Origin of the sequence: Myxococcus sp. AB025B (assembly GCF_006518215.1) — a bacterium.
In the GTDB taxonomy this organism is placed as follows: Bacteria; Myxococcota; Myxococcia; order Myxococcales; family Myxococcaceae; genus Myxococcus; species Myxococcus fulvus.
The window spans coordinates 1-50,713 of sequence record NZ_SRLW01000027.1 but is presented as its reverse complement, the minus strand read 5'-3'; the positions used below and the strand labels follow the sequence as shown (position 1 = coordinate 50,713).

Below are 50,713 nucleotides of genomic sequence, written 5' to 3'. Positions count from 1 at the left end.
ACCCAAGCCCAAGCTGCCGCCCAAGGCCGCTCCTCCCGCCGTGGCCAAGGCGCCGCCGCCCGCCGCGCCCCTCGTCGCGCCCGCCGCCATCGTCGCGCCGCAGGCGGTGCCGCTCGAGAAGCCGCCCGAGGCCGCCACCGAGACCGTCGCCGCCGCGCCCATCGCCGTCGGCGGCACGGGCGCGCTGGTGCCCGGTGGCGTGGTGGGCGGCACGGGCGCGGGCACGGGGCTCGCGGGAGGTGGCGGCCGCGCGGCCCCCATCAACCTGCCCGAGTCGGCCACGCCGCCCGAGCCGCTCGAGTCCAACCTCATCCCCGAATACCCCTCCGACGCCCGCTCACGCGGTCAGGAGGGCATGGTCATCCTCAAGGGCGTCGTCGAGGTGGATGGCCGCGTCACCCAGCTCAAGGTCATGCGCGGTGACGAGCCGTTCGCCAGCGCGGCGATGTCCGCGGTGCGCACGTGGCGCTTCAAGCCCGCCGTCGTCGAGGGCCGCCCCACGGCGGTCTTCCGCATCTTCAAGGTTCCTTTCCGTCTCAAGTCGTAGGTCGTCTGTCTCACCCCGCACCTGCCCCCCAGGAGCACCTCGTCATGAACTTCAATCTTCGGGACATCTACAACCACATGGGCGTGTTCGCCCTGGGCATCGCCTGGACGCTGATGCTCTTCGCCGTCGCGTCCCTGGCGGTGTTCTTCGAGCGTCTGTTCGTGTTCTTCCGCTCGCGCAGCAAGTCGCGCGTCTTCGCCGCCCGCGCCGGCCAGCTCCTGCTGCAGCAGCAGCACGAGGCGCTGGTGAAGGAGGCGGAGGGCACCAAGGGCAGCCACCTGGCCATGCTGCTCGGCGGTGGCATGAAGACCTTCCTCGCCAAGTCCAAGCTGCCCGCGGGCAAGCTGGGCCCGGTGGAGCTCACCCGCCGCGAGCTGGTGCGCATCAACGAGCGCGTCAGCGCGGACGTGCGTCGCGGGATGTCCGTGCTCGCCACGGTGGGCTCGGTGGCGCCGTTCGTCGGGCTGCTCGGCACGGTGGTCGGCATCATCGAGGCCTTCTCCGGCATCGCCAAGGAGGGCTCCGGCGGCCTGGGCGCGGTGTCCGCGGGTATCGCCGAGGCGCTCGTCGTCACGGCGCTGGGCCTGCTCGTCGCCATCCCCGCGGTGCTGATGTTCAACTTCCTGTCGACGCGCGCGGACTCGCTCCAGCTGTCCCTGGACGCGGCGCGCAGCGAGCTGATGGACCACCTGGAGGACATGTCCACGGAGAAGCGCCCGGGCGCCAACAACGGCGCCATGGCCACGGGCCCGGAGACGGTGGCGCGCCGGGAGGGGCTCGATGTCCGCCCGGCGTAGCAGCCTCACCCCGGAGATGAACGTCACGCCGCTGGTCGACGTGGTGCTCGTCCTCCTCATCATCTTCATGGTGGTGACGCCGCAGATCGAGTCGGGCGCGTCCGTGGAGCTGCCCGCCGCCACGAACCCGGACAAGGAGAACAAGGAGCTGGAGCCCACCACGGTGAGCCTGGCCACCAACGGGTTCTTCTACCTGGACCGCAAGGAGCTCAAGAAGGACGCGCTCATGGTGGAGCTCAAGGCGCTGCGCGAAGAGAAGCCGGACTCGCCCGTGGTGCTCAAGGCGGACCGCGGCGTGCGCTACTCCGAGGTGCGCGGGCTCTTCAAGAGCATGCAGGAGATGGGCTTTCCGGGCATCAACCTCCAGGTCGTCGAGAAGAAGGGCCCGTAGGAGCACGCCATGGCATTCGACCTCGGTGGAGCCAAGGGCGGCCTTCGCCCCTCGATGAACGTGACGCCGCTGGTGGACGTGGTGCTCGTCCTCCTCATCATCTTCATGGTCGTCACGCCGCTGATGACCAAGCAGATGTGGATGACGGTGCCGGCCAAGCCGGACAAGGAGGACACCACGCCTCCGCCTCCGGACGCGCTGCCGCCGGTGGTGCTCACGGTGGACCGCGCGGGCGTGCTGCGCATCAACCGGGAAGAGGTGCCGAGGGACCAGGTGGTCACCCGGCTCCAGCGCATGCTCAACGCGCGCCCGGACAAAATCGTGTTCTTCGACGCGGGCGACGACGTGCCCTACGGCGCCGCCATGGAAGTGCTGGACCTCGCCCGGGGAGGCAATCTCACCGTGGGCGTGCTGCCTGACAAGCTCGCGGACTGAGTCTTCCGCGCGGCGGCGGGTCGTGACCTCGAGTTTGCGATCCGCCGCCTGAATCGTCACAAGCCATCCATTCCAATGCCATCCGTATCGCGTTGTTTACGGCGCGACCGTTGGCAAGGAGAGTCGTGTTGTCTCCCGCAAGCTTTTCGCGCGCCCTCGTGGCGGCGCTCACCCTCATCACCAGCCCCGCGCTCGGTCAAACCCCTTCCACCCCCGGCGGGGAGAGCACGCCGTCCGGGACGGAGACGCAGGTCGTCCCGCCCGTGACGGACCCCACCGCGCCCCCGTCCGAGGAGCTGCGCCCCGCCGCGCCCGGCATGGCGCCCGCGCCGGAGGGGACGACGCAATCACAGACACCTCCGCCCTCGCCCGCGCCGAACGCGCCGCGGTCTGGTGCCACGCAGGCTCCCGCTGCCGCGCAGCCGGGCGCCACGCAGGCCCCCGCCGCCGTGCAGCCCGATGTCTCGCAGCAGGGCTCCACCGCACAGCCGGACGGCTCGCAGCCGGGCGCCACGCAGGCTCCCGGTACGGTGAAGCCGAATGGCTCGCAGCCGGGCGCCACGCAGGCTCCCGGCACGGTGAGGCCGAATGGCTCGCGGCCGGGCGCCACGCAGGCTCCCGCCACCGTGCAGCCTGATGGCTCGCAGGCTCCCGCCACCATGGCCACGCAGCCCGATGGCGCGCAGCCCCCGGGCGCCGTGCAGCCGGACGGCTCGCAGGCTCCCGCCACCGTGCAGACGCCGGGCGCCGAGGAAGTCCCGACCGAGGGCATCGCGACCGACGAGGCCGTGACGGCCGAGGACGAGGCGATGATGGCCGAGGCCTCCGAGCCTCCCGCGGGCTTCACGGGCGTCTACGGCAAGGTCGTCGACGAGACGAACCAGGAGGGCCTCATCGAGGCCACCGTGAAGGTCGTCACGGGCGCGCAGAAGCAGGCGCTCACGGACCTGGACGGCAACTACCGACTCGCCCTGCCCCCCGGCAAGTACGACCTGCGCGTCTTCTACGACGTGTACCAGGGCCGCCGAATCACGGGCGTCATCGTCACCCAGGGCAAGGCGACCAAGCTCGACGTCGCGCTCAGCGCCGACGTGGGCGCCGTGCAGGAGGTCGTCGTCGAGGCCCGCGCGGACCGCCGCGCCGAGGGCGCCCTGCTCCAGGAGCGCAAGAAGGCCGCCGCCGTCTCCGACGCCATCAGCGCCCAGGAGATCTCCCGCACCCCCGACTCCAGCGCCTCCGACGCCGTCAAGCGCGTGGTCAGCGCCACCGTCGTCGACGGCCGCTACGTCCTGCTGCGCGGCCTGGGCGGTCGCTACACCACCACCCTGCTCAACGGCGCGCTCCTGCCCAGCCCCGAGCCCGATGAGCCCAGCGTCCCGCTGGACCTCTTCCCCACGTCCCTGCTCGCCAACCTCAACGTGGTGAAGAGCTACACCGCCGACCTGCCCGGCTCCTTCGGCGGCGGCACGCTGCTCATCGAGACCAACACCTACCCCAGCCAGTTCGAGTTCAAGCCGCGCATCACCTTCGGCGGCGACACCGAGTCCACCTTCCAGGGTCGCAACGCCCAGCGCGGCGGCGGCGCCATGGAGTTCCTCGGCTTCCCCGGCGACACCCGGCGCCTTCCCGCCGCCATCCCCACCGACCACGCCCTGGGCAACGGCGGCGAGTCGCGCGAGGAGCTGACGAGCCAGTGGAACAGCTTCAACAACGTGTGGAACGCGCGCCGCACCACCGCCCTGCCGAACATGGGCCTGAGCGCGTCGCTCGGCGACACGCTGCGCTTCGAGAACAAGCGCCTGGGCTACCTGGCCACCGTCAACTACGGCCACCGCGAGAACACCCAGCGCACCCAGTACACCAAGGCCGCGTATGACCTGCGCGGCGACTTCGTCAGCTACGACGACGCCCAGACGCAGCTGGGCACCGAGGTCGCCAACCTGAGCGGCCTGGCCAGCGTGGGCTACCAGCTCAACCGCGACAACGAGCTGACCCTCTTCAGCCTCTACACCCGCGGCACCGAGACGCGCACCACCACCAGCGACGGCGTGGACTCGCTCAAGGGCGACCTCTACCAGGGCAGCCGCCTGCAGTTCATCGTCCGGCAGCTGTCCTTCAACCAGCTGCGCGGCTTCCACCGCATCGGCCTGTTCGGCGACTCGGAGGTGGACTGGCAGGCCAACTTCTCCCGCGTGGACCGCGACGAGCCGGACACCCGCGACTCGCTCTACAGCGACAACCTGGGCAACCCCTCCGGCGGCATGTCCTTCCCCAACCAGGCCAACAGCGGCGAGCGCTTCTTCGCCGACCTGGGCGAGACGTCCTTCGGCGGCAGCCTCAACGTCACCGTGCCCTTCAGCGACGTGCGCCTGAAGGTGGGCGGCCTCACCCAGCTGTCCTTCCGCGACTTCCGCGCCCGCCGCTTCCGCTACAGCCTCAGCCCCAGCTCGGACGTGGACCGCTTCCTGCCGCCCGAGGTGCTCTTCAGCAGCGACTACCTGGGCAACGGCATGCGCATCCAGGAGAGCACCCGTCCGGACTCGGACGCGTATGACGCGTCGCTGGGCATCTTCGCCGGCTACGTCACCGCGGACGTCACCCCCACGGAGTCGCTGCGCCTGGTGGGCGGCGTGCGCCTGGAGAGCTCGCGCCAGGAGCTGGTCGCGCTCAACCAGTTCACCGACGTGGAGGCGTCGCGCAACGACGTCAACTACCTGGACTGGCTGCCGTCGCTCAACGCCATCTACGCGCTCACCCCCACGGTGAACCTGCGCGCCGGCTACAGCTACACGCTGGCGCGGCCGTCCTTCCGGGAGCTGGCGCCCTTCTCGTTCTACGACTTCGTGCGCCGCCGCAACATCTCCGGCAACCCGGACCTGGTGCAGACGCGCATCCACAACGTGGACGCCCGCGTCGAGTGGTTCGCCGGGGAGAACGAGGTCCTCGCCGCCAGCGCCTTCTACAAGCGCTTCCAGAACCCCATCGAGCGCGTCATCAACTCCGTGGGCTCCGGCGACATGAACTTCGAGAACACGCCGGCCGCCAACACCTACGGCCTGGAGCTGGAGGCGCGCGCGTCGCTGGGGCGCCTCACCCCCACGCTGCAGCCGGTGAAGGTGGGCGCCAACCTCACGCTCATCCAGTCCGAAATCGACCTGGGCAACGTGCAGGGCCTGCAGACGAACTCCAAGCGCCCGCTGCAGGGCCAGTCGCCCTACGTCATCAACGTCAACCTCGGGTACGAGCGGCAGCAGAGCGGCACGGAAGTGGCGCTGCTCTACAACGTGTACGGCCGCCGCATCGCCGAGGTGGGCACGGACAACCTGCCGGACGTCTACGAGCAGCCCTTCCACCGCGTGGACCTGGCCGTCACGCAGAAGCTCACCGAGGCGACGCAGCTGAAGCTGACCGCGTCCAACCTCCTCAACTCCCGCATCAAGTTGCAGCAGGGCGACATCGCCCTCGTCGAGTTCCGCCCGGGCCTCGCGTTCTCCGCGTCGCTGGGCCTCTCCCTGTAGTTCCCCTCCCGAAAGGAAGTCTCGTCATGAAGCGCTTGTTCGCCTCCCTCTTCATCATGTCCAGCCTGGTGGTTGGTGCCGCCGGCTGCGGCGACGACGACAAGAAGGACCCGCCTCCCACCAACCCGGAGCCCACCAACCCGGAGACGGTGGAGGTCTCCCAGGACATCACCGCGGACACCACCTGGAAGGCGGGCAACACCTACGTGCTGAAGAAGTACGTCTTCGTCAACAGCGGCACGCTCACCATCGAGGCGGGCGCCACGGTGCAGGGTGAGACGGGCAGCGCGCTCATCATCACCCGCAACGCGCGCATCAACGCGGTGGGCACGGCGGACAAGCCCATCGTCTTCACCTCCTCCAAGGCGGAAGGGCAGCGCGAGGCGGGCGACTGGGGCGGCGTGGTGCTGCTGGGCAAGGCGCGGCTGAACGTCTCCGGCGGCGAGACCACCGTCGAGGGCTTCTTCGCCACCAGCGGCAACGAGCAGACGAAGTACGGCGGCCAGGACGACGCGCACAACTGCGGCACGCTGAAGTACGCGCGCATCGAGTTCGCCGGCTTCGAGCTGGCGCCGAACAACGAGCTCAACGGCCTGACCGTGGGCGGCTGCGGCTCGGCGACGGACATCGACTACGTGCAGGTCCACCTGGGCCTGGACGACGGCATCGAGATGTTCGGTGGCACCGCGCCCCTCAAGCACATCGTCATCACGCAGGCGGACGACGACGCGCTGGACTACGACCTGGGCTACACGGGCAAGGTGCAGTTCCTGGTGGTGCAGCAGAGCCCCCGCGTGGGCGACCGCGCCATCGAGGCGTCCAGCCACAAGACGACGCCGACGCAGGAGCCCATCAGCGCGCCGGAGATCTGGAACGCGACGTTCATCGGCTCCAACGCGGACCCGGGTGGCAACCCCTCGCAGGAGGGCCTGGTGTTCAACACCGGCGCCGGCATCCGCCTGCGCAACGCGGTGGTGGCGTACTTCAAGGACCAGGCGGTGGACGTGGACGGCGAGGCCTCCGCGGCGCTCTTCAACGAGGCCGGTGACTCGCGGCTGTCCATCCGCAACACCTTCTTCTGGGACAACGCGAACCTGACGGACACCATCCCGTTCGCGCCGAACCCGAAGGTGGAGGGCGGCGTGACGGTGGACCCGGACGTGAGCCGCTTCAACGAGGCGGAGAAGATCCTGGTCGCCGCCAACGGCGTGAAGGTGCAGGACCCGCAGCTGACGGACGCGACGAACCTGACGGCGCCGAACTTCCTGCCGAAGGCGGGCTCGCCGCTGCTCAACCCGGACAACGCGGCCACGCCGGGCGCGGGCTTCGACACCAGCGCTCGCTTCGTGGGCGCGTTCGGCACCACGAACTGGATGGCTGGCTGGACGGCGTTCCCGCAGAACTGAGTCGTCTCGGGTGTACCCGCCCGGCGTCCGCGGAAGTAAGTGCGGAGGCCGGGCGGTCTCGTGGCCCGGCGCGGGTCTCTTCCGGAGGGGGGCTCCGGGAAGGCCTCGCGTCCGGGCCGCGGTTTTTCAGGGGGTGGGTGCCGAGGCGTCCGCGGAGCGTCCTGTCTCGAGACCTTCCTTCTCGAACAATGCGAGATAGGGCTCATACCGATAGAGACGGTTGCGCTTCTGTCCCGTGGTCTCCCGCAGCAGCCCCGCCGCCACCATCGATTCGATGACCGAAGCGGCCGTCACGTAGGAGCATGACAGGTGCTCCTCCGTGGCACGTACGGTGATGACAGGACGCTCGAAGAGGAAGTCCAGCAACCGCGTGGCCTGAGCGCTATGCGCGACCCTCTGCCGGGAGTCCTCGCGCAGCTTGAGGATGGCACGAGCCGTGTTCGTCGCGGAGGCACTCACCTCTGCTACGCCGCGAAGGAAGAAGCGCAGCCACCCCTCCCAATCTCCACCGCTCCGAATGGCCGTCAGTCGGTCGTAGTACTCGGCCCGATGCTTCTTCAGATAGACGCTGAGGTAGAGCAAGGGGCGCTCGAGGACGCGTCGCTCACAGAGCAAGAGTGTGATGAGCAGTCGGCCCACACGTCCATTCCCATCCAGGAACGGGTGGATGGTCTCGAACTGGGCATGGGCCAGACCGCAAAGGATGAGGACGGGAAGCTCACTTGGTCGATGAAGGAACGACTCCAGATTCGCGAGCGCCTCCTGCATCTCATGAGGTGGCGGTGGCACGAACGTCGCCGTCGACAATGAGCACCCTTGAGGGCCAATCCAGTTCTGGCTGGTCCTGAAGTCTCCAGGGCTCCGCTCGCTTCCGCGAACACCTTCCATCAATCGAGCATGAATCTCCCGCAGCAGGCGGAGCGACAGCGGGAGCGAATCGAGCCGCTCCAAGCCGAAGTTCATCGCCCGGACGTAGTTGACGACCTCCTCCACGTCCTTGGTGACCCGGGCTCCTCGACCGTCCATCTCGAACTCGAGGACGTCCTCCAACGTGCTCTGCGTTCCCTCTATCTGGGAGCTGAGAACCGCTTCGTGGCGGACGTACATCGCGACGAAGAGGTCGGGATTCGGAAGGATGGAGGACACGCCATCCAAGCGTCCAAGCGCCCGATCCGCCTCGCTCAGCAAGGAGGTCAACGGCCCCTCAAGGCGGATGGGGGGATCAGGAGGCAACCCGCTCGGGATGAACGCTCGATACCCTCGAAGCTGCTGAACGTACCTGCCAGCCCGCATCACCTTGCCCCCTGAATCACGCTGAACTGAAATATGCGCGCCAAGACCGCGTCACTATTTCAAGAATAGGCCCCATATTAAAATAAGGGCCCCTCCGATTCAGGCCTATCTCAGGAATCTTCAACAAGAAGAGGTCGCGGCCTGGAACCCCGTTTCGGGGACTGGGGCACTTGTCTCCGCGGCATGCGGGCCGTCCTCCCACGTCGGATCTGAAAGTCCGCCTCAGACGTGGGCACAGGTCACGCGCTCGATGCTCGAAGCCGCATGGGACGTCACGCGGTGGGCAGCACGCCGTTGCCCTCGTGGGCGATGGCCAGCGACTCGGCGGTGGCGCCCTCGGAGAACAGGGACGCGCCCTGCGCGGGACGCGCCTTGGGAGGACGACCCCGGCGCTTCGGCGCGTTCTCCTCGTTGCCGTTCGCCGCGGCCACCGGCTCCGAGGTGGCGCCCTCCGACTTCGGCCCCTTGCGCACCGGACGCGGCAGGTGGATGGCGTCCAGCTTCGTGGCCAGCTCCGGGTTCTCCTCGGAGAACACCCGCGCGTAGGCCAGCGCGCGCTGGCCCTTCTGCAGCAGCGCGTCCTGGCTCTCCTGCAGCCCCTGGCGCGCCACCTCCAGCGCCGCCTGCGCCTGGGCCACCGCCTCCGCCTTCGCTCGCACCTGCGCCGCGGCGTCGTCCAGCACGTCCCCGCTCATGTCCGGGAAGCGCACCTCCGCCAGCTCCGTGGTGAACAGCTCGAGCAGCGCACGCAGCGCCGGGGAAATGGGGTCGTTCTCGTTCGAATCGAACATGGCGGGCCTCCTGGCTCCTCGCGGTAGGGCCGCCATCTGCTCACGTGTTCAGTGTCAGATCAAGAGGGTACGCTGCGAGGCCGGATTGTCGGCCCCGCGCGCGTTTCCTCCCACACACCGCCGGCTGACGCTTCGTTCAGTGCCGACGTTCCGGCGTCAGTCCACGCGCACCAGGGCCGCCTCGCGCAGCCCCTCGTTCGCGCCGACGTCCACCGCGAGGTAGTGACGGCCCACCCCATCGAAGGTCTCCGGAATCGCGCCGCCACCTCCAGAGATGAAGGCCGGGATGCCCGCGTTGGTGAAGGAGTAGTACGAGTGGATGTGTCCGTAGAGCGTGAGGTCCACGCCCTCGCGCGCGAGCTTGCCGACGAGGCCCGCGGACTCACCGCGGTTCGCGAAGCCGCCGCCACGCAGGCCCACCGGGTCCTGGGGCGGCACGTGCATCGACACCACGTGCGTGCCGTGTCGCGACGACGCGAGCCACCCGTCGAGCTGCTCCTCCACGATGGGGTCCAGCGTGCCGCTGCTCGAGTCCACCACGGTGAAGCGCACGCCCTGGAAGACGAAGCTCTGGTTGCCCCGGCCCACGAGCGCCGTGTACTCCTCCGCGTCCTTCGAGAAGGTCTCGTGGTTGCCCAGCGTCGCGTACAGGGGAATCGGTGAGCCCGCCTCCAGGCGCTCCTGGAACTCCAGCAACTGCTCGCGCGTGCCGTTCTCCGTCAGGTCTCCGGAGAAGAGGATGAAGCGCAGCGTGGGGTCCTTCGACAGGCGCGCGTAGATGTCTCCCACGCGAGGCAGCGCCTCCTGCACGTCCGCCAGCGCCGCGAAGCGGAACGGCTCCGAGGAGTCCCAGCCCGGCGGCGCCACGTGCAGCTTCGCCACCGCGCCGGCGCGCAGTTGCACGCGCCAGGTCTTCACCGTGCGAATCGAATGGGGCACGGGCTCCACCGCGAGCAGCTCACCGTCCTCCAGCTCCGCGACGAGCTGTGCGTCCGGCATCGCGTTGCGGACCGTGAAGAGCCAGTTCGTCGTCGCGCTCGCGGCCAGCGTGGCGCGCGCGGTGAAGACCGGGGCGTTGCCCCACAACGTCACGCCTCCGGACTCCACGCCGCGCACCGCCGCGAGCCCGTCCTCCACCACGAGCGAGAGCCCGCCACCCTCCGCCTGCCCGACCTTCAGGTCGCGCATCGCGCGGTTCTCCGCAGGACGCAGACACCCCGCCAGCAACAGCGCCGACACCACGCCCACGCTTCCGAGCCGCATCACTGCGCTCCTCCCAGCAACGGCAGATGACTCGTCGTCGCGCCCTGCTTCGCGGCGTGGCGCCCCATGCAGCGTCGATGCGTCCTTCAGCCTCCGCTCCCGCATCACAGGTCACCTCCGAGCGCGAAGATACGCGACAGCTGCGTCGCCACTTCCGCGCGCGGCCGCTCGCGACCTCCCGACGCGGAGTCGGTGCACATCCACTCCCGCGTCACAGGTCACCTCCGAACGCGTAGATGAGCGACAGGCGTCCGACGAGCGCGCCACCGGCCTGCGCCTCCGCGGCCACGCCCCACGCGTCCGTCAACAGCACACGCCCGCGCAGACCGAAGTTGCCCACCACGCCTCCACCCAACGAGCGCACCCCGCCCGCGAAGTCATCCTTGCGGTGGTCGTAGTAGAGCATCGCCTCGCCCCTGAACGGCCCGCCTCCGCGCCCCAGCCACACGCCGTAGCCGAACGTGAACAGCAGCTGCGTGTGCAGGTTCCCGTCGTCCACCGGGCCGAAGTAGCTGTAGCCCTGCATCGACATGCCCAGGCTCACCTCGGCGAACGAGCCCGCCAGGGACGGGCTCACCCGCGCCATCGCGTAGCGGCCTCGCAGCCCCACGTCTCCACCGATGACGGCGAAGCCCTCGGTGGGGAAGCGATGGAACAACCCGACCAGCTCCGCGTCCAGCGACGACCCGTCCGAGCCTTCGAGCCTGCGCTCCGACACCCCGAGCAACCGATACGCCCCACCCACCCGCACCTGCGTGTTGCCCTCGTCTGGCGCCAGCCTCGCGGTGGCCCGGAGCCGCACCTCGTCGAAGCGAGCCACCGCGCCCAACGCCACGAAGTGGTCGTAGTCGAACGACGTGTCGCTCACGTACTGGTAGCCCATCTCCAGCTCCAGCGGCGGCAACGACGGCGGAGGCACCCCCGGGTCGAACGACGGCGACGCCACCGAGTACAGGCTCGCGAGCGCCGAGATGCCGAACACGCTGAAGCCCGCCAGCGTCACCGCGTACAGCGGCGCGATGGTCTTCCGCGACGCACCCGTGAGCGCGATGGGCACCCCGCCCAACGCGATGAGCCCCAGGCCCGTGCCCTCCAGCGCGAACAGCCGCTTCGCCGTGTGCCCGTCCCCCGCCACCGCCGGCGCCAACCCGTGGAACAAGAGCCCCGGCACCACCGACACCACCGCGGGCAGCACCTGGAACTCGCGCGGCTCGGCCGTCGACGACGCCGCGGGCATCAGCGTCAACGCGCCCTCGCGCGGCGCCGCCGTGGCGCTGCTCGCCAGGTCCCTGTCGGTCAGGACCCTGAGCGGGAAGTCCGACCCACCTTCGAGGTGCTCGTCCCGGGAGGACGTCTGCGCCTCGGGAGGCTCCACTCCCGGCCGCATCGCGGGCCCCACCGTGACGCGCCCCGGCAGGTCCCTCGGGATGTCCGACCCGCCCAGCTCCGGACTCCGGGCGAGCAGATCGAACGCGGAGGGTCTCACCGCCTCCAGCTCCTGCGCCCGCCCACGCATCGGCAACGCGAGCAATGCGCCCATCACCACCAGGGCAAGGGGCCTCGAGCGGGAGGACAGCTCGGACAACATCGGCGTCGCCTCGTTTCTCCGGAAGAAGGCCGACCGCCCTCCACCACCGGCCCGCGCGGCCGTGCCGGCCTACATAACCGCCCTTCCCCCGCGCGCGCCGGACACGTCCGTGAAGAAATGTGAAGCGACCCGACAGTCTCGGGCGCGGCTCCCACAACCCTCCGGAATCACGGCGACTCTTCGCCACAATCCCCCGGACCCCGGATTATCCCCCGACCGCGACGAATCATTCTGAGACCCCCAGCCCCCTCAGTCCGAGAGCTGTCACCCCCCGAGACAGTGTGCGCGGGCGAGGTGAGGGATGACTCAGGTCTCGGTTTTCCACGTGGTTTTCCACCAGGCCCCGAGGCACGGAACACCCCCGTGACGCGTTCGCATGCGACTGGAGCCCGTTCCGGGACTTTCAATGGAACAAGAGTATGCTTGGTGTTTCACGACGACCTGACCTGGCCTTGTAAACGTGGCGGAATCCCCCCCTCAGCAGTTCGGCAAGTACGTCCTTCTTTCGAAGATTGCCGCGGGCGGCATGGCCGTCACCTACCGCGCCCGGATGACGGGGGCCGCGGGCGTCACGAAGCCTTGCGTCATCAAGCAGATCCTCCCCCACTTCGTGGACGAGGCGGACTTCGTCGAGATGTTCATCGGCGAGGCGCGGCTGGTGGCCAGCATGAGCCACAGCAACATCGCGCAGGTCTTCGACTTCGGCGAGGTGGGCGGCCAGTACTTCATCGCCATGGAGCTGGTGCAGGGCCAGCCCTTGTCCAAGGTGCTGCGCCGCGCGCAGCGGGCGGGCATGGGGTTCTTCCCGGAGCCGCTCGCGCTGCACGTGGCCAGCAAGCTGTGTGACGGCCTGGACTACGCGCACCGCCACGTGGGCGAGGACGGCGTGGAGATGGGCCTGGTGCACCGGGACGTCTCGCCCGACAACGTCCTCATCTCCTACGAGGGCGAGGTCAAGGTCATCGACTTCGGCATCGCCAAGGCCACCAGCGCCGTGGAGGCGAAGACGTCTCCGGGCACGCTCAAGGGCAAGTACCCGTACTTCTCCCCGGAGCAGGCGCAGGGCCGGCAGGACCTGGACGCCCGCACGGACGTGTACGCGGCGGGCGTGGTGCTCTACGAGATGGTGTGCGGCAAGCGCCCCTACGAGGGCGAGTTCGTCACCGTCCTGCCGCGCATCCTCACGGGAGACTGTCTGCCGCCGTCGGCGAACAACCCGACGGTGAGCCCGGACTTGGAGACGGTCATCGGCAACGCGATGGCCATCGACCGGGAGGCGCGCTACCAGACGGCGAAGGAGCTGAGCGAGTCGCTGGTGGAGTTGCTCTACCGCGACAACCCGCGCTTCACGCCGACGATGCTGTCGCAGCTCATGGCGTACCTCTTCGCCGAGGAGCTGATGGCGGAGGGGCGAAAGGCGGAGGTGACGCCCGCCTTCAAGGAGCAGGTCGCGCTGTGGCAGGCGGGCATCGTGGAACCGTCGCAGGGCCGGGCCCGACCCCTGTCGTCGGGCAGCGTGTCGCGGCCCTCGAGCCCCGGCGTGCGCTCCAGGCCCGGAAGCGAGGGAGGCGCGCGGCCCCCGAGTGACGGCGCGCGACGCTCCGCTCCGGGCAGCAACCCCGACATGCGCAAGGTGTCGAGCGCGGGCGGGCGCCGTGCGACGAACACCGGCATCCCTCGCGCGGAGACCACCGGCGCGGGCCGCAAGTCCGGCTCCTACGAGCGCCCCGGTCCGCCCGTCCCGGAGCTCCCGGACGAGCCCGCCACGGACGCGGGCATCGACATCCTCAAGACGTACGTCCCCACCGTGGTCCCCGCCGCCGTGGCCGCGATGGGCGACGACCCTCGGGACACGCCGGTGGAAATGCCCGTCGTCACCGCGCAGACGGTGGCGCCGCAGCCCTCGGGTTCGGCGCGCACGTATACGGGGACGGGGTTCCGCACCGCGGCGGACGAGGCTCGCGAGAAGCTGGCCCGCGAGGAGGCCGAGCGCGGGGCGAAGCGGCAGAAGGACATGCGGACGATGACCCTCTACATGTTCGGGTCCGCCATCGTCCTGCTGTTCGTCGCGCTCTTCTACCACTTCGTCATCAAGTCCGATCCGCCCCCGGAGGCGGTGGCGGTCCACACCACCACGCTGCGAATCACGTCCACGCCCGCGGGCGCCAGCGTGAACCTCAACGGCAAGGACGTGCCGGGCAAGACGCCCGTGACGCTGGACGGCGTGCGCGTGGGCGAGGCCAACACCCTGGCGCTCACGATGCCCGGGTACTCGACGTGGATCCGCCGCTTCACCCCGGCGTCGGTGTTGCTGGAGCCGATGAACGCGGAGCTGGAGGCGCTCAAGCCTCCGGAGCCCGCGCCCGTCGCGGTGGCGCCCGTGGACGACAAGGCGGATGACGACGTCGTGTCCCTCGTCGGGGCCGAGCAGGATGGCGGCGGCGTGGCGACGGACGACGCGGGCACGGAGGCCGTGGCGGCGGAGGGCAAGCCCGCCGAGCAGCCGCAGGCCGCGGTCGAGAAGATGACCGCGTCGCGGCGGGCACTCCATGAGGTGGACTACCCCACGCGGCTGTTGGTGCTGCGGCCCCAGTACAACGCGGCGCCCATCCCCGAGTACTCGACGGCCTCCATCGACCTGAACCCCTCGCTGTCCTACTCGGTGTGGACGCAGGGCAGCGCGTCGCTGGCCGAGGGTCGGGGGACCGCGTCGGGGACGCTGGTGTACTTCATCGAGGGCGAGGGCCCGGCGGACTCGAGCTTCGGATTGTTGAGCGCGTCCACGCGGACCATCAAGAACGCTCGCAAGCTGCATGTGTTCGCGGTGGATGACAACGGGCCGGAGGACAACAGCGGCACGGTGCGCGTGAACCTCCGGCAGTCCGCGTATGTGCCTCCGCGCTCGCTCACGTTCGACGCGAAGGAGCACGCGCTGCAGCTCAAGCCCGAGCACCAGGTGGTGCTGCGCGGCCTGAATCCGCGCGCGACGTACCTGTTCACGGTGCGCGACGACTTCGCGGAGGTGCGCCCGGGGGCGAATGGGCGCATCCAGCAGATGCTGTGTGTCGAGCGGGGCACCGAGCCCGCCTCGGTGCGCGCCACGCATCGCATCCTCGAGACGGGCAAGCGCTACCAGATCACCGACACCGAGGACCTGCGCTGCTTCTTCCCGGACGTGAAGCGCGAGGACAACCAGGGCGCGCTCGAGGTGGACATCGTCGATGCCACGGCGATGACGCGCAAGGAGCGCGCCGCCGCGCTCAAGGGCTCGCGCCGCTCGGAGCGGTAGTCAGGCCCAGTCGGAACGGACGCTTCTCGCGAGCGGCGTCCTCCTCGTGGCGCCGCCATCCAGGGAGGTCGGCCGCGCGGAGAGGCGGTGGACGCGGACGACAGACACGCGGGCCCCGGCTTCGCTCGCTCACGTGCCCAGGTGCTGGGTCGACCTGCCCCCTCCGCTCTGGGGTAGCAGGCGACGGGGCGAGCCCTCCATGCGCCTCCCGGTCGGCGAGCATGAGCCGGAGCCGTTCCTCGGGGGCTCGGCGACATGCGTTCCCGGACCTGGGCGGGGTGCCTAACCTGTCCCTGTCGCACCCCGCATTCAGACGGGGCGCGATGCGAGCTGACAGCTTCCCGCCGTAAGGGCTATCGGGGCCCGTGTCGCACTCGTGGCCCGGCTCGACAAGACGGGAAAGGCACGTGGGCGCGGAGCCGAGGAGGGCACCGGGCCCACGAGTCTATCCAGGCTCCTCGCGTGAGCGCATCAGCGCCGCCAGCTCGCCGTCCCCCGGGAACGGGCTGTGCTCCAGCGCCGAGATGACGGCCTTGCGGTCCGCCTCGCCCTTGTTCTGGCTGAGCTTGAACTTGCCCTCCAGCCGCGTCACCCGGAGCTCGAACGCGACGATGCCGCCGAGCAGCCGGTTCACGTACTCCTGGGACTGCTCCATCGTCCACGGGGGAGCGTTGCCGGCCTCGTAGCGCGCCGCCGTGTCTCGCAGGATGCGCAGCACCTCGTCGCGAGACTCGATGACGCTGGGCCTGCCGTACGCGTGCACCGTGGCGTAGTTCCACGTGGGCACCTGGGAGCCCGTCGTGTACCAGGTGGGTGACACGTAGGCGTGGGGCCCCTGGAAGATGACCAGCGCGTCGCGCTCGGCGGGGAACGCGCGCCACTGCGGGTTCGGCAACGCCATGTGCGCGAGCAGTCGCAGCGCGCCCGCCGCGTCCCGCTCGACGAGGAACGGCAGGTGCGTGGCGAAGGGCGCGCCGTCCTCACCCATCGTCACCAGCACGGCGAAGGCGTGCCGCGTCATCAGCGACAGGAGACGCTCCGCGTCCCGTTCCTCGAAGTGGCGGGGGATGTACATGCCCCCTTGCGTCCCCCGGGTGGGGCCACCGCGTCAACCGGGGCTTAAGAACCGCGCAAGGTTTGTGCCCTACCTTGGTTCTCGTGCGCGGGGCCGGCGCGCGCTTCGACGTGTGTTGCGGGGAGACACCATGAAGCTCAAGGCAGGCATGTTGGCGGCCGCGCTGGTTGGCGCGGGCTGTGGCGCCCAGAAGACGCAGGACACCACCGAGCAGCAAGCCGTGGTCGCCGTCGCGGGAGCCATCAACGAGGCGCAGTCCGCGGACGTTCCCCTCGGCTCCCGGTTCCTGGAGGGGTTGCCGCTCGAAGTACAGCGCTGGGAGTACGAGGGCTTCCAGTGCGACGCCGAGCCGGAGACCGCCGAGGTGGAGGTCTGCGGACAGAGCTTCCCCTCCGAGCTCCACCTGTCCTGGACCGACTGCGAGGCGCGCGCCCGTGGGCCCCGTGGCGGAGGTTGTGGATGGGAGCGGCCGCCCGCGCCCGGTGGCGGCCCCCGGCCCGAGGACTCCGAGCGCGGTGAGGCCACGGGTGTGGTCTCCTCGGGCACGGTGGAGGTGGTGACGGCCATCGCTCCGGTCGAGGCCTGCGGTGAGGACTCGCCGCTGCGCTTCGAGCAGCAGTCCACGCACGACATCACCCACACCCTGGAGGATGGCCGGAGCGCGAAGATGGCGGGCAGCATCGCGTCCACTTCGGTGCGAGTGCCCGGCGCTCGCCAGACGCTGAGCCGCGCTGTCACCGTCGACACGACGCGCACGCACCTCGACGCGGAAGGCGTGGTGCTCGACAGCCTGCACCTCACGGGCTCGCTGGAGGAGACCTTCGACGCGGAGGCGGACTCGCCCACGCGCACCAGCAACGGCACGCTCACCGCGACGCTCGCGGATGGCAGCGCGTCCTCGGTGACGCTCACGGGCATCGTCCGGGTGCCGCCGTCCGTCTGCGCGTGGCCGCTCGCTGGCACGCAGGTGCGGACGAACGCGGAGGGCTCCACGAACACGCTGGTGTTCGGACCCGAGTGTGGACAGGCCACGCTCGACGGCGAGGCCATCACCCTGCCCGCGCGTCCGCTCGGGCCCCGTGACGGAGGATTCGGTGGCAAGCCCCCTCGGGGCGGTGGCCCCCGCGGTGGCGGGCGCTGAAGCCTCGGCGTACTCCACCCCAGGCCCCTGAAACGACACGGGGCGCGGCGCCTGCTTCCGGCACCGCGCCCCATGAGTCCGCGCATCCCCGGCCTCAGGCCGGGAGACGGCGCCTCAGATGTCGAGGTTCTGCACGTCCAGCGCGTTGCGCTCGATGAACTCGCGCCGCGGCTCCACCGCCTCGCCCATCAGCAGCGAGAAGATTTCGTCGCTCTCCACCGCGTCCTCCACCCGCACCTGCAGCAGCGTGCGCGTGAGCGGATTCATCGTCGTGTCCCAGAGCTGCTCCGGGTTCATCTCACCCAGACCCTTGTAGCGCTGCAGGCCCAGGCCCTTCTGCGCGTCCTTGCGCAGCGCCGCGTGGACCTCCTGCACCGAGTACGCCGTCACCGTCCCGGCATCCACCTTCACCTTGTACGGCGCATCCCCCAGGGACTTGAACGCATCCCGCAGGGCCACCAGCTCCACGTACTCCGGCGAGGACAGGAACGCGTGGTCGAACACCGTCGGCCGCATCGCGCCGTTCACGTCCGTGCGGAACACCAGCTTCTTCGTCCCGTTCTCCGTGTCCGTCTCCACCTCGTGCGACACCCGGCCCAGCACGTCCGGCATGCGCCGCTCGAACTCCGCGTACGCGCCCTTCACCGCCGCCGCCAGCGCCGCCTCGTCGCCCAGCACCTCCGACGTCAGCCGCGCGCCCTGCACCACCGCGTCCACCACCCGCGCGTCGCGCCGCTTCGCCTGCTTCTCCAGCCGCTCCTCGTACGTAATCACCTTCTCGAGCAGCGCCTTCAGGTCCGCCCCACCCACCTCGCCCGAGGGCGTCAGCACCCGCCCGTGCTCCGTGGCGATGCCCAGCAGGTACTCGTCCAGCGCGCGCTGGTCCTTGACGTACTTGTCCTTCTTGTTGCGCGTGACTTTGTAGAGCGGCGGCTGCGCGATGTAGAGGTAGCCCTTCTGCAGGAGCTCCGGCATCTGCCGGAAGAAGAACGTCAGCAGCAGCGTGCGGATGTGGCTGCCGTCCACGTCGGCGTCCGTCATCAGGATGATGCGGTGGTAGCGCGACTTCTCCGGGTTGTAGTCCTCCGGCCCGATGCCCGTGCCCAGCGCCGTGATGAGCGTGACGATTTCGGCGCTCGTCAGCATCTTCTCGAAGCGCGCCTTCTCCACGTTCAAAATCTTGCCGCGCAGCGGGAGGATGGCCTGGTTGCGCCTGTCCCGCCCCTGCTTCGCGGAGCCACCTGCGGAGTCACCCTCGACGATGTACAGCTCGCTCTCGTGCGGGTCGCGGCTCTGGCAGTCCGCCAGCTTCCCGGGGAGGCCGCCGCCGTCCAGCACGCCCTTGCGGCGCACCGTCTCACGCGCCTTGCGCGCCGCGATGCGCGCCCGGCACGCATCGCCAATCTTGGCGACGATCTTCTTGCCCACCATGGGCGTCTCTTCCAGGAAGGTGGCGAGCTGGTCGTTGACCATCTGCTCGACCAGGCCCTTCACCTCGCTGTTGCCCAGCTTCGTCTTCGTCTGCCCCTCGAACTGGGGGTTGGGCAGCTTCACGGAGATGACCGCGGACAGGCCCTCGCGCGCGTCCTCGCCCGCGGGCGCCTCCTTCAGGTCCTTCCAGAGGCCACCCTTCTCCGCGTAGCTGTTGAGCGTGCGCGTCAGCGCGGCCTTGAAGCCGGACAGGTGGCTGCCACCCTCGTGGGTGTTGATGTTGTTGGCGAAGGTGTAGATGCGCTCGTCGTAGCCGTCGTTCCACTGCATGGCCAGCTCGAGCGACACGCCGTCCTTCTCCACCTGGAAGGCGATGGGCTTGTCGTGCAGCACCTGCTTCGACTTGTTGAGGAACTCCACGAACGAGGAGATGCCTCCGTCGAACTTGAAGTCGTGCTCCTTGTTCGTGCGCTCGTCGCGGATGCTGATGTGCAGCCCCGCGTTGAGGAACGCCAGCTCACGCAGCCGCTGGCTGAGCGTCTCGAAGTTGAAGTCCACCGTCTCCATCACGGTGCTGTCCGGCTTGAACGCGATGAGCGTGCCGCGCTTGTCGGTGGTGCCCACCTCCTGCGGCGCCCCCTGCGAGACGCCTCGGGAGTAGGCCTGCTCGAACACCTTGCCGGCGCGCTGGACGCGGACCCTGAACCACTCCGAGAGGAAGTTCACGCACGTGACGCCCACGCCGTGCAGTCCGCCGGAGACCTTGTAGGCCCCGTTGCCGAACTTGCTGCCGGCGTGCAGCTCCGTGAGGACGACCTCCAGCGTGTCCTTGCCCTTGAACTTGGGGTCGGGGTGGGGACCCACGGGGATGCCGCGCCCGTTGTCCTGGACGCTCAGCGAGCCGTCCACGTGGATGACGACCTCGATGTCCGTGCAGTGGCCCGCGAGCGCCTCGTCCACGGCGTTGTCGACGACCTCGTACACGAGCTTGTGGAGCCCGTAGGTCATCGTGTCGCCGATGTACATGCCAGGGCGCTTGCGAACGGCCTCCAGGCCCTCGAGCTTGGTGATGCTATCGGTCCCATACTCCACGGGCGGCAAAGCGACCTCGGCGCCAGTAGCGGGGGTCTTTTCCATGTGATGCTGTCCTTGGGAAAAGGAGCCTTGCAGAAGGCCTGTGCCTACCATTTAGAGGCACACTGAACAAGAGTAACGAGCCCGCGCAAAGCTGCGTAAATATTCGTGAAAATCGCTTGGCCGCCCCCTCGGGCGGCGGCGCCCCGGGAGCGGGGGTTCAGGCGTCGAACCGCGGCGGCGGGAGGCGCTCCTCCAGCGCGGAGATCAACTCCTCGAAAACAGCTTCGCGGGCGAAGAGATGCCGGGTGACGAGCACCCTTCCCTCTTCCTTGAGGAACAGACCGAGCACGTTCCCCCGCCGACCGAGCCGGCGCACCGAATCAATCTGGCCCCAGTGCAGGTCCAGCTCGCTGGCGCTGAAGGGGCGGGCCACGCGCACGCCGCGCGCGTCCAGGGTGACGCCCCAGCCGGTGCGCGGGCGCAGCCGGTGGAGGGCCACGAGGAAGGCGAGCATCAGCCCCGCGCTCACCCCGGCGCGGGCCAGCTCCTGCACGCCGCCACCGTCCTGGGCGTTGGCCAGGGCCCAGGCCGTCAATACCGCCAGCACGCAGGCGCCCAGGAAGAGCGCGATACGGGGGACGCGAGGGTCGAAGGCGTAGAAGCGCTGGCTCGTCATGAGTGCGGGCGCACCCTACCCGTCCTGGAGGACGGGTGCGCGCTTTTGCGCGGTGCGATGTTCGCCGCCCGGCGCGGGCACCCTAGGCTGGGGGCGTCCCATGACCGATGCCGAACTGAACGACCGCCTCCTCACCAACGTCATCGCCTTCAAGCACCTGCAACGGGAGCGGGGCATGCTGCGCCACTTCGGCGCCCCGGGCCTGGATGCCTTCAGCCTGCCGACCCATCCCGCCGAGTCCCACTTCCAGCAGGCCTGCTTCCGGACGACCCAGGCGCTCGCCGAGGGACTGCCCGCGCTGGAGGACTTCTACCGGCGCCAGGGCATCCCGGCCTGGCGCGTGGCGGTGCTGCCCGGCCAGGACGAAGGGGCCAGGCTGTTGGGCGCGCACGGCTACCGCCCCGACAACCGGCTGCCCGGCATGGGGCTGGCGCTCGCGGACCTCCCGGACGAGCGCCCCACCTTCCCCCTCGTGGAGACCGAGTCGCAGGAGGAGATGGTGGCGCTCAACATCCGCGTCTGGGGCAAGTGGGACGACCTGCTCTCCGTGTGGAACCAGCCGCCCCGGCTGCCCGTGCGCACGCTGGTTGCTCGCGAGCAGGGCCGCGCGCTGGCGTGTGGCTTCAGCCTGGACGTGGACGACACCGCGGGCGTGTACATGGTCGTCACGCTGCCGGAGGCGCGGGGCCGGGGGCTGGCCTCGGAGGTGATGAAGGGCCTGCTCTCCGGGGCCCGCGCCCGGGGCCTCGCCGCCTCCGTGCTCCAGGCCACCGAGCAGGGCCGGAGCGTGTACCGCAAGCTTGGCTACCGCGAGCTGGGGGACTGGGTGAACTGGGCGCGCGTCGCGTGAGGTGGGAGCCTCAACGCAGCGCCTCCAGCTCCTCCAGGATGGCGAACACCCGCGAGGGCTGGCGCGCCTCGCCGAGCCGCGCGGACAGCCCTCGCGCGGCGAGCCGGGCCACGTGCGCCATGCGCACCAGCCGCACGCGCCCCAGCTCCCCGTCCACCGCCGCCACCAGCCGCGGCGGACGGCCGTCGGGCGTGTCCACCGCCAGCCCCTTGGCCAGCGTCACCAGGGCCGCCGCGGGGAACAGCTCCTCCACCTGCGCGCGCGGGGAGGTGCGGGACGTCAGGCCGCCTGGTGTCTGCGCACGGCGTCCAGCAGCGTGTCCACGTCCACGGGCTTGCGCAGGTGTCCACACGCGCCAATCTCCTCCGCCACCTGGCGGGCGTTGGCGGACGCGGAGAAGACGAGCACGGGGATGTCACGCCACGCGGGAACCTGGCGCATGGCCCGCGCGAAGCCGGCGCCATCCAGCACGGGCATCATCATGTCGAGCAGCACCAGCACCGGCAGCGACGACATGTCCCCGAGGACGTCGAGCGCGTGCTTGCCATTGATGGCCCCCGTCACCGAATAGCCCGCGTCGCGCAGCACCTCCTCCAGTGCCTCGCGCAGGTCCGCGTCGTCGTCCACCACCAGCAACGGCCCAGTCACGCACTCGCCTCCTTCTCTCGACTCCACCACCCGACGGCCTCGAGACTATCTCGCGCCACCCACGCATACGTCACATGTCTCGACGGGAGGCGGGCGCTCCGCCCCAGGCTCGGGTCGTGTTGTCGGCGCGGTGTTGAGCATTGGCCAATACGAGCCACCAGCGGCGTGTGCATCTGGGGATTCCTCGTGAAGCAGTGAAGCGCGCTGGGTGACGAGCGACCGCGCGGACTCCCGGGTGCTGGGAGTCGATACGCGTCCGGGGGCGAACGGGGCCTCACCCCCGAGACCTAAGGGTGCGACCTCCTCTGTCTCGGAGACACCGTCCCCGTGTTTCACGACGTGCGCGCGCGCGGGTCCGCCCCCATCTCCTTGCCTCGCCCGCGCGAGGACCGAAGGGGCCATGGAGGCCCGCCATCATGCGCGGACGGAAGCCGGGGGACGCCATGACCGAAGCACTCTCTCGCCGTGCCTGGCTGGGGCACGCCGCCGCCGTCGCGGGGCTGGGCCTGCTCACGGCCGCCCCGCGCGCCCAGGCCCAGCGAAGCATCAAGGAGGACCTGCCGGTGGTGCGCGCGCTGCTCGCCGCCGAGCGCGACGCCGTCGCGACGCATGATGCCCTGGCCGGCGTGCTCGCGGCCGCGCCCGCCACCGACGCGCTGTTCGCCTTCCGGGGGCTGTTCGAGGCGCTGCTCTCGCGCTTCCGCCAGCAGCACGCGGAGCACGCCGGACGGCTGGTGGACGCGCTCGTCCAGCAGCGAGGCACCGACGACGTGGGCGCGGGCACGGCCAGGCTCCCCGAGGACTTCGCGCCCTGCCTCCAGAACGCGCTCGACCTGCTGACCAACCTGGAGAAGGCGTGCGCCCTCACCTACACCCAGGCGCAGACCGCCCTGAGGCTCGACGCCAACGGGGGGCTCGCCGCGAGCCTCGGCGCGGTCGCCTCCCAGCGCTTCGTCGTGCTGAACCTGCTCGCGCGCGGCCTCGCCACCCCGCCCGCTGCCACCGCGAACCAGCCCGCGGACGCGCTCGCGAGCCTCGTCGCCGCGTGGGTTCCGCGCACGCTGGCCATCAGCCTGGACGACGGCGCGGGCCTCGACGACGAGACCGGGCTGCCCTTCTACGACGTGACCCGCTGAAGGAGCCCCCCATGACTGCGAACCCGCGCCTCGCCCGCCGCCGCGTCCTCCAATGCCTGGGCCTCGCCACGGGCGCCCACGCGCTCGGGGCCTGTGAGGCCCCCATGGAGTACCGGCCGAACCAGGAGGTGAACCCCATCGAGCGCGCCCGGGAGGTGGGCGCCCTCAACACGCTGCTCGCCGCCGAGTACTCGCTCGTCGCGGCCTACGCCCAGGCCACCTCGCGCCTCGTGGCCGCGCGCGATGACCCGGCGCGCCCCCAGGCGGAGCGGGAGCTGGCCGTGCTCGCGCTCGGGCTGGCACGGGCCTTCCAGCAGCATCACGCCGCGCACGCGGCGCTGCTCGCCCGGACGATGACGGACCTGGGCGCCATCCCCGTGCGCGAGGACACGGTCTCCTACGCGCCGCCCGCGGGCTTCAAGCCCTCCGTCGGCAACGTCCTGAAGCTGTCGGCCAACGAGGAGCGCCGCTCCATCATCGCCTTCACCCGCGTGCTCGCCTCCATCCAGACGCCGAGCACGCGCTTCGTGCTCGCCTCCATCCAGGGCATCCACGCGCAGCACTTCGCGGTGCTCACGGCCCTCGTCGAATCACGGCTGGAGATGGCGCCCGCGCTCGACGCCGCGCGCGTGGTGCCCCGCCCCTTCGTCGCCTCCACCGAGGAGCTGGGCGGCGGCGAGGGCCTGGGCGCGGAGCCGGACCTCGCCGTCGGAGACGCGGGCTGACAAGGCCCTACCGCCAGGACAGCTCGAACTCGCTGTCGAGCAGCGCCACCTGCCGCCCGCTCACGCACACGTCACGGGCGCCCACCGCCTCCAGCGCGCCGCGCAGCACGCCCTCGTGGTACGCGGCGGGCATGAAGTCGCGGCGCATGATGAAGCGCGCGCTGCGCTCGCCCGTCCACACCGGGTAGCGCTCCCCGTAGCTCACCGCCATGCGGTACGCGTCACCCAGGGACTCGAGCAGCAGGCGGGGACTGCCCGCCGACTCCGCCAGGAGCTCCCGGCCGAACAGCGACGCCAGGAAGTCCACCGTGGCCTGCGCGCCCATGCGCTCGAGCACCTCGTCGAAGCCGCCCTGCCGGGGCGCCAGCAGCCGCGCCGCCGTGGACACCATGCGCAGGTAGCGCGACACCGAGTAGAGCTGGAACGGGTTGATTTCCCACACGCCCGCCACGCCCTTGCACCGCGCGACGGAGCCCTCGCCGCCCAGGAACGCGATGACGTGCAGCGCGCCGCGGAAGAACATCCCGCGCGCCTGGTCGTCCTCGGTCGCGGCCAACCGGCGCTGCTCCAGCTCCCACGCCGCGCCACCACCGCTCACATCCATGCTCACGTACATGGTCGTCTCCCCCGAGGGGCTCGCACTGCCTCGGCTCAGGGGACACGTCCGGCGCCTGCTCAGGTCTTTCTGTTTTCGCCGGATTCCCCCCACTTCCTAGATGCCAACCCTCTCATATTTTTCTGCCCCTGTCGAATGGTTCGAGATGGCCCCGGGGTCCGGGCCAGGTTCCGCCAGCGCACGAAGCGCCCGGATTCCAGGCACATGGACGTCTCGGAGGCCACGAGCCTGGAGGTCCCCCGGGTGCGGGGGACCTGGGAGGTGCGGGGAAGGGCCCTTCACGGGCGGCGCCCGGGTCAGCGGGCGGCGAGCACGGACTCGGCGGCGCGCAGGCCCGCGCCGGCCTCCATCCGGTGACCGGCGGCGAGCAGGGCGCGCTCCACGGCGCCCACGGTGACGAGCACGTCGCCGGGGCCCACGCGGTTCATGTGGCCCACGCGGAAGTAGCGCGTCTTGAGGTCCGGGTGGAGTCCGCCGGCAATCACCACGCCCTCGGCCTTCACGCGCCCGACGAGCGAGGCGTCCACGCCCTCCGGGTAGTAGACGGCGCTGAGCGTGTTCGCCGTCACCGTCTCGGACACGGGCAACAGGCGCAGCCCCAGCGCGCTCCACGCGGCGCGGAAGGCGCGGGCCAGGCGCTGGTGACGGGCGAAGCGCGCCTCCATGCCCTCGGCCAGAATCTGCCCCAGGCTCACGTCCAGCGCGCTGACGAGGTTGACGGGCGGCGTGGCGAAGTACGAGGGCTTGCCGCCCGCGTACGCCTCCATGATGGGCAGCCACTCCGCCCAGTCCGAGTACACGCTGGCCACCGGCGCCTTGCGGCCCCTCCACGCCGCCATCGCCTGGGGGCTCGCGGTGACGAGCGCGAGGCCGGGCGGCACGCCCACCGCCTTCTGGCTCGCCGTCAGGTACACGTCCGCGCCCCACGCGTCCTGGTGGAACACCTCGCCCGCGGTGGCGCAGACGCCGTCCACCACCGACAGCACGCCGAGCGCGCGCGGCCTTCACCAGCCCCTCCACCGGCGCGAGCACACCCGTGGACGTGTCCACGTGCGTGACGGTCATCACCTTGAAGCCGCCGCGCTCCAGCTGGGACTTCACCTCCGCCACCGAGGGCGCGTCGCCCGGGGAGGCGCGCACGTGCGTCACCTTCGCGCCGTGCCGCTCGAGAATCTTCGCCATCCGGTCACTGAAGTAACCGGTGTTCACCACGAGGGCCGCGTCGCCGGGCTCCACCAGGTTGGCCACGGCCATCTCCATGGCCAGGGTGCCGGAGCCGGAGACGACGAAGGGCTGCGCCAAAGGGGCGAGGCACACCTCGCGCAACCGCTGCAGCGCCCGGCCGAAGGTGACGATGAAGGCCGGGTCCGTGTGGCTGAGCGAGGGGGCGCCCAGCGCGCGCAGCACCTCTTCCTCGAACTCCACGGGCCCCGGAATCATCAGCAGTTCTCTCACGGCGTCACCACTCCTCAGGGGGCTCGGGGGCTCCGAGCGGTTGGGCGTCACGGTACAGGCACGGGGGACGACGGGCGGGAGCGTCGTGCCCCCGGGGGCGCACTCACAGTCGTTCGAGCAGCTCCCACAGGATGGAGAAGCCCTGCCGGAAGTCCTGCAGGTGCGCCTGCTCGTTCGGCGCGTGGTAGTACTTCATGTCCCCGAAGCCCGTTATCTGCACGTCGCAGCCCTGACGCTGCAGGTCCCTCACCAGGGGCAGCGAGCCGGTGAGCGAGAAGGGCTGCGCGTCCACGCCGCGCACGGCCTTCATCGCGTCCTTCAGGGCCTGGAGGCCCGGCGAGTCCAGCCGGCACGCGATGCCCTCGGTGCCGCCGCCCTGGAAGCGCAGGGCCAGCCGGCCGCGCCGCCCGTCCTCGGTGCGCGTGCGAGGCCAGCCGGCGGGGACGTCGCCGCGCTCCAGCCGCGCGTCCAGCTCCCGCACGAAGTCCTCGGTGGCGCGCCGCACCTCGGCCATGTCGTGGAAGGGCGTCAGGCGGACGTCACCCTTCACCACCACGTCGCCGGGAATCTTGTTCTCCTTGGTGTTGGACGCCTCGACCACGGTGGCCTTGAGGCTGGAGGTCGCGAGGAAGCCCCAGCGCTTCTCGTCCTCGTTGGGCGGGTAGCGCGCGTGGAACCAGCGGCCCAGCTCCAGCGACGCGGCCATCGCCAGCTCCAGCGCATTCACACAGTTCTGCGGCATGCCCGAGTGGCCGCCCACGCCCGTCACCTTCAGCTCCCACACGCTGTTGCCCGCGGTGCCCACGGTGGGGCCGAAGTTGGCGCTGTCCAGCCAGTACACCGGCTGGCCCACCAGGTCCTTGAGCCGGCCCTGCTCGGCCACGTAGCTCAGGCCCAGGCCGGGCAGGTCCCCCGCCTCCTCGTTGGCGATGAGCACCACCTTGAGGGTGCGGCGCGGGCGCACGTTGGCCTCGGCCAGCTGCGCGAGCAGGTCCGTGGCCACCGCGACGTGGCCCAGGCAGTCGGTGACGCCGCGCCCGTAGAGCACGCCGTCCGGGCCCTCCCATAGCTCGAAGGGGCTGCGCTCCCAGCCCTCGGCGACCTGGTCCGCGGGGACCACGTCGAAGTGCGCGCCCACGAAGCCCACCGCGCCCTCGCCCGTGCCCTTCACGGTGAGCACCAGGCTGACGCGCGACTCGTTGCCCTGGGACGCGAGCGCCTCCGCGTGGATGAAGCCGCTGGCGATGTGCGGGGCCAGCGCGTCCAGCACCACCTGCGCGGCCAGCCGCTCCTGGGGCACCAGCCCCGCCTCCAGGTTGTTCTGCAGCCGGGGCGTCAGGGCGATGAGACGGCGGAGCACATCCAGGAAGCGGTCTTCCTTCAACATGAGCGCGGACATGGGCGCGGATTGGAGCCCAGGTGCCGACAGGATGTCACTGAAAACGACGACGCCGGAGCCCCGTGGAGAGCCCCGGCGTCGACACTTCGGCGGGCCCCGCTCAGCGGTAGGTCAGCGCCTGCGAGTCCATGCGGGCCGCCTGGCCCGTGGTGAACGTGTTCATGCAGGAGTCGTCCGTGTAGTCCATGAAGTTGGTGATGGGGTCGTTGCCCGCGGAGGAGCAGGTGTTGCGACCCGTGGGGCAGCCGTACGCGGGCGAGGCCTCCGCCGGCGTGTCGCTGACGGAGTCGTTCGTGGTGGAGCAGCCGCCCTGGAACGTGTGGTACAGGCCCAGCCAGTGGCCGACCTCGTGCGTGCCCGTGTCACCCAGGTTGTACGGCGCCGCGCTGCCGCCCGGCACGCTGGAGTACAGAATCACCACGCCGTCCATCGTCGGGTTGCTGGCGTAGCTGGAGGGGAACGTCGCCCAGCCGAGCAGGCCGCCGCTCAGGTTCGCCGAGTAGATGTTGAGCGCGTTCTTGCCGCCCTTGCGCAGCGCCGTCTTCATCGCGCGCTCCGCGGACGAGCCCGAGCCCAGGTTGTACCAGGTGCTGTTCGTCGTGCGGTCCGTCGCCGTCAGCGTGAACCTGAACGGCGTGTTCGCGTACGCGGCGTTCAGCACCGCAATCTGGTTGGTAATCATGGCCGTGGTGATGTCGCCGTTCGCCACGCCCGTGCCCTTGTTGATGACATGGAAGTAGACGGGGATGTTCACCGAGCCGTTCGGACGCGCGAAGGCCGACACCGCGCGCTCCGACTGGAAGCGGCGCTCCATGTCCGCCATCTCCTCGTGCGTCGGGTTCACGCCGCAGCCGCGACCCTCGATGGCCTGCTGACCGGGCTGCTCCTCGGCCGCCGGAGGCGTGGGCTCCGGCTGCTGGGACTCCGGAGCGCTCGAACAGCCGGACAGCAACGCCAGGACACCGATGACCACGGAGAAACGGCCACTGCGACGCGCAACGAAGCTGGACATTCCCGACTCCTCGGAAAATGCGTGGAATACGTACTTTCCACGAAACGCCGTCTCATAGTCAAACCGCCCCCTGGTGTGACGGCGGGGGGTGGGATTGGAATGTCCGTGGAGGACACACCATGACGCGCAAATCCATTCATCGTCGGCGGGAGCTGTTCATCACGGAGCTGGGGGAGACGCCGAAGCCGCCCGGGACGGGGAAGCCCGGCGGCCCCAAGCCGATAACGACGATGGCCGTGGGCGAGGAGTCGAAGCCGCCAGACAGCGGCCCACGCGATTGACGCGGTGCGCGTCCCTGGAGCTCCCACCCGGCATCTGCTTCGCTTGGCGTCCATGACGACTGGCGTGGTGGCACTGGTGGGCTCCCGGGAGGACCTCCACATCCAGGAGGTGGGCCGGAGGCTGGAGGCCCTGGGTGTGGCGAGCGTCGTGGTGGACACGCTGACGTTCCCCGACGAGACGCGGATGTCGCTGACCGAGGACCTGGCTGGCATCCGCGTGGACGGGCGCGAGCTGGGGCGTCCCGCCGCGGCGTACCTGCGCGGGCTGCACACGCATCCGTTGGCGCACGGGGTCGACGCCTCGGAGGCGATGGCGGAGGACTGGCGCACCACGCTCACCGTGTTCCGCGAGAAGGCCACGTTCCTGTTGGGGGTGCTCGGCCGGTGGGAGCGGTTGGGCGTGCCGCTGTACAACCCGCCCTCGGCGGACTGGGTGCTGCACAAGCCCGTGCAGCTGAGCGCGCTTCGGGCCGCGGGGCTGCCGGTGCCTCGCACGCTGTGGACGAACGAGCCAGAGGCGGTGCGCCGCTTCGCCTCGAGCGGACGCGTGGCCTACAAGCCCGTCATGGGCGGGGCCGCGACGCAGGAGCTCCTGCCGGAGGACCTCACCGACGCGCGGCTCGCGGCGCTGGCCGCGTCCCCCGTCACCTTCCAGGAGCTGCTCCCGGGCGAGGACCTTCGCGTCTTCGTGCTGGACGGCGAGGTCATCGCGAGCCTGCACATCGTCACCTCCGCGCTGGACTTCCGGCAGAACGAGGAGCGCATCGAGCAGGTGGTGCTCCCGGACGCGGTGGCGCGGCAGTGCGTGAAGGCGTGCGAGGTGCTCGGCCTGCGCTGGACGGGGCTGGACCTCAAGCGGGGCGTGGACGGTGAGCTGAAGTTACTGGAGCTCAACGGCTCGCCCATGTTCCTCGGCTTCGACGCGGGCGGAGGCACGGACGTGGCCGGGCACTTCACGCGGGCGCTGGCGAAGCACGCGCGGGGCGGTTGAGGCGCGCTATCGCCACAGCGTGGCGAGCACCGTGCGCGAGGCCCCCCACGCCAGCGCGCCGAGGACGAGCACCAGCACGGCGGTGAACAGCAGCGGGCGATGGGGACGCGGGTGCATCACCGCGCGCAGCTCCTCCGTCATCGCCGGGTCCGCGTCCAGGTCCTCGTCGTCACGGGGAGACGTCATCGCTGCTCCAGCTGGTTCTCGACGAGCGCGCGGTAGCGGCCACCGGGGATGAGCACCAGCTCGTCGTGGGTGCCCTCCTCGACGACGCGCCCCTGGTCGAGCACGACAATCTTGTCCGCGCGGCGCACGGTGGACAGGCGGTGGGCCACGACGACGAGCGTGCGTCCGGCGGCCTCCCGCTGGAGCGCCTCGGTGATGGCTCGCTCCAGGGATGCGTCCAGGTGGCTGGTGGCCTCGTCGAGGAAGAGCACGCGCGGATTGCGATAGATGGCGCGCGCGAGCTGGAGCCGCTGCTCCTCGCCTCCGGACAGCCGCACGCCCGCTTCGCCGATGCGCGTCTTGAGGCCATTGGGCAGCGCGAGCAGCTCATCCAGGCACGCGGTTCGCGCGGCGTGCAGCAGTCGCTCCGCGTCCGGCGTGTCGTCGCCCAGGGCGATGTTCTCCGCGAGGGTGCCGTCGAAGATGTCGGTCTTCTGGAAGACGAAGGCCACCGAGCGGCGCAGCGCCACCGGGTCGAAGGTCTCCAGCGGCTGGCCGTCGTAGCGCACCTGCCCCTGCTCGGGGCGATACAGGCCGTAGAGCACCTGGGTGAGCGTCGTCTTGCCCGCGCCGGAGCGGCCGACGATGGCGGTCATCTTCCCCGCGGGCAGCGTGAAGCTCACGTCGTCCAGCACGGGCGGCTCGCTGGGAGAGCCGTAGCGGAAGGTGACGTGGTCCAGGCGCAGCTCGGGGGCGCGGGTGAGGGCGCCGGTGCCCTGCGCGGTGTCGTCGCGCAGCTCGGGCGAGGACTCGTAGACGATGTCCACGCGGCGCAGGGAGATGACCACGTCCTGGAGCTGGTGGATGAACATCACCAGGTTCTGCATGGGCGCGAGCGCGAGGCCAAGAATCGCGAGCGTCGCCACCATCTGCCCCAGCGTGAGCCGGCCCTCGAGGACCAGGTGCGCCTCGTAGACGAGGATGCCCATGGACACGGCCTGGTTGACCAGCTGCGCGCCGGAGGTGTGCACGGTGTCGTGCAGCCAGATGCGGCGCGCGGCCTCGGCCTCGCGGGCCTGGAGCTTCTCCCAGCGCGTGCGGGCCTGTCGCTCGGCGCCGCAGGCCTTGAGCGTCTGGATGCCGCCGAGCATCTGCAGCTCCAGCCGGCTGGCCTCGGCCGCGACGCGGAAGCGCTGGTGGTCCAGCACCGTGCGACGCGGCATCAGCAAGAGCGTCCACACCGCGTACACGAAGGCCCCGCCCGCGAAGAGGGCGAAGACGGCGCGGTCGTAGAGGAACAGCACGGCGCCGTAGCCCACGAGCATCACCAGGTCCAGCAGCACGGACACGGACGCGCCCTGGAGGATGCGGCGGATGCGCTGGTGGTCCTCGATGCGCTTGAGCAAATCCCCCCGGTGACGCCGCGCGAAGAACGTCACCGGCAGGGACAACAGGCGCCGCCAGAACTGCGCGAGCAGCAGCGCGGAGAAGCCTCGCGACAACAGGAAGAGGCCCGCGCCGCGCGCAATCGACACGGCGACCTGCGCGACGAGCAGCACCGCCAGCCCCAAGCCCACGGCGGTGAGCAGGGAGATGTCCCGGCCGCCCACGGCCTTGTCCACGAGCCCCTGGATGAGCAGCGGCTGTGCGAGCGCGAGCGCCTGGAGCAGCAGCGTGGTGACGAACACCTGGAACAGCAGCAGGCGGTAGCGCAAGAGGCCCCGTCCGAAGCGTCGCAGCGCGCCGAAGCGGCGGGACGTGACGGGCGCGGTGGGGGCGGGACGGAAGAGGGCCTCGGTGGCCTCCAGCGAGAGGAGGATTCCGTCCCAGTGCTCACCGAGCTTCGCGCGCGGGATGCGCCGCAGGCCCTGCTCCGGGTCCCCGACGACGGCCTCCTTCGGGGTGACGGCGTAGAGGACGACGAAGTGGTGGTCATCCCAGTGCGCGATGCCGGGGAGGAGCGCCTGGCCCTCCGCATCCTCCAAATCGGTGGGGTCCTCCACATGGAAGGCGCGGACCTTGAAGCCGACCTGCTCCGCGGCGCTGGCGAGGTCCGGCAACGAGGTGCCCACCGCCTGGACGTGGGCGAGGTCCTTGAGCGCGGCGAGCGAGTGCGTGGCGCCGTGATACGCCGAAATCATCTCCAGACACGCCGGCCCGCAGTCCGCCTCCTCGAGCTGGTGGCGCAGTGGATACGGTTCCAGGGCGACGGCGAGCCGGGAGCGGGGCACGGCGCAATCGCTATCACGGAGCGCCGGGGGCAACCAGCCACCACCCGACACGACGCACAGCGGCTTGAACCCGGCGCCACGAGCGTCAACGCGAGGCCCGGACCACGGGGCGCATCAGGTCGCTGGGGTATGAGGCCTCTCCCTTCGGAACCGGCCGGTCATACCGCCCGGTGACGCGGTACCAGTCCGGGTGGCCGCCGATGCTCTCCTTGAGCCCCTGGGTGAGGCGCAGCAGGTTGTTGGTCTCCTCGCGGGAGAGCGGATGCCGGGCACAGACCTCCGCGAGGCCGGCCTCGATTTCGAGGAACTCCTTGCACCAGCGACGCATGTCGTCGTGCGCCTCCGCCAGGGCCCTCTCCCGGGACCAGCCACGCTCGGCTTGTAGCACCAGCACCAGGTTGTGCACGTCGCCACGCGTGAGCTCCTTCTCGACGGAGCAGACGTCGTTCATGGTGTCGATGAGGTCCGCGGTCAGGTCGAGCAGCCGCCGCACCCCGGGGACCTGCCGTGCCCGCTCGGTGGTCTCGAAGCCGTTCGCCTTCTCCGTCAGGTCCGTCATCAGGTAGACGGCACCGGACTTGCGGCGCAGCTCGAGATAGCCATCACGGGTCTGAGCCCGGTCGCTCTGCCGCCACCAGGCCTCTTCGGGAAACGCCTCGATGTAGCACCGCCAATGCCGCGCCGCGCGCCGCCGCCACTCGAGCGAGGCGCCCTGGCAGGTGCGCCTCCACACGTCCGCCAGCGCGGTGGCGAGGACCCCTTCGGGGACCGGGCCCGCGCCTTGCTCCTGGAGGACGGCGAGCAGCGCGTCACAGTCATCCTGCGTCCGCTCGGGGGACAGGTCCTGCGCCCCGTCGAACTGCTCCTCGATGAGGGTCGCGACGATGATGGCGTCGAGGCCCAGGTCGAGCGCGGCGCCCGAGGCATGGGGGAGCCAACGGGCCGTGAGGTCCGCGATGTCCCACGCGCGATAGCGACGCGCGTCGACGTCACCGACCACCAGCCCGCACCTGCGGGCCCACTCGAGGTTGCGCTGTCGCGCGGCGTCCCGGTCCGGGCTGCAGAGCGACACGAAGGGCATGGGGAAGTTCACGGCCACGTTCATCGCGTCCTCCGGACGTCACGTGTCCTCGTTGTGCGGCGACACGAATGGCAGCACGCCTCCCTTCAGCTCCCCGAGCACGCGCCGGGCGCGGTCCACCTTCACCTCGCCCTGCTGGACGAGCCGCGCGGCGACGGTCTCCACCCACTCGGGCGGCGTGCCCGCGCTCACCGCCACCGAGCGCGCGTGCAACGCCATGTGGCCCTTCTGGATGCCCACCGAGCCCAGGGCCCGCACCGCCGCCAGGTTCTGCGCCAGCCCCACCGAGGCGAACAGGCACGCCAGCTCCCGGACACCGGGATGCCCCAGCACCTTGAACGCGGCCTTCACCCCGGGGTGCACCAGCAGCGGCCCGCCCACCGTGCCCAGCGCGAGCGGCAGCTCGATTTCGCCCACCAGGTCCCCGTCCTCCCGTCTCCACGTGGACAGCGGCCCGTACCGGCCCGCGCGGGCCGCGTACGCATGCGCCCCCGCCTCGATGGCGCGCCAGTCCTGGCCCGTGGCGAGCGCGATGGCGTCGATGCCGTTCATGATGCCCTTGTTGTGCGTCGCCGCGCGGTAGGGGTCGGCCCGCGCGAAGCGGCTGGCCTGGACGATGCCCTCCGCGATGTCCGCCCCCGGCAGGCCGTAATCGGCGAGCAGCGCCTCGGGGATGACACACCGCGAGCGCGCCAGTCGCCGGTCCGCGAGGTTGGAGAGGATGCGCAGGAAGACGCGGCCTCCGGTGAGCGCCTCGATGCGCGGCGCCACGCCCTCCATCATCGTGTTGATGAGGTTGGCGCCCATCGCCTCCTGGGTGTCGACGTGGAAGTGCACCACCAGGAGCGGCTCGCCCGGCGGCCCCTCCGGCGCGTCGAGGAGACGGACCTCCAGGTCCTTCGCGCCCCCGCCTCGGCGCACCAGCTGGGGCTGCAGCGCGTTGACCAGGTCCAACAGCTCCGAGCGCGCGGCGAGGATGCTCGCGCGCGCGGACTCCGGGTCGCCGTAGCGGGTGAGCTGTATCTGCCCCACCATCAGCGACGGCTCCGCCTCCGCGATGAAGCCTCCCGCCGAGCCGACGAGCTTCGCGGCGAACGAGACGGCCGCGATGACGGAGGCCTCCTCGATGACCATCGGCGCCACGTACGCGCGCCCGTTCACCCGGAGGTGAAGCCCCAGTCCCAGCGGCAGGCTGAAGAAGCCCAGCGCGTTCTCCACCATCGAGTACGCCTTCTCCGCGCCCAGGCCCTCCTCTCCGGTGAGCGCGGCCAGCTCCGCGTCGCTCAGGCCCAGCTCGGATGCGACCCGCGCACACCGCTCCTCCAGCGAGAGGCGGTGGAAACCCGAAAAGCTGCTACGGCTGATATCGATGCCCATGGGGCTTCATCCTCGATGTATTTCTTTGCCGGGAACCCATTCACAAGCCACCGCGATATGACTTCAAAACAATAATCAGCCAGACAACGTCTCGCAGAGGATTTCTTGGACATCACTTCGCCACGAGACGTCGACGTCCGATGTCTCAAGGCCCGCACCTGAACCCAGACATCCCCGCACGCGGGACAGCGGGTTCCCCGCACCGCACACGGCGGAGGGAGGTTGGGGCAGGGCCCGCTCCATCGTGAACACAGTCACGAGCCCCCAGATAAAGACACCCAGAACCCAGACAACCGAGCTCGCGGTACAGCGCCCGTCCGTCGCTGGCCGCGGGGCCCATGTCTCGGAAGATGCGGGGCCCGCCGTGAAGACACGCCCCCTCCCGCAGGTCGAGCCAGACACGGCCCGCGGCGTGAAGCACCCGGCGACGGCGCATCACCCCGGCGGCTCGCCTCCGGGGAACACTCTCACTGCGCGGCGGTCGTCGGCGTGGGCGGCTGCGTCGTCCCGGGCGCGGGCGGCGTCACCGGCGCCCCCACCGTGACGGAGGCGGGCGGCCGTGCCTCTCCCGCGGGCGAGGCGGGCGCCTCGGCCTTGGGCTCCACGCGCTTCACCTTGCCCATCTGCTCCAGGTCCTCGCGGTTGTTCAGCGAGAAGCGCACCAGCGCGCGCAAGATGCGGTTGCGCTTCACGTTGCCCAGCACCTCGCGCAGGTCCTCGTACACCGTGGGGTCGCTGATGAGCCCGCCCACCGTGCCCTCGCCCTTCGCCACCGTGGCGGTGATCTGCTTCAGGTCCGCCGCCGCGCTGCCCAGGTCCGCGAACATCCCGCTCGCATCCCCGTACACCAGCTGGTGCACCGCCCCGTTCGGGCTCTTCTTCGCGTCTTCAATCAGCCCCGCCAGCTGCCCCGCCGCCTCGCCCAGCTCGCGCAGCGCCGTGGCGCCCTCGTTGCCGTAGATGAGCGCGTGCGCCGTGCCGTCACCCGTGCGCACCTCGCGCAAGAGCGCCTCCACGTGCCCCACCGCGCCATCCACCCGCCTCGCCGCGCTCGACGCGTTCGCCATCAGCGCGCGCACCTCGCGCCCCGCCTCCTTGTCGTAGATGAGCGCGTGCAGCACCCCGTCCCCGTTCTGCACCTGCTCCAGCAGCGCCCGGAGCGACGCCATGCCCCGCTGCACGTCACCCGCCAGCTTCGGGTCCCCGTACGCCTCCACCGTCTTCAGGAGCGACTTGCTGATGGCCACCGAGTTGTCCATCACCTCGCTCGCGCTGCTCAAGAGCTTGGACAAGTCCCCGCTCGTCGACGACGTCAGCACCCCGCCCGGCTCAATCGGCGGCGCCGTGGGCGTGCCCAGCGAGATGTCCACCGCCTTGTCCCCGAGCACCCCCATGCTGCTCAGCTGCGCCAGCGAGTCCGTCTTCACGCGGTCCGCGTACCGCGCGGAGACTTGAAGCTGCACCTCCAGCTTCGGGTCGTTGGGGTCCTGGGAGAAGAAGATGCCCGTCACCTTCCCCACCTCCAGGCCCCCCAGCCACACCGGGGACTGGTCGCTCAGGCCCTGCACGTTGGTGAAGTACGCGCGGTACATCACCTGCCGCTGGAACAGCCGCGACTCCTGGCCGATGAAGAACACCACCACGCCCGCCACCGCCAGACCGATGGCCACGAACAGCCCCGCCCTCAGCGCCAGCCGCTTCTCGCCCGACGTCGAAGTGAAGAGGCTCATGACGCCGCCTCCGGCTCCAGCTCCACCCGCCGCGCGTCCAGGAACGCCCGCACCTCCGGCACCGTCGAGCGCCGGAACTCGCCCGGCGTCCCCACCTGGACGATGCGCCTGTTGGCCAGCATCGCCATCCGGTCCCCCACCGCGAACGCGCTCACCAGGTCGTGCGTCACGACGATGGAGGTGCTGCCGAGCCTGGTCTTCATCGAGTTGATCATCGCGTTGATGGACTGCGTGGTCACCGGGTCCAAGCCCGTGGTGGGCTCGTCCCAGAGGATGACTTCCGGATTGGTGGCGATGGCCCGCGCCAACCCCACCCGCTTCTTCATGCCGCCCGACAGGTCCGCCGGCATCAGCCGCTCCGTGCCCGGCAGGTTCACCAGCTCCAGCTTCTCCGCCACCCTGTCCCGGACCTCGGACAACGGCATGTCCGGGTAGTGCTCCCGCAGGGGATACGCCACGTTCTCCCCCACGCTCAGCGAGTCGAACAGCGCCGCGCCCTGGAACACCATCGCCACGTGCCGCCGCACCGGGATGAACTGCCCTTCCGAGAACCCCGTCACGTCCCGGCCCTGGAAGAGGATGCGGCCCGCGTCCGGCCGCTGCAGCCCGATGAGGCACTTGAGCAGCACGCTCTTGCCCGTGCCCGAGCCCCCCAGCACCACCAGCGTCTCCCCCGCCCGCACGTCCAGCTCCAGGTCGTCATAGACGCGCTTGGGGCCGAAGGACTTCTGGAGGTGCTGGAAGTGGATGAGCTGCTCGCCCGGCGTGGGCTGCTGGAACTCGAACGTGGGCGCTTCCTGGTGGCGAGAGGCGAAGGGCATGGCACGTCACAGGTACAGCGTCACCTTGGTGATGAAGAAGTCGGCCAGACACACCGCCACGGAGGTAATCGCCACCGTCTGCGTGGTGGCGCGTCCCACGCCCTCCGTGCCGCCCTCCACCGTCAGCCCCTTGAAGCACCCCACCAGGCCGATGATGAAGCCGAACACCGCGCCCTTGAACACGCCGGACACGAAGTCCTGCATGAACACCGCGTCCAGCGCGCCCTGGAAGAACAGGTCGAAGGAGATGGCGTACTGCGTGTTCACCACCACCGCGCCCGCCACCAGCCCCACCACGTCCGCGAACACCGTGAGCACCGGCATCACCAGCAGGCACGCCAGCACGCGCGGCACCACCAGCTTGCGCAAGGGGTCCGCCCCCAGCGCGCGGATGGCGTCCACCTGCTCCGTCACCGTCATGGCGCCCAATTCCGCCGCCATGCCGCTGCCCAGCCGGGCGCCCACCGTGAGCGCCGTCAGCACCGGGGCCAGCTCCCGGAACAGCGTGAGGATGACCACGCGCCCCACCGTGTACTGCACCCCGAAGCGCGCCAGGAAGTAGCCGAACTGCAGCGAGATGACGAGCCCGGCGAACATCGCCGTCAGCAGCGCGATGGGCAGCGAGCGCACCCCCAGCGACTCGATGTGGAAGATGAGCGTCTTGCCGTCGAACGGCGGCCGCACCACGCGCTGGAGCACCTGCCCCGTCATCACCGTCATCGCGCCCAGCGACTCCAGGCGCTCCTTCGCCTTGTCCCAGAGCCCGGGGCGCGGGGCCGACACCTGCTCGCCCGCGTCCGCTTCCGTCGAGGCGTTCATCCGACGTGCTCCGACTCGAAGCCCGCCAGGAGCGCGTCGAAGTCCGCCATGCGCTCCATCGCCAGCCCCGGCGGCGCCACGTAGGAGAAGTCGAACACGCAGTTGTCCTTCTTGAGCACCACCAGCTCCAGCTCCACCGGCACGCCGTCCAGCTTCGCCAGGTAGCGGCTGCGCAGGGCCTCGCGTCCGTCCATGGCGACCACGCTCTGGGCCACCTCCTGGCGCTCGGTGAAGCCCATCAGCAGGTGCCGGGTGAGCACCGGGAGCGGCGGGTCGTCGTGGCCCTCGCACGTGGCGTTGATGGAGAGCGCGCGGCCGGTGCCCTCCTCGGCGAAGGCCAGGTCGTTGCCGTCCAGCCACACGCGGCGCCAGTGCTTGGGCAGCTCGCCCACCCGGTAGCGCACGTCCGGCTTGGACAACACGGAGTCCTCGAAGCTCACGCGGCGGCAGCCCACGCAGGAGGCAAGAAGCAACACGAGCAGCAGCGTCATCCTCGGCATGGCACCGTTCTTCGCGGCATCGACGTCCGGCCCTTGCGGGCAAGTCATGCGACAGCCCAGCCGCCGCCGCAAGAAATTCCGTGTACTGGAACGTCCACTACCGCGCCCTTCCTCCCACCCCTGGATGGTGGGTACCGGACACTGAACCTCGCGGGTTGCACACGCGGGATGCGTGATACCGGAACACTGCCGTGGCATTCCCTCTGGGAGAAGGGGTGGCCCGTCCGCCCCGTCCCCGGTCGGATTCAGCCTGGCCCGCGCCAGGGGAGTGACGGCGTGCGCAGGTTCTCCTCATCACCCCTCGAGAGGAGGCTCCATGGATGGCGGACTCGCGGTATTCGGCTTCGGCCTCTTCCTGCTCTCCATCGCCGGCCTGTACGCACGAACGGCATACGGCCTGGTGGTCGCCCTGCTGGTGCTCGCGGTCGCCTCCATGGGAATGGCCTTCAGCGAGTCGAAGAAGCTGCGCGAGCTGTCGCTGGGAGTGAGCATCGCGCTGCTCCTGCTCGCCACGGTGTCACTCGCCACGGGCACGGTGTGGTGGCTCACTTTGGGGACGTTCCTGTTCGCCGTGGCTTTCGGCGTGCTGTGGGCGGAGTTCCGCTTCAGCTCCTTCGGCAACGTGCGGCGGGAAGACCTGCCCGCGCACCAGCACCACCTCGCGCGGCGGATGAACGTGCACTGGCCCTGGCACCGGCGTCGCTCGGTGCACTGAGCGCCGTCAGCCGACCGGGGGCGCGTCCTCTTCGCGCAGCGTCACCTGCCCTGAGTGCACGGAGAGCCACAGCGTGTCCTCGGCGGCGGCGCCCCTCACCAGCGAGCCATCCGTGGTGGACAGGAAGACCTGCGCGCCGCTCCTCGCCAGGTAGTCCATCAGGTAGGCGTTGCGCTCCGGGTCCAGCTCGCTCGACACGTCGTCCAGCATCAACAGCGGCAGGAAGCCCGTGCAGGACTCCAGGTTCTCGATTTCAGCAATCTTCCAGCCGAGCACCAGCGCGCGCTGCTGCCCCTGGCTCGCGTAGGCCCGGGCGCTGCGGCCTCCCAGCGTCACCGACACGTCATCCGAGTGCGGCCCCACCGAGGTGAAGCCCCGGTCCAGGTCCCGCCGCATCCGGGCCGTCAATGACTCGCGCAGGGAGGAGGCCAGGACCGCCTCATCCGCCGCGGCGAAGTCACAGGCCAGGTGCGCCGGGTGATAACCATACACGGCCGGGTCCACCGTGCGGCCAATCGAGGCGAAGGTCGCCTGCGCGCGTGGCGCCAGCTCCGCCATCAGCGCGCGACGTCGCGAGTAGATGCGCGCGCCGGCCTTGGCGAGCGTCTCGTCGTAGGCGTCCAGGTAGGCGGGGTCCACCGCGCCGCCCTCGCGCAAGAGGCGGTTGCGGTTCTTCAAGGCGCGCGCGTACTCGCGGCTCTCGCGCAGGTACGCGGGGAAGCGGTTGAACACGGCGCGGTCCAGGAAGGCCCGCCGGGAATCCGGCCCGCCCTTGACCACCTCCAGGTCGTCCGGGGTGAAGGCCACCACGGAGACGCCGCCGAAGTACTCCTCCAGGCTCGCGGCCTTCTTGCCGTCCACGAAGGCCTGCCGGGTGCCGCCGCCCACCTCCACCGCGATTTCGCGCTCGGCCCCCTTGAGCAGGAAGCGGCCGGACACGCGGGCCGTCTGGGTGCCCCAGCGCACCAGCTCCGACAGGCGCCCGGCGCGCAGCGGCTTGAGCGTGGCGAGGAAGTACAGCGCCTCCAGCAGGTTCGTCTTGCCCTGCCCGTTCTGCCCCACCGCGATGGTGGCGTGGGCACTCGGGGTGAGCGTCACCTGAGCGAGATTGCGGAAGTCCTGGACGTGGAGTGCGAGGAGGCGCACGGCGCCCCCCGTATACCCGCATTGGCGCCGAGGCGGGAGGATATCTCGCCGGGTCCAGGCCCGCCCTCCCCGGTGTCAGCGGGCCAGTCCGAGGCCCGCATGTTTCGCCCGCTCCCAATCCAAGACAAGCATCCGACGGTCCACATGGAACCTGAGGACAGCTTGAAGACACACCACGACTCACGCAAATGACTGTCTTCAGCAGCGAACGCCACCGCCTCCCCACCCGACACGAAACGCCGTCCACGTCCGCGGGCGGAGACGGCACCGCCTGGCGAACCCACGCCGAAGGAACTGCCCCATGCTGAAAGACAAGCGAGTCGTCATCACCGGCGGAGGCCGAGGCCTGGGCCTTGCCTTCACCCGCGCCTTCCTCGAGCAGGGAGCGAAGGTCACCATCACCGGGCGCAACCCGCGGACGCTCGACGAGGCCTCCGAAGCGCTCGGCGGTCGGGTGGCGACGATGGCCTTCGACGTCTCGGATGCCTCCGCCACACGGGCCGCGTTCGACCGCTTCCACCAGCACCAGGGCGCCATCGACGTGCTGGTGAACAACGCGGGCATCTGGCCCGCGCCGGAGGTCTTCTGGAAGACGCCACTCGAGGAGTGGGAGGCCGCCTTGGACATCAACCTGAAGGGCACCGTGTACTGCACCCACACCGTCCTCCAGCACATGGTGAGCCAGGGTCAGGGCATCATCATCAACATGGCCAGCAACGCCGGGGTCGTCCGCTGGCCCACCTGCTCCGCCTACTCCGTCAGCAAGGCCGCCATCGTCAAGCTGACGGAGAACCTCTCCTGCGAAGCGCGCCGCCACGGCGTCACCCTCTTCGCGTACCACCCGGGGCTGGTGCACTCGACGGGCCTCGTCCCCGACCACATCGCCGACGCCACCTTCGAGGGCACGCCCCTGGACCTGGTCCAGAAATGGCTCCTGGAGGAGAAGCGCGCGGGCAGGATGGTGGATGCGGAGCAGAGCATCATCAACCTGCTCAAGCTGGCCAGCGGCGCGTTCGCCGCGCTGAGCGGCTGCTACCTCACGGTGCAGGATGACCTGGCGGCCCTGCTGGCGGACAAGGAGGCCATCCGCGCCGACGACCTGCTGACGCTCAGGGTCAAGAAGCGCTCCGCATGACGCGCGCCCCGGCTCAGGACGCCAGGTCCGTGGCGGCCGCTTCGGGGGGCGCCTCGGAGACGAGCGGGAGCTCCACGGTGAAGGTGGAGCCCTCGCCCGGGTGGCTGTCCACGCGGATGACGCCCCGCATGGCCTCCACCAGCGTGCGCGCGACGTACAGCCCCAGGCCCAGGCCGCCGTAGTTGCGCTCGGACACCGCGCGCTCGAACTTGTGGAAGATGCGCGCCTGGGCATCCCGGCTGATGCCGATGCCCTCGTCGCGCACGCTCAGGCGCGCCAGCCCCGCGTCCGCCTCCACGCGCAGCCGCACGGGCCGCCCCGCGCCGTACTTCAGCGCGTTGGACACCAGGTTGGTGACCACCTGCTCCAGCCGCATCCGGTCCCACGTCCCCACCGCGGGCGGCCCGCCCTCCAGCTCCACCTGACACTCCGCGCGCTCGGCCTCCGGCTGGAAGCGCGCCACCACCTCCTGCACCAGCGCGCGCAGGTCCACCTGCTCCAGCTCCAATCGCAGCCGCCCCGTGCCGATGCGCGACACGTCCAGGAGGCCATTGACCAGGTCCGCCAGCCGCATCACCTGCCGAAGCATCCCCTGCACCTCGCGGCCGTGGCGCAGCGCCCAGGGGGACTCCGGGTCCGACAGCGTCGCGCGCGCGAAGGCCTGCAGCCGGAGGCTCAGCACCGTCAGCGGCGTCTTCAGCTCGTGGCTCGCCACGGAGAGGAACTCGTCGCGCGCGCGGATGGCCTCCTGCAGCCGCTGCTCCACCGTCTTCAGCCGGGTGATGTCCAGGAAGGGCAGGAGCGTCACCGCGGGGTGGCCATGCATCGCGGGCAACATCTCCGAGGAGATGCTCAACACCACCTCCCCCGCGCTCGTGTGCCACACCGCCTCCATGCCCTCCAGCTTCTCGCCCCGGGCCGCGCGCGAGGACGGCAGCTCGTCGGCCGTGAGCCTGCGCCCCTGCAGGTCCGTGACGTGGAACAGCGCGCCGTACTCCGACGCGGGCACACGCGTGGGGATGTGCTGGCCATGCAGCCGGTCCGCCGCCGCGTTGGAGAAGACGAGGTTGCCGGTGCCCGGCTCCGCCATCACCACCGGCAGGGGCATGGAGTCCAGCACCGCCTCCAGCCAGCGCTGCTGGTTCTCCACCGCGTGCCGGGCGAGCACCTGCTCGGTCACCTCGAAGGCGAACGTCACCAGCCCGTCCACCCGCCCCCGCTCGTCGCGCAGGGGCTCGTAGAGCATGTTCCAGTAGCGCGTCTCCACCTGGCCCTGGCCCGCGTAGTCGATGGCCAGCGGGTACTCGTGCGCCGCCACCGGCTCGCCCGTCTCCAGCACGCCCAGGTACAGGCTCACCAGCTCCGGGGAGATGTCTGGAATCGCCTCCAGGAGCGCGCGGCCCACCAGCGCGCGGCCGCCCATCAGCTTCTGCAGCAGCGGGTTGGAGAACTCGAACCGCAGCTCCGGGCCGCGCAGGAGGTTGATGGCCACGGGCGACTGCGTGAGCAGCTGGTAGAGCCGGCTCCTCTCCAGCTGCTCCGCCTCGCGCGCGGCCAGCTCCGCCGTCACGTCCTTGTAGGCCAGGGCGATGTGGCGCACCTCGCCTCCGGACGCGGACAGCGGGAAGCACGTACACGCGATGGCGATGCGGTGCGCGTCCTTCACGTCGATGTGCCGCAGCTCCTTCACGTCGTACCAGATGACCGGCGTCTGCACCGTCTCGCCCGCGAAGGCCCGGCGCAGGAGGACATCCAGCCCCAGCTTCGCCACCAGCTCGTCGCGAAAGAGGCTGTACTCGGGCGGCGGCACCGAGCCGAACATCGCCCGGTACGCCGGGTTGCTCAGCCGGCAGTGCCCCTCCACGTCGAAGATGGCGTAGGGCACGGGCGAGTGGAGGAACAGGCCCTCCAGCAGCGCCAGCGGGTCCGTCACGAAGGAGAGCTGTTCGCGAAGCGCGGGCTGGGGCGGGCGCACGACGTCGTCCACACCGGCCATGCGGCCCGTCTGCTTGCGCTGCTTCCCACCCCGAGAGCCGCGGCCTTTGCGTGTCGGCACGGAGCGTACGACTAGCAGAAGACTGTCATTCCTGGCAGCGCCGAAAGGTAGGACACGTCTTGTGGCCCACGTCCTGACAGGGTTTGGTGGACCCATCATGGCGGAGCCTCTCAAGACCTTCTTCGACGCGCGGCTGGTGGAGCGGCTGGGCACCTCGCTGCACCGCGCGCACCCCGCGTTCCCAATCGACACGTTCCTGCGCGAGGCCCGAGAGGGCCTGGAGGCGCACGAGCTGGTGGGCCGGGCCCGGCACCTGTGTCTGGCCATGCGGCGCTCGCTGCCGGAGGATTATCCCCAGGCGGTGCAGGTGCTGCTGCGCTCCCTGGGGCCGGTGCGGGAGGTGGACCGGGTGGGCGGCATGGAGGTCTTCTTCTACCTGCCCCACACCACCTTCGTGGCGGAGTACGGGCTGGGGCACTTCGAGGAGTCCATGCGGGCGCAGCACGCGCTCACCCAGCGCTTCACGGCGGAGTTCTCCATCCGGCCGTTCCTGGAGAAGCACCCGGAGAAGACGCTGGCGCGGCTCTCCGAGTGGGCCACGGACTCCAACGTGCACGTGCGGCGGCTCGTCTCCGAGGGCACGCGGCCGAGGCTGCCGTGGGGCTCCCGGCTGCGCGCCTTCCAGGAGGACCCGACGCCGGTGCTGGGGCTGTTGGAGCTGCTCAAGGACGACCCGGAGCTGTACGTGCGCCGCTCGGTGGCCAACAACCTCAACGACATCGGCAAGGACCACCCGGACGTGCTGGTGAAGGTGGCGAAGCGGTGGATGAAGGACGCCACGCCGGAGCGCGAGTGGCTGGTGCGCCACGCGCTGCGCTTCGCCATCAAGCGCGGCGAGCCCTCCGCGCTGGAGGTGGTGGGCGCGGGCAAGCCCTCCGGCATCGAGGTGCGGCCCACGCAGCTGCCCGGGCGCGCGAAGCTGGGCGGCGCCATGGACGTGCGCTTCGTGGTGGCCAACCGCTCCCGGAAGGAACAGTCGCTGGTGGTGGACCTGGCGGTGCACTTCTTCAAGTCCCGGGGCGAGGCGCCGCAGCCCAAGGTCTTCAAGGTGCGCGAGCTGGTGCTCGGCGCGGGCCAGGAGGAGGAGGTGGGCAAGCGCGTGTCGCTGGCGCAGCTGTCCACGCGCCGCCACTACGCGGGCCCGCATCGGCTGGAGGTGCGCGTCAACGGCGTGGACCTGCCGCTGGGCACGGTGGACGTGGTGGAGTGACCTGGCCGGGCCGTCAGCGCGAGCCGAGCAGCTTCACCAGCTTGTTGTAGACGCCCATCACCAGCAGGGGTGACACCCAGGAGCCGACGAAGCGCGCGGGCTGGGTGCGCCCGGTCAGCTCGAAGCCCAGGGACACACCCATCGAGCAGAGGCTGGCGAACAGGAAGACGTGGGAGGGTATCTTGGCCGTCTGCTGCTCGAGCAGGCGGGTGAACGAGCTGTCGGCGTGCTCGGCGCGTACGACGGGCGGAGCCTCGTAGTCGTGCTTCGAGGCCTCGCTCGCGGGGTTGACGTCCAGGCTCATGCTCCCTCCCCTGGCGGCCGGTCAGGCCCGCCCATGCCCCGCACGGGCGGGCAGGCCCCATGCCTCCCGTCGTGGCGGTCCCCATCATGGTGGGACTGGACCAGGCAAAGGGCGAGAGGGTGCACCACACACCACACACGACAGAGGGCGAGGCGGGCGACCTGCAGCTGCCGAAGGCGGGCGCGGGGCCGCTGTTGCAGCGCGACTACTGGGCCGTCATCCGCCAATGCCATCACCGGCCGTCGGACCTGGTGGACTGGGTGGCCCGGCGCTTCCCGGAGCTGGCGCCGGACGAGCTGTGTGTGTTCGAGCGGGAGAGCCGCTCGCGCGACGGGCAGCCGCTGGAGTTGGGGGAGCACCTCACGGTGCACATCCAGGGCGCGGGGACGTTCGGCGTGCGCGTCATCCACAAGGACCGGCAGAGCCTGACGCTCGCCACGCTGCCGGGGCACCCGGAGGCCGGGCGCATCACCTTCGGCGCGTACCGCAACGAGTACGGGGACGTGCTCTTCCACATCCGCAGCCGCGCGCGCTCGGGCTCGCCCGTCCACTACTGGGGGTTCGTGGCGGGGGGTGAGGCGATGCAGACGAACACCTGGACGGAGTTCGTGCTGCGCGTGGCGGTGTCCACGGGTGAGGGCGTGGTGGGTGCCATCCACGCGGAGACGGTGGAGCTGGAGGATGAGCCCGAGGGGGGCGACGTGACGGCGGGTCCCACGTTCCTCGCGCGAGGAGACGAAGCGGATGATTGAGTGGCGATGGCTCTCCGGGTGGACGGACGAGGAGCTGGCTCCGCGGCTGGAGGCGGCGCGGGCGCTGTCTCGCAACTTCGAGGCCGCGTCGGGGGAGATGACGCTGGAGGGGGGCTGGAACCAGGTGCACTCGGTGGCCTCGCTGGGCCATGAGGTGCCGGGGCCTCCGGTGGCGGATGGGCTCTTCGCGCGCGCGAAGGGGGTGCTGGAGACGTTCGACTTCTCGGACCCGCGCATCGTGCGGTGGCACTTCAACGCGGACTCGCCGCTGCATGGGCGCACGGTGGTGTTGGAGCTGAAGTCGCTGGCGCAGCGGCTGCGCTTCCTGTGCGCCGTGCGGGTGGGGGACACGCGCGAGGAGCATGGCGGGACGTGCAGCGTGTTCGGCTTCAGCTTCGAGACGCTGGACGGGCACATCGAGGAGGGGCGCGAGTGGTTCCTGCTGCGCAAGAGCCACGAGACGGGCGAGGTGCGCTTCCACATCGAGGCGGCGTGGCGGCCCGGGAGGTTCCCCAACTGGTGGAGCCGCGTGGGCTTCACGCTGGTGGGGCGGCGGTATCAGCGCGCATGGCATCGGTTGACGCATGCGCGCCTGCGCGCCTTGACGCTGCATCACCCGGAGCTGGCGGGGCGGCCCGCGGAGCACGGCAAGGTGGACCACTCCGGCCATGAGCTGGAGGAGCTGGGGCCGGTGCGCTTCTTCGCGCAGAGGGCGCCTGGGCGACTGAAGTCACAACTCGAGGAGGAGGTGGAAGCCGTGCAACGAGGACACTGGTTGACGCCCGTCGGGCTGGGAGTGATGGCGGGGATGCGGAGCATGAGCGCGCCGGCGCTGGTGAGCCACCGGCTGGCGGAGTCTCCGGAGCCGAGGACGGACCCGCTGTCGGTCGCGCTGTCGAAGCCCTGGGTGCCTCGGGTGCTGGAGGTGCTGACGCTGGGAGAGCTGGTGGGGGACAAGCTGCCGACGACGCCCGCGCGCGTGAAGCTGGTGCCGATGACGGGGCGCATCTTCATGGGGGCGGTGGCCGCGGCGACGTCGGTGGCGGGGCAGACGCGAAAGCGCAGGGTGCTCGCGGCGGCGCTGGGTGGGCTCGCGGCGGCGGCTTCGACGTGGACGTTCTATTCGCTGCGCAAGCTGGCCACGACCCGGTTCCGGGTGCCGAGCATGGCGGCGGCGTTCGCGGAGGATGCGCTGGTGGCGGCACTCGCCTCGCGGCTGATGCCGCTGGTCTCGAATCGCCCCGCGGAGACGTGAGGGTCCGGGCCTCTCGCGTTCATCGCGGGAGGCCCATGCGCAGGTGGAATCGCGCAACGACACGCGCATCGCGGCGTGGCGCGCGCACCGACGAGCGCATCGCGGCGTGACGCGCGCATCGACGAGCGCATCGCGGCGTGGCGCGCGCACCGACGAGCACATCGCGGCGTGACGCGCGCATCGACGAGCACATCGCGTCGTGGCGCGCGCACCGACGAGCACATCGCGTCGTGGCGCGCGCATCGACGAGCACATCGCGTCGTGGCGCGCGCACCGACGAGCACATCGCGTCGTGGCGCGCGCATCGACGAGTACATCTTGGCGTAGCGAGCACATCGCGACGTGGCGCCCGCATCGACGAGCACCACGGCGCACGCTCGTCCTCATCCAGGCTCGACACTCAGCCGCGCCGAGTGGCTGCGTGCCTCGCGGCCTGGACGAGCGCGGGCAGGTCCTTCATGTCCCGCACATCGCGCCCCGGCTCCTCCGAGGCACGCGGCGACGCGCGGGACGGAGAGAACAGTCGGGCCGGAGTCTGCTCCGAGCCGCGCAGGATGACGAACAGGCGCAGCGCATCGCGCAGTCGCTCCACGTCCGTGCCGCCCTCGTCACGTGCTCGCTGCGCGGCGCTCCACAGCCGCGTCCACGCGGCCTCCTCGCTCCACGCTCCCGAGGGGCGCTCTTGCGACAGCGACGCCAGCTCCGCGGCCAGCTCGAACAGGCCCGCGCGTCCCTCGTCGAAGGATTCACCGGCGCTGAGCTTCGCCTCGCCGCCCGACGCGGCCTCGCGCGCGGCAATCCACGGCAGCAGCGCGGGCACCTCCGTCTCCAGCGGCGACACCGGCGCCAGTCGCTCCTCCAGCAGCGCGCGCAGCCGCGCCCGCGCCACGCCGTGCCAGAACGCCGCGTGCAGCACCAGCTCCGGCCCGCTCCGAGGCGCATGCAGCGGCGTGCGCGAGGCCCGGCGCGACAGGAAGTCCTTCACCCGCCCGCTCGTGTCGAAGTGCCCCAGCCGCGCCCAAAGCGCTCCCAGCGCGGACTCCGCGAGCGGCAGGGCACGGCGCAGCTCATCCGCCTCCGCCTCACTGAACGGCAAAGCCCCTGGCCGCGTGGGCCGCTTGAACACGCGCTCGAACACCTCGGCCGCGGCGCACGCGGCGCGCAGCTCCGGGAGGTTGCGGGGCAACAGCTCGATGGCCCTCGCCCACGTGCGGCGGCCCAGCAGCGGCCCCGCCTCCAGCACCACCTCCTCGAGCCGCAGCAACATCTCGCCCAGCGACGACGAGCCCTCCGCCTCCGGCAGCCGCTTCCGGGCCACCTGCCGCACGGCGTCCCGCAGCCGCGTCACCTCCGCCATCAACTTCATGGGCGCGGCGTCGCGCGGCCAGCCCTCCGCGGCGGCGCGACGCTGGAGCGCGGCGAGCGTGGCGTCCACTTCGGGCTGCACCTGCGCCACCTCGCGCAGCAGCTCGAAGTGCGCGCGCACCCGGTCCTTCCAGAAGAAGGCATCCAACATGCCGCGCAGGGCGACGTAGCGCAGGCGCGTGGCCTCCAGGAGGTCCGCGCGGTCCTCCAGTCGTGCGCGCAGGTCGTCCGGGTGCGTGGCCACGGCCTCACTATAAAAGCGCGGCCCTCATCTCGCAGGCCCCCGGCCCCTCTCTCCTCGGAAGAGCGTGCACGATGTGTCACCCGGGACCGCGCCCCGCCCTCCCGAGTGCGCACCCCGCGCGTTCCCCGTCCAGAATGAGGCATCCGGCGCGCCGCGCTCGGGCGAGGCCTCCCTCCCAAGTGCGCGTGTGGAGCACGCCCTCTCGTCGCGCACCACGCCGGACGAGCCGCTCTCAAGCTCGGACTCCTCGCCCAAGCAAGCGCGGAGCAATCCGCGTCCTCTCACGCCGGGCGAGCGCGGCTCGAACCCGCACGCACCTCCGCGCGAGCACCCCGCCCCCGCGCCCACGAAAAAGCCCATGCGACCCCACCCCGAAGGTGGAGCACGCATGGGCTCGCACGGCGAGACGCCGGCCCTGGGGCCGACTCAGACGCGCATCGGCATGACCACCGCGGTGAACGTGCGGTCCCCCGGCGCGTGCAGCACGCCCGGGCTGTGCTCGTCACCCAGCTCGAAGCTCACCTCGTCCGTGTCCGTCACCGCGAGCACGTCCATCAGGTAGCGCGCGTTGAAGCCCACCGTGATGTCCTTGCCCTGGTACGCCAGCTCCACCTCGTCGCGCGCCTCGCCCAGGTCCGGGTTGCTCGCGGTGATGATGAGCTTGTTCTCCGCCAGCCCGATTCGCACCGCGTTGCTCTTGTCCGCGGACAACAGCGCGATGCGCTTGAGCCCCTCCAAGAGCCGCACCTTGGGCACGAGGACGACCTTCTCTCCCTCCTTCGGAATCACCCGCTGGTACTCCGGGAACTGCCCGTCGATGAGCCGCATCACCATCGTCAGGCCCGGCTTCTTGAAGAGCGCCGAGTTCTCCGCGAACCCCAGGTGGCACTCCGCGTCCGGCGCCTCGTCCAACAGGCGCTTCAGCTCCATCAACCCCTTGCGCGGGATGATGACGCCGCTCTTCAACTTGAAGTCCCCCGTCAGCTCCCGCTCGATGAGCGACAGCCGGTGACCGTCCGTGGCCACCATGCGGACCTTGCCGCTGGCCTGCGGCTCGAAGAAGACGCCGTTCAGGATGTAGCGCGTCTCGTCGCTGGAGATGGCAAACTGGGTCTTCTTGATCATCTCCAGGAGGGTGTTGCCGCCCACCTGCACCAGCGGGGCGTTCTCCTCCTTGGGCAGCTTCGGGTACTCCTCCGCCGCCATGCCGACAATCTTGAAGTGGGCGGAGCCGCTGGCGATGTCCACGTAGTTGTTCGCCAGCTTCTTGAGCGTCACCTGCGCGTCCGGCAGGTTCTGCACGATGTCGAAGACGTACTTGGCGCTCAGCGTGACGGCGCCCGTCTTGATGACCTCGGCGGGGTGCTCGGACACGATGCCGATGTCCAGGTCGAACGCGGTGACGGTGATGCCGCCCTTCGTCGCGTTGACGAGCACGTTGGCCAGGATGGGCATCGTCGTCTTGCGCTCCACGATGCCCTGGGCGCGGTAGAGGGCCTTCTTCAGCTCGTCGGCGGCGATGCGGAATTCCATCGGAGGTCGTCCTTGAATCCCGGCCCCCCTGAGGGAGCCGATCAGGCGGTCGATGTAGCCCGTGAGTCCAGGCGGGTCAACGCGCCAGAAGCACTCTGGACACGAGCGCCAGGACGTCAACTGAAGCGCATCAGCCACCCTACCCGCCCTGTACGGGCATTCAGCCACGGGCAGTCCAATTGACCGCCAGTCAGCCAGGTGAACGGGAGACTGGCCCAATCGCCGGGGGCGATGGACACTAGGTGCCTTCCCGCCTTCCGGAGCCTTCCCATGAACGTCCGCCCGCTGTTGCTCGCCGCCCTCGCGCTGGGCTTCGCCGCCGGCTGCAGCAAGCCGTCCGCCTCCTCGTCGTCGGCCGCGGGCGAGCCGGGTACGCCCGCCCCGGGCGACACCCGCCCGGCCGCGGAGAACGCCGCCCCCGACAATGACCGCAGCGGCACCCC

43 protein-coding genes and 1 pseudogene are annotated in these 50,713 nt (G+C 70.5%); 18 read left to right on the top strand and 26 right to left on the bottom strand.

Going from position 1 to position 50,713, the window contains the following annotated elements:
- The 6 genes from FL311_RS06925 to FL311_RS06900 all read left to right on the top strand — a co-directional run.
- A partial coding sequence (locus tag FL311_RS06925) for an energy transducer TonB (RefSeq protein ID WP_141324146.1) occupies positions 1 to 547 on the top strand: 547 nt, incomplete at its 5' end.
- Between the two features lie 44 nt (positions 548 to 591).
- Positions 592 to 1,344, top strand: coding sequence for a MotA/TolQ/ExbB proton channel family protein (locus tag FL311_RS06920; protein ID WP_141324145.1), 753 nt, complete (start codon positions 592 to 594; stop codon positions 1,342 to 1,344).
- Complete coding sequence (locus tag FL311_RS06915; protein WP_141324144.1) at positions 1,328 to 1,735, top strand: biopolymer transporter ExbD; 408 nt, start codon at positions 1,328 to 1,330, stop codon at positions 1,733 to 1,735. Before FL311_RS06920 ends, FL311_RS06915 begins: the two co-directional genes overlap by 17 nt.
- 9 nt (positions 1,736 to 1,744) lie before the next feature.
- Positions 1,745 to 2,170 carry a biopolymer transporter ExbD gene (locus FL311_RS06910; protein WP_141324143.1) on the top strand — a complete coding sequence of 142 codons (426 nt, stop codon included), beginning with the start codon at positions 1,745 to 1,747 and terminating at the stop codon, positions 2,168 to 2,170.
- A gap of 80 nt (positions 2,171 to 2,250) precedes the next feature.
- Positions 2,251 to 5,688, top strand: coding sequence for a TonB-dependent receptor (locus tag FL311_RS06905; RefSeq protein ID WP_141324142.1), 3,438 nt, complete (start codon positions 2,251 to 2,253; stop codon positions 5,686 to 5,688).
- Positions 5,689 to 5,714: 26 nt separating this feature from the next.
- Positions 5,715 to 7,094 carry a hypothetical protein gene (locus FL311_RS06900; protein WP_141324141.1) on the top strand — a complete coding sequence of 460 codons (1,380 nt, stop codon included), beginning with the start codon at positions 5,715 to 5,717 and terminating at the stop codon, positions 7,092 to 7,094.
- A 126-nt stretch (positions 7,095 to 7,220) separates the two neighbouring features.
- On the opposite strand, the gene FL311_RS06895 is transcribed toward FL311_RS06900, so the two are convergent.
- The 4 genes from FL311_RS06895 to FL311_RS06880 form a co-directional block, all read right to left on the bottom strand.
- Positions 7,221 to 8,387 (bottom strand): Fic family protein, encoded by a 1,167-nt coding sequence (locus FL311_RS06895; protein ID WP_141324140.1) that lies wholly within the window; start codon positions 8,385 to 8,387, stop codon positions 7,221 to 7,223.
- A gap of 272 nt (positions 8,388 to 8,659) precedes the next feature.
- Complete coding sequence (locus FL311_RS06890; protein ID WP_141324139.1) at positions 8,660 to 9,178, bottom strand: hypothetical protein; 519 nt, start codon at positions 9,176 to 9,178, stop codon at positions 8,660 to 8,662.
- Between the two features lie 156 nt (positions 9,179 to 9,334).
- Positions 9,335 to 10,441: a metallophosphoesterase gene (locus tag FL311_RS06885; RefSeq protein WP_141324138.1), complete on the bottom strand. Its 1,107-nt coding sequence runs from the start codon at positions 10,439 to 10,441 to the stop codon at positions 9,335 to 9,337.
- Positions 10,442 to 10,652: 211 nt separating this feature from the next.
- Positions 10,653 to 12,029 carry a hypothetical protein gene (locus FL311_RS06880; RefSeq protein WP_141324137.1) on the bottom strand — a complete coding sequence of 459 codons (1,377 nt, stop codon included), beginning with the start codon at positions 12,027 to 12,029 and terminating at the stop codon, positions 10,653 to 10,655.
- 460 nt (positions 12,030 to 12,489) lie between these two features.
- Between FL311_RS06880 and FL311_RS06875 the strand changes: the two genes are divergently transcribed.
- Positions 12,490 to 15,318: a serine/threonine-protein kinase gene (locus tag FL311_RS06875; protein ID WP_141324136.1), complete on the top strand. Its 2,829-nt coding sequence runs from the start codon at positions 12,490 to 12,492 to the stop codon at positions 15,316 to 15,318.
- Positions 15,319 to 15,763: 445 nt separating this feature from the next.
- Here the strand turns inward: FL311_RS06875 and FL311_RS06870 are convergent, their stop codons facing one another.
- Positions 15,764 to 16,393, bottom strand: a complete 630-nt coding sequence (locus FL311_RS06870; protein ID WP_141324135.1) for an FMN-binding negative transcriptional regulator — start codon at positions 16,391 to 16,393, stop codon at positions 15,764 to 15,766.
- Between the two features lie 130 nt (positions 16,394 to 16,523).
- Here FL311_RS06870 and FL311_RS06865 point away from each other — a divergent pair, with 130 nt between their 5' ends.
- Entirely contained in the window at positions 16,524 to 17,534 is a 1,011-nt protein-coding gene (locus FL311_RS06865) for a hypothetical protein (protein WP_141324134.1), read from the top strand.
- Positions 17,535 to 17,648: 114 nt separating this feature from the next.
- Here FL311_RS06865 and gyrB read toward each other — a convergent pair whose 3' ends face one another.
- Both gyrB and FL311_RS06855 read right to left on the bottom strand, forming a co-directional pair.
- Positions 17,649 to 20,102 (bottom strand): DNA topoisomerase (ATP-hydrolyzing) subunit B, encoded by a 2,454-nt coding sequence (gene gyrB, locus FL311_RS06860; RefSeq protein ID WP_141324133.1) that lies wholly within the window; start codon positions 20,100 to 20,102, stop codon positions 17,649 to 17,651.
- Between the two features lie 157 nt (positions 20,103 to 20,259).
- Complete coding sequence (locus tag FL311_RS06855) at positions 20,260 to 20,718, bottom strand: hypothetical protein (RefSeq protein WP_141324132.1); 459 nt, start codon at positions 20,716 to 20,718, stop codon at positions 20,260 to 20,262.
- 100 nt (positions 20,719 to 20,818) lie between these two features.
- On the opposite strand from FL311_RS06855, the gene FL311_RS06850 reads away from it, so the two are divergent.
- A complete protein-coding gene (locus FL311_RS06850; protein WP_194869092.1) occupies positions 20,819 to 21,568 on the top strand; it encodes a GNAT family N-acetyltransferase in 750 nt (249 codons plus the stop codon).
- A 10-nt stretch (positions 21,569 to 21,578) separates the two neighbouring features.
- Here FL311_RS06850 and FL311_RS06845 read toward each other — a convergent pair whose 3' ends face one another.
- Positions 21,579 to 21,821, bottom strand: coding sequence for a hypothetical protein (locus FL311_RS06845; RefSeq protein WP_228556714.1), 243 nt, complete (start codon positions 21,819 to 21,821; stop codon positions 21,579 to 21,581).
- Between the two features lie 26 nt (positions 21,822 to 21,847).
- Positions 21,848 to 22,216: a response regulator gene (locus FL311_RS06840; RefSeq protein WP_141324131.1), complete on the bottom strand. Its 369-nt coding sequence runs from the start codon at positions 22,214 to 22,216 to the stop codon at positions 21,848 to 21,850.
- 416 nt (positions 22,217 to 22,632) lie between these two features.
- On the opposite strand from FL311_RS06840, the gene FL311_RS06835 reads away from it, so the two are divergent.
- Both FL311_RS06835 and FL311_RS06830 read left to right on the top strand, forming a co-directional pair.
- Positions 22,633 to 23,352 carry a hypothetical protein gene (locus FL311_RS06835; protein WP_141324130.1) on the top strand — a complete coding sequence of 240 codons (720 nt, stop codon included), beginning with the start codon at positions 22,633 to 22,635 and terminating at the stop codon, positions 23,350 to 23,352.
- An 11-nt stretch (positions 23,353 to 23,363) separates the two neighbouring features.
- Positions 23,364 to 24,077 (top strand): ferritin-like domain-containing protein, encoded by a 714-nt coding sequence (locus tag FL311_RS06830; protein ID WP_141324129.1) that lies wholly within the window; start codon positions 23,364 to 23,366, stop codon positions 24,075 to 24,077.
- Positions 24,078 to 24,084: 7 nt separating this feature from the next.
- Here the strand turns inward: FL311_RS06830 and FL311_RS06825 are convergent, their stop codons facing one another.
- The 4 genes and pseudogenes from FL311_RS06825 to FL311_RS06810 form a co-directional block, all read right to left on the bottom strand.
- Positions 24,085 to 24,693 carry a TIGR02265 family protein gene (locus tag FL311_RS06825; RefSeq protein WP_141324128.1) on the bottom strand — a complete coding sequence of 203 codons (609 nt, stop codon included), beginning with the start codon at positions 24,691 to 24,693 and terminating at the stop codon, positions 24,085 to 24,087.
- Positions 24,694 to 24,989: 296 nt separating this feature from the next.
- A pseudogene (locus FL311_RS06820) lies at positions 24,990 to 26,148 on the bottom strand (alanine--glyoxylate aminotransferase family protein).
- Positions 26,149 to 26,251: 103 nt separating this feature from the next.
- Complete coding sequence (locus FL311_RS06815; RefSeq protein ID WP_141324127.1) at positions 26,252 to 27,547, bottom strand: M20/M25/M40 family metallo-hydrolase; 1,296 nt, start codon at positions 27,545 to 27,547, stop codon at positions 26,252 to 26,254.
- Positions 27,548 to 27,647: 100 nt separating this feature from the next.
- Positions 27,648 to 28,559 (bottom strand): zinc metalloprotease, encoded by a 912-nt coding sequence (locus FL311_RS06810; protein ID WP_141324126.1) that lies wholly within the window; start codon positions 28,557 to 28,559, stop codon positions 27,648 to 27,650.
- A 119-nt stretch (positions 28,560 to 28,678) separates the two neighbouring features.
- On the opposite strand from FL311_RS06810, the gene FL311_RS06805 reads away from it, so the two are divergent.
- A complete protein-coding gene (locus FL311_RS06805) occupies positions 28,679 to 28,840 on the top strand; it encodes a hypothetical protein (RefSeq protein ID WP_153882669.1) in 162 nt (53 codons plus the stop codon).
- A 52-nt stretch (positions 28,841 to 28,892) separates the two neighbouring features.
- Positions 28,893 to 29,831: a RimK family alpha-L-glutamate ligase gene (locus FL311_RS06800; RefSeq protein WP_141324125.1), complete on the top strand. Its 939-nt coding sequence runs from the start codon at positions 28,893 to 28,895 to the stop codon at positions 29,829 to 29,831.
- 6 nt (positions 29,832 to 29,837) lie between these two features.
- Here the strand turns inward: FL311_RS06800 and FL311_RS06795 are convergent, their stop codons facing one another.
- The 8 genes from FL311_RS06795 to FL311_RS06760 form a co-directional block, all read right to left on the bottom strand.
- On the bottom strand, positions 29,838 to 30,017 hold the full coding sequence (locus FL311_RS06795) for a hypothetical protein (RefSeq protein ID WP_141324124.1): 180 nt from the start codon (positions 30,015 to 30,017) through the stop codon (positions 29,838 to 29,840).
- Positions 30,014 to 32,227 (bottom strand): peptidase domain-containing ABC transporter, encoded by a 2,214-nt coding sequence (locus FL311_RS06790; protein ID WP_141324123.1) that lies wholly within the window; start codon positions 32,225 to 32,227, stop codon positions 30,014 to 30,016. Before FL311_RS06790 ends, FL311_RS06795 begins: the two co-directional genes overlap by 4 nt.
- An 85-nt stretch (positions 32,228 to 32,312) precedes the next feature.
- On the bottom strand, positions 32,313 to 33,332 hold the full coding sequence (locus FL311_RS06785) for a hypothetical protein (protein ID WP_141324122.1): 1,020 nt from the start codon (positions 33,330 to 33,332) through the stop codon (positions 32,313 to 32,315).
- A 15-nt stretch (positions 33,333 to 33,347) separates the two neighbouring features.
- Positions 33,348 to 34,685 (bottom strand): hydroxymethylglutaryl-CoA reductase, degradative, encoded by a 1,338-nt coding sequence (locus FL311_RS06780; protein WP_141324121.1) that lies wholly within the window; start codon positions 34,683 to 34,685, stop codon positions 33,348 to 33,350.
- A gap of 467 nt (positions 34,686 to 35,152) precedes the next feature.
- Positions 35,153 to 36,415: an MlaD family protein gene (locus tag FL311_RS06775; RefSeq protein ID WP_141324120.1), complete on the bottom strand. Its 1,263-nt coding sequence runs from the start codon at positions 36,413 to 36,415 to the stop codon at positions 35,153 to 35,155.
- Positions 36,412 to 37,236, bottom strand: coding sequence for an ABC transporter ATP-binding protein (locus tag FL311_RS06770; RefSeq protein WP_141324119.1), 825 nt, complete (start codon positions 37,234 to 37,236; stop codon positions 36,412 to 36,414). Before FL311_RS06770 ends, FL311_RS06775 begins: the two co-directional genes overlap by 4 nt.
- 6 nt (positions 37,237 to 37,242) lie before the next feature.
- Positions 37,243 to 38,055: an ABC transporter permease gene (locus tag FL311_RS06765; protein ID WP_141324118.1), complete on the bottom strand. Its 813-nt coding sequence runs from the start codon at positions 38,053 to 38,055 to the stop codon at positions 37,243 to 37,245.
- On the bottom strand, positions 38,052 to 38,555 hold the full coding sequence (locus FL311_RS06760) for a hypothetical protein (RefSeq protein WP_194869091.1): 504 nt from the start codon (positions 38,553 to 38,555) through the stop codon (positions 38,052 to 38,054). The genes FL311_RS06765 and FL311_RS06760 overlap by 4 nt, the downstream gene beginning before the upstream one ends.
- Before the next feature lie 316 nt (positions 38,556 to 38,871).
- Between FL311_RS06760 and FL311_RS06755 the strand changes: the two genes are divergently transcribed.
- Positions 38,872 to 39,270 (top strand): hypothetical protein, encoded by a 399-nt coding sequence (locus tag FL311_RS06755; RefSeq protein ID WP_141324116.1) that lies wholly within the window; start codon positions 38,872 to 38,874, stop codon positions 39,268 to 39,270.
- 6 nt (positions 39,271 to 39,276) lie between these two features.
- On the opposite strand, the gene FL311_RS06750 is transcribed toward FL311_RS06755, so the two are convergent.
- A complete protein-coding gene (locus FL311_RS06750) occupies positions 39,277 to 40,416 on the bottom strand; it encodes a DNA replication/repair protein RecF (RefSeq protein WP_141324115.1) in 1,140 nt (379 codons plus the stop codon).
- Positions 40,417 to 40,717: 301 nt separating this feature from the next.
- On the opposite strand from FL311_RS06750, the gene FL311_RS06745 reads away from it, so the two are divergent.
- A complete protein-coding gene (locus tag FL311_RS06745; RefSeq protein WP_141324114.1) occupies positions 40,718 to 41,551 on the top strand; it encodes an SDR family NAD(P)-dependent oxidoreductase in 834 nt (277 codons plus the stop codon).
- Positions 41,552 to 41,564: 13 nt separating this feature from the next.
- Here FL311_RS06745 and FL311_RS06740 read toward each other — a convergent pair whose 3' ends face one another.
- Positions 41,565 to 43,547 (bottom strand): PAS domain-containing sensor histidine kinase, encoded by a 1,983-nt coding sequence (locus FL311_RS06740; protein WP_141324148.1) that lies wholly within the window; start codon positions 43,545 to 43,547, stop codon positions 41,565 to 41,567.
- Positions 43,548 to 43,704: 157 nt separating this feature from the next.
- Here FL311_RS06740 and FL311_RS06735 point away from each other — a divergent pair, with 157 nt between their 5' ends.
- The gene (locus tag FL311_RS06735) at positions 43,705 to 44,817 is read left to right on the top strand and encodes a DNA alkylation repair protein (RefSeq protein WP_141324113.1); all 1,113 of its coding nucleotides are present in this window, start codon (positions 43,705 to 43,707) and stop codon (positions 44,815 to 44,817) included.
- A gap of 13 nt (positions 44,818 to 44,830) precedes the next feature.
- Here the strand turns inward: FL311_RS06735 and FL311_RS06730 are convergent, their stop codons facing one another.
- A complete protein-coding gene (locus tag FL311_RS06730; protein WP_141324112.1) occupies positions 44,831 to 45,121 on the bottom strand; it encodes a hypothetical protein in 291 nt (96 codons plus the stop codon).
- A 59-nt stretch (positions 45,122 to 45,180) separates the two neighbouring features.
- On the opposite strand from FL311_RS06730, the gene FL311_RS06725 reads away from it, so the two are divergent.
- Together FL311_RS06725 and FL311_RS06720 are read left to right on the top strand one after the other, a co-directional pair.
- A complete protein-coding gene (locus FL311_RS06725) occupies positions 45,181 to 45,873 on the top strand; it encodes a DUF1990 family protein (RefSeq protein WP_228556713.1) in 693 nt (230 codons plus the stop codon).
- Positions 45,866 to 47,128, top strand: coding sequence for a DUF1990 family protein (locus tag FL311_RS06720; protein WP_141324111.1), 1,263 nt, complete (start codon positions 45,866 to 45,868; stop codon positions 47,126 to 47,128). Before FL311_RS06725 ends, FL311_RS06720 begins: the two co-directional genes overlap by 8 nt.
- A 400-nt stretch (positions 47,129 to 47,528) precedes the next feature.
- On the opposite strand, the gene FL311_RS06715 is transcribed toward FL311_RS06720, so the two are convergent.
- Both FL311_RS06715 and dnaN read right to left on the bottom strand, forming a co-directional pair.
- Positions 47,529 to 48,737 (bottom strand): hypothetical protein, encoded by a 1,209-nt coding sequence (locus FL311_RS06715; RefSeq protein WP_141324110.1) that lies wholly within the window; start codon positions 48,735 to 48,737, stop codon positions 47,529 to 47,531.
- Between the two features lie 426 nt (positions 48,738 to 49,163).
- Entirely contained in the window at positions 49,164 to 50,270 is a 1,107-nt protein-coding gene (gene dnaN, locus FL311_RS06710; RefSeq protein WP_074948321.1) for a DNA polymerase III subunit beta, read from the bottom strand.
- Between the last annotated feature and the right edge of the window lie 443 nt (positions 50,271 to 50,713).

Coding starts and splice junctions, on each gene's coding strand:
- FL311_RS06745 (WP_141324114.1), top strand. CDS start 40,718: ATGCTGAAAGACAAGCGAGTCGTCATCACCGGCGGAGGCCGAGGCCTG.
- FL311_RS06810 (WP_141324126.1), bottom strand. CDS start 28,559: ATGTCCAGCTTCGTTGCGCGTCGCAGTGGCCGTTTCTCCGTGGTCATC.
- FL311_RS06770 (WP_141324119.1), bottom strand. CDS start 37,236: ATGCCCTTCGCCTCTCGCCACCAGGAAGCGCCCACGTTCGAGTTCCAG.
- FL311_RS06895 (WP_141324140.1), bottom strand. CDS start 8,387: ATGCGGGCTGGCAGGTACGTTCAGCAGCTTCGAGGGTATCGAGCGTTC.
- gyrB (WP_141324133.1), bottom strand. CDS start 20,102: ATGGAAAAGACCCCCGCTACTGGCGCCGAGGTCGCTTTGCCGCCCGTG.
- FL311_RS06795 (WP_141324124.1), bottom strand. CDS start 30,017: ATGACGTCTCCCCGTGACGACGAGGACCTGGACGCGGACCCGGCGATG.
- dnaN (WP_074948321.1), bottom strand. CDS start 50,270: ATGGAATTCCGCATCGCCGCCGACGAGCTGAAGAAGGCCCTCTACCGC.
- FL311_RS06740 (WP_141324148.1), bottom strand. CDS start 43,547: ATGGCCGGTGTGGACGACGTCGTGCGCCCGCCCCAGCCCGCGCTTCGC.
- FL311_RS06735 (WP_141324113.1), top strand. CDS start 43,705: ATGGCGGAGCCTCTCAAGACCTTCTTCGACGCGCGGCTGGTGGAGCGG.
- FL311_RS06865 (WP_141324134.1), top strand. CDS start 16,524: ATGAAGCTCAAGGCAGGCATGTTGGCGGCCGCGCTGGTTGGCGCGGGC.
- FL311_RS06725 (WP_228556713.1), top strand. CDS start 45,181: ATGCCTCCCGTCGTGGCGGTCCCCATCATGGTGGGACTGGACCAGGCA.
- FL311_RS06785 (WP_141324122.1), bottom strand. CDS start 33,332: ATGAACGTGGCCGTGAACTTCCCCATGCCCTTCGTGTCGCTCTGCAGC.
- FL311_RS06830 (WP_141324129.1), top strand. CDS start 23,364: ATGACTGCGAACCCGCGCCTCGCCCGCCGCCGCGTCCTCCAATGCCTG.
- FL311_RS06765 (WP_141324118.1), bottom strand. CDS start 38,055: ATGAACGCCTCGACGGAAGCGGACGCGGGCGAGCAGGTGTCGGCCCCG.
- FL311_RS06890 (WP_141324139.1), bottom strand. CDS start 9,178: ATGTTCGATTCGAACGAGAACGACCCCATTTCCCCGGCGCTGCGTGCG.
- FL311_RS06730 (WP_141324112.1), bottom strand. CDS start 45,121: ATGAGCCTGGACGTCAACCCCGCGAGCGAGGCCTCGAAGCACGACTAC.
- FL311_RS06780 (WP_141324121.1), bottom strand. CDS start 34,685: ATGGGCATCGATATCAGCCGTAGCAGCTTTTCGGGTTTCCACCGCCTC.
- FL311_RS06855 (WP_141324132.1), bottom strand. CDS start 20,718: ATGACGAGCCAGCGCTTCTACGCCTTCGACCCTCGCGTCCCCCGTATC.
- FL311_RS06885 (WP_141324138.1), bottom strand. CDS start 10,441: ATGCGGCTCGGAAGCGTGGGCGTGGTGTCGGCGCTGTTGCTGGCGGGG.
- FL311_RS06880 (WP_141324137.1), bottom strand. CDS start 12,029: ATGTTGTCCGAGCTGTCCTCCCGCTCGAGGCCCCTTGCCCTGGTGGTG.
- FL311_RS06805 (WP_153882669.1), top strand. CDS start 28,679: ATGACGCGCAAATCCATTCATCGTCGGCGGGAGCTGTTCATCACGGAG.
- FL311_RS06800 (WP_141324125.1), top strand. CDS start 28,893: ATGACGACTGGCGTGGTGGCACTGGTGGGCTCCCGGGAGGACCTCCAC.
- FL311_RS06915 (WP_141324144.1), top strand. CDS start 1,328: ATGTCCGCCCGGCGTAGCAGCCTCACCCCGGAGATGAACGTCACGCCG.
- FL311_RS06775 (WP_141324120.1), bottom strand. CDS start 36,415: ATGAGCCTCTTCACTTCGACGTCGGGCGAGAAGCGGCTGGCGCTGAGG.
- FL311_RS06900 (WP_141324141.1), top strand. CDS start 5,715: ATGAAGCGCTTGTTCGCCTCCCTCTTCATCATGTCCAGCCTGGTGGTT.
- FL311_RS06835 (WP_141324130.1), top strand. CDS start 22,633: ATGCGCGGACGGAAGCCGGGGGACGCCATGACCGAAGCACTCTCTCGC.
- FL311_RS06870 (WP_141324135.1), bottom strand. CDS start 16,393: ATGTACATCCCCCGCCACTTCGAGGAACGGGACGCGGAGCGTCTCCTG.
- FL311_RS06760 (WP_194869091.1), bottom strand. CDS start 38,555: ATGCCGAGGATGACGCTGCTGCTCGTGTTGCTTCTTGCCTCCTGCGTG.
- FL311_RS06720 (WP_141324111.1), top strand. CDS start 45,866: ATGATTGAGTGGCGATGGCTCTCCGGGTGGACGGACGAGGAGCTGGCT.
- FL311_RS06815 (WP_141324127.1), bottom strand. CDS start 27,547: ATGTCCGCGCTCATGTTGAAGGAAGACCGCTTCCTGGATGTGCTCCGC.
- FL311_RS06850 (WP_194869092.1), top strand. CDS start 20,819: ATGACCGATGCCGAACTGAACGACCGCCTCCTCACCAACGTCATCGCC.
- FL311_RS06825 (WP_141324128.1), bottom strand. CDS start 24,693: ATGTACGTGAGCATGGATGTGAGCGGTGGTGGCGCGGCGTGGGAGCTG.
- FL311_RS06910 (WP_141324143.1), top strand. CDS start 1,745: ATGGCATTCGACCTCGGTGGAGCCAAGGGCGGCCTTCGCCCCTCGATG.
- FL311_RS06755 (WP_141324116.1), top strand. CDS start 38,872: ATGGATGGCGGACTCGCGGTATTCGGCTTCGGCCTCTTCCTGCTCTCC.
- FL311_RS06920 (WP_141324145.1), top strand. CDS start 592: ATGAACTTCAATCTTCGGGACATCTACAACCACATGGGCGTGTTCGCC.